Source organism: Acidobacteriota bacterium (assembly GCA_016195325.1).
Lineage (GTDB): Bacteria > Acidobacteriota > Polarisedimenticolia > JACPZX01 > JACPZX01 > JACPZX01.
The window spans coordinates 1-57,671 of sequence record JACPZX010000023.1; the positions used below are offsets into that span (position 1 = coordinate 1).

Below are 57,671 nucleotides of genomic sequence, written 5' to 3' on the forward strand. Positions count from 1 at the left end.
CGTCAGGCGGCTGCGCTGCCTCACGAAGCGGATCACCTCTCGCCAGGCGAGGGTGCAGACGGGGAGCACGAGGCCGCTCATGAATCCTCCGAGAGGAGATGCCCGGTCAGGTGCACGAAGACGTCCTCGAGCGTCGGGCGCCCGAAGGCCGCCGACCGGATCTCGGAAGGGAAGGCGTTCACCGCGGCGGCGACCATCTCGTGGCCGCGCGGAGCCTCGAACCTCACCTCTCCGTGAACGATTTCCGCGTCGACCTTGAACCTCTCGCGCATGAGGGCGCGGAGCTTATCGGCGGCGTCGGTCGCGAGCGTCACGACGTCGCCGCCGATCTTCGAACGGAGGTCCCGCGGCGCCCCCATCGCGACGAGGCGCCCCCGGTCGAGGATCGCCACGCGCTCGGCCCGATCCGCCTCCTCGAGGAAGTGCGTCGTGAGGAGCGTCGTCACGCCGTCGCGCTTCCTGAGATCGTCGAGAAGGTCGAGGAACTCGCGGCGCGCCGAGGGGTCGAGGCCGGTGTTCGGCTCGTCCAGGATGACGATCTCGGGACGGTGCAGCAGCCCCTTCGCCAGCTCGACCCGCCGCGCGAGGCCGCCCGAGAGGGTCTCGACGCGATCGCGCGCGCGATCGGCGAGGCCGAAGCGCGCCAGCATCTCCGCCGCGCGGGTGCGCAGCGGGGCCCCCGAGAGGCCGTGGAGGTGGCCGTGGTGGATGAGGTTCTCCATCACGGTGAGCTTCACGTCGAGGCTGGCCTTCTGGAAGACGACGCCGAGGCGACGCCTCACGCCGTGCGGATCCCCCGTGACGGAGTGCCCGAAGACGAGGGCGTCCCCGCTCGAGGGAGGAAGGAGCGTCGTGAGGATCCGGAAGAGGGTGGTCTTCCCGCCGCCGTTCGGGCCGAGGAGGGCGACGCTCTCACCCTTCGCGACCGTGAAGGAAACGTCCGTCAGCGCCGCCCGGTCGCCGAAACGGCGTGAGAGAGCGCGGACCTCGACGGCGGCTGCGGTTTCAGTTGCCATGTGGGGGATGAATGGGGTTGGGGCGGAGCGCCGACTCTTCTCCGCCCCGAGGACGTTGGACGGGTGTCGGTCGGGACTAGTGGTCCATCCCGGCTTTATCCATGTTCTCCTTGCCGACGAACACCTGCATGGCCATCATCGTGTTCTCGTGCATCCTGTACGCGACCTTGGCCATCTCTCCGACTTTCGCGGTTCCGTGCACCTGCGTCTTGTCGCTCATGTTCATCGTCATTTCCTTGCCGGACTCGTCCTTCATCTTCATGGATTTCGTGGCGGCGTCCCACGCGGTGATCGTCCCGGTCGCCCACATCGGGTTGGCGTGATCGGCCTTCTTGGCCTCGGCGGCCAGGAGCGGCAGGGAGAGAACGCAAACCGCGACGACTGCCAGTGCTAGAAACTTCTTCATCAATGAACCTCCTGAGGAGTTGTGTCGCCGTGTCGGCCGCGGCGGTTACGTGGCGGGGGCGATCCTAACACAATGCCCGATGCCCCATCCCGCGTCTCACCCGCTAGAATGGCCGGATGATCGTCAAGACCGACATCGACGCCATCCGCCCGTGGCTCGAGGACGCGTCGGGGATGAGGGGGGGGAGCGCCGACCGCGTCTACCTCCCGTCGTCCGAGGCCGAGGCGGCCGAGCTCCTCGCGGAGTGCTCCGCTCGCAGCGAGAAGCTGACCGTCGCCGGCGCGGGGACCGGCCTCACCGGCGCGCGGATTCCGATGGGGGGCTCGGTCCTCGCGACCGACGCGCTATCGGGAATTCGCGATCTGAGGCGCGCCGAAGGGGGTGGCGTGGTGGTCGGCGGCCCCGCCGTCAGCCTCGCGGATCTCGAGGCCGCGGCGTCGGCTCTCAAGCTCTTCTACGGCCCCGACCCGACCGAGCGCTCGGCCTGGATCGGCGGCACCGTCGCGACGAACGCCTCAGGGAGCAGGAGTTTCCGCTACGGTCCGACGCGCCGCCACGTGCGCCGCCTGCGCGTCGCCCTCGCGACGGGGGAGATCCTCGATCTCCCGCGCGGCCGGCATCACGCGGCGCCGGACAGGAGCTTCTCGCTTCCGCTTCCCTCGGGCCGCGCGATCACGGGTCGCCTCCCGTCGTACCGGATGCCCGACGTGAAGAACGCCTCCGGCATCCACGCAGAGCCGGGGATGGATCTCATCGACCTCTTCATCGGCTCGGAGGGGACGCTCGGGCTCATCACGGAGATCGAGCTCGCCCTCCTGCCGGCACCGGAGGGGGTGCTCGCGGGGATCGTCTTCTTCAAGTCGGAGGAGGCGTCGTGGGCCTTCCTCCGGGAGGCACGGAAGATCTCGTACGCGGCGCGCGGCTTCGCGGGGCCGGCGCACGGTGACCCGCAGCGCCCCGGAGCGACGGGGCCCGCGGGGCGGACCGGCGGCCTCGACGCCCGCGCCCTCGAGTACTTCGACGGCGCCTCGCTCGAGTTCATGCGGCCGCATCACGGGGCGATACCGAAGGGGGCCGGCGCCGCGATCTACTTCGAGCAGGAGACGAAAGCGGAGACCGGGGACGCTCTCGTCGAGGCGTGGCTCGCCCTCTCGGAATCCCACGGCGCCCTCATCGACGACTCGTGGTTCTCCGAAGGGGTGAGCGACCGCCGATCGTTCCGCGAGTTCCGGCACGCGCTTCCGTCGGGGATCAACGAGTGGCTGTCGCGCCACGGCCAGCGGAAAATCGGCGCCGACATGGCGGTGGGGGACGACGCCTTCGACGCGATGTTCCGGACGTACCGCGACACGCTGAACCCCACCGGCCTCCAGTGGCTCGCCTTCGGGCACCTTGGCGACAACCACCTGCACGTGAACATCCTGCCGAAGGACGACGGCGAGGCGGCGCGCGGCCGCGAGATCTACCGCACGGTCGTGGAGCGTGTCGTGGGGCTCGGCGGCACCGTCTCGGCCGAGCACGGCCTCGGGAAGATCAAGGCGTCGTACCTTGCGGTGATGTACGGCGAGGGGGTCTTCGACGAGCTGATCGCCCTCAAGCGGTCCTTCGATCCGAAGATGATCCTCGGGATCGGCAACATGATCCCGGTCGACAGGCTGCGCTGATCACACCACGGGAGGGGTTCGGACTCTCCGAACCAGCCACCACCCCTCGCCGATGGCTGTGGCCGCCAGCAGCCCCCAGCGGATCGCCCCCGCGCCCGCCGCCGCGGGCGCACCGTAGGCTGCGCCGACCTCACCGCGCAGCAAGGCCATGACGCCGACCGTGGTGGCGAGCAGAATCGCGCCGAACACGAGACCCCGCCGTGGATCGTCGGAGTTCCCCGCCTGCGTCATCACGATGAGCGCCGCGATCGCCAGAATGATCCCCGCGACCAGCTCGGTGGTCGCGATCCGCGAGCCCCCGAGGAGCGCGTGCCGCACGGGCGAGGGCACCGCGAGGAGGACGTAGAACCCCACGACCATCTGGAGCGCCGTCGGGACGACGAACCAGCGGATGCCCGTGCTCATGGTCGAGCCGCCGTACGCCGGGTCGCGGGGCCTCACGATCAGGCCGTGGATCGCGACGATCGCACCCGCGACGGCGACGGCGGCGAGCGCGACGTGAAGTGTCCGCGGGAGGAAGCTCGGCCCCATCCCGGCGCCGGGCGCCATGCCGAGGAACCGCCGCTCATCTTCGTTGGCGGCGCCGCCGCAGACGAGCGCGGTCGAAGCGAGGAGAATCGCCACGGCGGACCCGCAGGCGATGCGCGCCGGGGTCGATGAGACGCGCGCGAGGGCGAGGGAGGCGACCAGCGCCGCGCCGGTGAGCGCGAGAATCGGGAGAATCGGCCAATCGGCCGGGTCCGCGAGGGCCTGAGCCCCGGCCAGAATGGACCACAGGATCGCCCCGGGGATCGTCCCGGCCAGCCATCGGGCGGCCCTTTCGGTCCCGGGAGTCGGCGCGATCGACGCCGCGAGCTTGACGATCGCGCCCCCGAGCGCGAGGTTCATCGGTACGATGAGCACGAGGAAGCCAAGAACCCGGAGCATCCGCTCACCGTACAGGGGGGCGCGATCGACCGTCAAGCGTGACGCACTCCGGTCGTTATGCTACCGTGAGGTGCCCCTATTGCGGAGCCGGGGGCGCACGAAAGCTCGACCCCCCGACTTCCGACGCCTCCCGCGGGCCGCTGGATCGGGGAGGAACATCGTCCACCGGACTTGAGGGGCCCCATCCATTGAAACGATCTCCCGTCACTGAGCAGTTTCTCGCGTCACGTCCGTGGGCTCGGAGCGCCTGGCGCGCTGCGCCGGGCGACGGCCCGACCTTCTTCTGGCTCATCCTCATCCACGTCACCGCAGCCATCGGGCTGATCCTCACGCCCCTTCCCGGCTGGCCGATCTTCGCCGGCGCGGTGGTGCTCACGTGGCTCGGCGGCATGGGCACGACCGTCTGCTACCACCGGGCGCTCGCCCACAAGTCGCTCAAGCTCCACCCGATCGTGCGCAACCTCCTCACCTTCTTCGCGCTGACCAACGGCTCCGGCGCGCCGGTCTTCTGGACCGCGAACCACCGGCTGCACCACGCCAAGGCGGAGACGATCGAGGACGTCTCGAGCCCCCGCATCGCGGGATTCTGGTGGGCGCATCTGCGCTGGCTCTACCAGGCCGGCCAGGTGAGCGTCGACAGGTACTGCCCCGATCTCAACAGGCGCGAGTACACGATCTGGTCGCGGCTGCAGATCCCGCTGGTCGCGCTCTCGTTCGTCGGCGGCGCGGCCTTCGGCCTCGCGGGGTTCTTCTGGCTCGGCGCGATCCGGCTCGTCTTCTCCCTGCACGCTCAATGCTTCGTGAACAGCATCTGCCACATGCGCCCCGGCGTCGCCGAAGGGGAGGACTCGAGCCGCAACGTGGCGTGGCTCTCCTTCTGGCACCTCTTCCAGGGTGAGAACTGGCACCGAAACCATCACGCGATGCCCTGGTCGGCCCGCCTCGGGTGGACCGTCGCGCAGATCGACACGGGCTGGTGGGTCATCCGCGCGCTCGAGTCGGTGGGCCTCGCCACGGACGTGCGGCGCCCCGACCTCACGCACGAGGCGGCGGTCGCGATTCTGCAAGCGGGGCGGAAGGCCTCCTGATCGGGGGGGCCTGCGGGCGGATTCCCCCGGGGGCAGGAATTCTTGCCGTATCGACGCTATCCTAGACGCCGACTCCGGGGTGAACGAGGCAGGGGAGGACGGCGTCCGTCTCCTCGCACGTTCCGGGCGGGCGACTGACAAGGACGCGACGGCGCGCCGCGGCGCGGCATGGAGGATCCCATTTCGAAGAAGGTGTTCGTCGGCAATCTTTCGTTCGAGGTCACCGATGTCGATCTGAAGCAGGCTTTCGCTGCGGTCGGCACGGTCGTCAGCGCCCGCGTCATCACCGATCGCACCACCGGGAAGTCCCGCGGCTTCGGCATCGTCGAGTTCACCGACGAACAGCACGCGGCGGACGCGATTCGCAAGTGCCACGATCAGCCGCTCAAGGGCCGGAACATGCGCGTGAACGATGCCGACGATCGTCCACCCAAGCGCCCGGCGCCCGGAGTTCCTCCGACCTTCTCGTTCTCCGGCTTCGAGTCGACCAGCGGCTTCGACAGCGGGGACGGACCGCCGCGCTTCAAGTCGAAGGGGAGCCGGCGCGGTCTCCGGAAGCGAAAGCGCTCCCTCTGATCCGCTCGTAAACCGCCTCGCGCCCTCGCGAGTCAAAGGCGTCGAAAGGGCCAGCATCCGGTGCCCCGGGCCCGTGCCCCGAGCGCGGGCAAAGGGCGGACCAGCAGTACCGGAGGCTTCCCCCCTCCCCCAGCCTCCCGCCAGAACCCCCAGGAACGGCGGGAGGCTTCTTCTTTTCTACGGAGCGAGCCCGCGAAGATCGTCCGGGACGGACGCCCCGGCGGCGCGGGCCTCCTTCAGGGCCCGGCGCGCGACGTCCGTCTGCCCGTCGGCGGCGGCGGATCGGGCGAGCGCCATGAGCAGGTCGGCCGTCCCCGGGCTGATCCGAAGCGCCTCCGTGAAGGCCGCCACCGCCTCGTGGTGCCGCCCCGCGCCCGCGAAGGCCAGCCCGAGCTGAGCGCGCGCGTCGGCGTCCTCGCCATTCAGCCCGACGCACCGCGCGAGCGACTCGATCGCCTCGCCGGTCCGTCCCTGCTCGAGGAAGAGCGACCCCAGGTTGTAGTGCGCCCGCCACGCCTCGGGGCGGCGGCGGATCTCCTCGCGGAACGCCGCCTCGGCCTCGGCCGTCCGTCCCACGCGGTGCCTCGCGATGCCGAGATCGCCGAAGACGTCGGCTATCCCGGGGTCGAGCTCAGCGGCCTTCGCGAGAGCCCCCTCGGCGTCGGCCGGCCGGTTCACCTGGAGGAGGTCCAGGCCGTAGTTCCGGAACGACTCCGCCTGATCCGGCTTGATCTCGATCGCGCGCCGGTACTCGGCCATCGCCGCGACGAGATCCCCCCGATCGTCCTCCGCGACGCCGAGGTTGTAGTGGGCCTTCGCGCTGTCGGGAGAGGTCCGCACGGTCGAGAGAAAGAGCGTCCGCTGATCGCGCCAGTCGTCGTTCCGCGTGACGACGCGCCACGCCGACAGCGCGAGCGCGGGGACGAGGAGGGCCGCCGCGAGGAGCGCGCGCCCCCGCCCAGGGCGGGGGAATGTCTCCGAGAAGATGGCGGGGACGAGGAGACAGAAACCCACGGACGGCAGGTAGAGGAGCCTCTCGCCCATGACGGTGCCGATCGAGAAGGCGAGGTTCGAGACGGGGAAGAGCGTTCCGAGGTAGCAGAGGACGGCGACCCCCGAGCGGCGCGCGCGGGAGGCGAGCGCGAACCCGGAGATCGCGAGGGCGACGTGGGCCACCGTCGAGACGAGAAAGAGAGGGTCGGCCATCGACTCGATGAGGGGGATCTGCCGGTACGAGTAGTCGGCGGAGAGGCGATTCGGGAAGACGAGGAGCCCCAGGTACCGGCCCATCACCCCCACCGCCGTGCGGACGCGCGTCATCGCGTCGACGCCGCCGAAGACACGGCCGAGCGGGTCGCCGGCCGGCACGCCGGGGACGACGGCCGATCGCGCCGCCAGGAAGAGGGCCACGACCCCCAGCATCGCCGCGGCGGAGCGGAGCGATCGACGCCTCGAGTCGGCCGAGCGATCGAGCGCGAGGTCGGCGGCGACGACGAGCGCGGGGAGCACGGCGGCGTTCTCCTTCGAGAGGAGCGCGAGCGCGAAGAGGGCCGAGGCGGCGGCCCCCGAACCGAGCCGCGCGCGGGAGGTGGGACTGCGCACCGCCCCGCGGTGGCAGAGCCAGGCGGCGAGGGCGAAGAGGGCGGCGAGGAGCTCCGAGCGCCCGACGACCGGCGCCACGGCCTCGACGTGCACGGCGTGGGCGGCGAAGAGGAGTCCGGCCGCGATCGCTCCGGCGGGGCTCCAGCCGAGCGCGGCGCCGACGAGGACCACGAGAGCGGCGACGGCGCCGTGGAGGATCGCGTTCACGGCGTGGTACCCGGCGGCCGACCGGCCGGTCGCGGCGTCGTTCAGGGCGAACGAGAGGATCGTCAGGGGGCGGTAGAGGTTTCCCGTCGCCTGGACGTTGGCCCAGTAGTGCGACGTGAGGATCGCCCCGAGCCGGGGCGGGGCGTGCGCGAGGGGGTTCTTCTGCACGACGTCGATGTCGTCGAAGACGAAGCCGTTCCGGATCGTCCCCGCGTAGAGAGTGGCGCCGAGGAGAAAGGCCGCCGCGGCCCCCCGTCGCGTCATCGAGGGGGGCGCGCTCCGCCGAGATCGGCGCCCGACGCGAGCTCGCGCGGCGCCTCTCCCTTCACGAAGAGGCGCGCGCCCGTCGTGCCGCAGAGCGTCGCGCATTCGCCGACGACGCGGAGCCACGCCCCCTCCCGCAGCCCGACGACCGGCGTGTCGTTCTCCTCGTGGAACTCCCGGAGCCGCGTCTCGCGCGTCTCGCCCATGTGCGTCGAGCGCGGGTCGGCGTCGAGGTAGTGGCAGTTGATCTGGAACGGGACGAGGGCGAGGGCGTCGAGGGTGGGGGGGTGCACGATCGGCATGTCGTTCGTCGTCCGGATGGTCGGCCCGCTGACGACCGTCCCCGCGCTCGCGCCGACGTACGGCTTCCCCGCGAGAGCCTCGCGGCGGATCGGCGCGAGGAGGCCCGTCGCGATGAGGCGGTCGAGGAGCCGGAAGGTGTTGCCCCCGCCGATGAAGATGGCGTCCGCCTCCTCGACGGTGCGCGCGTCGCGGAGGCCCGCGAGGAGCGTCGTCACGTCGATCCCGAGCGGGGCGAGACGATCCCGCACCTTCGCGCCGTACGCGGCGTGATCTCGGAGCGCGAAGGGGACGAAGGCGAGCCGCTTCACCCCCGCGAGGTGGTCGCGAAGCCCCTCGATCGCGTGATCGAGATAACCCCTGCCGGCTTCGGTCGAGTTCGAGAGAAGCATCGCTCTGAGGCTCATCGCGCTCCGCCTTGTCTTCGCCCCCGGGCTTCAACATACTGTCGCGCCCGGCGTCCCATCGCTTCCGCCAGCCTATCGCAGGCCTCATGAAGGAGCGAACCCTCGTGCGAAGGAAACCCAGGAGCCCAGCCCCCCCGGAGCCTCAGAGGCCGCTCTTCGTCCATGTCGCCTCGACGGGGCGCCGCTCGCGCTCGGCCCGACGCCCCCCTTCGGCGCCGTGGGCTTCGCCGTCCCGCCCGGCGACCACGCGGTGGAGCTGACCTTCGAGGCGACACCGCTCAGGAAGGGGGCCGCGTGGGGCGGGGCCCTCGGCGTCGTCCTCACGGGGTTTCTCGCGTGGGCGCACGCGCGCCCCGCGGCCGTCAGAAGCCCCGAAGCCGCCTGAGGTTCTCGCGGGCGAGGGTGAAGTCGGGGGCGACCCGCAGCGCCGCCTCGTACATCTCGATCGCCTTGTCCGTCCGCCCCGTGGCCGCGTACGTCATCGCCATGTCCGCGTAGGCGAGGACGTTGTCGGGATCGCGCTTCAGGACTTCGCCGCTCGCCGCGAGGGCGTCGTCCACCCTTCCGAGGAAGAGGAGCGCCTTCGACTTGAAGAAGTACGGCATCAGCGCCTTCGGGCAGCTCGCGATGCAGCGGTCGGCCTCGTCGAGCACCAGGGCGGCGTTCGCCGCGCTGATCTCGGGCGCTCCCATCACCGAGGGGCGCAGGACCCGGAGCTCGAGCTCGCGGATCAGCGCCTCGTTCGCGGGCGACCGCTTGAGGAGGATGAAGCCGCGGTCGTCGTAGTAGACGGGGGCCCACGCGTGCGTCGACTCGAGGTAGTCGAAGGTGGCCGGGAGGCGGTCGCCGTACCCCATGATGAAGAAATCGATCGGGTGACGCTCGAGGTACGTCTTCATTCCCTCCGGCGACCTCAGGGCCGAGAGGAACTCCCGGTACAGATCCTCGCCGTAGACGTCGTTCCGCGAATCCATGTTGACCTTCACCGCCGGGTGCATGCGGTGGATGAGCATCGCCGCGTAGGCGTACGAGACGAAGGCGTTCCCGGTGATGTGATGCTTCTCGACGAAGTCGACCGCGCACGTCGGCATGTTGTCGGCGATCGCGAACCCTTTCTCGCGGCCGGCCCCCTTGAAGTCGAAATAGTAGGTGAAGATCGCCGCGTGGGCCGAGACGCCGAGCATGAGGATCGATCCGGCCCAGACGGCGGCGGGCGCGGAGCGATCGACGAAAGAGAGGGCGGCGGGGGCGGCGGCCATCTCGTCGCTCGGTCGGGCGCTCCCGCGCTTCGGCCCCGTCCGGGCGGCTGCGGCGCCGCGCTCGGCGGCGCGGCGATCGAGGAAGCCGGACGCCGCGGCCACGAGGATGGGGAACGTGGCCATCGCCGAGTCGGTGACGGCGCGGTTGTGCTGGAGGCTCAGGTAGTAGAAGAGGGCGAAGAGCCCCGCCTGCGTGAAGTCGACGGAGCGAAGGTTGGCGACGGTGAAGGCGCAGAAGATCCCGAGCACCAGGTAGAGGACGTTGTGGAGCCTCAGCTCCCGGGCGTTCTCGAGATCGCCGCTCGACGGCGGGGTCGTCGTCCACGAGGCGGCGAGGACGACGAGCGCAACGGCCAGGAGCAGGAGAAGCCCCGCATTGACGGGGCCGAGCGCCTCCGAGCCTCCCTTCGCGCGCGTGCGATCGCGCTGGCTCAGGAAGAAGAAGAGACACAGGGCCGCGACGTGGATGAGGTAGAAGAAGAACATCGTCGAGGAGTTGTACGAGACGCTGTAGGGTGGCTGCCACTCGTAGATCTGCTGCATGAAGAGCTTCAGCCGCGTCAGCTCGAAGGGAAAGGTCATGATGCGCCAGCCGTAGGGGTTCACGAGCGTCGCGGCCAGGCAGGCGGGGACGAGCGCGGCGAGGAGCCCCACGTCGCGCGGGGCGAGCGCGCGGTCCGCGCCGAGCCCGAGGCGGCGGGCGCGGAGGAAGATGAGGAACTCGCCGAAGGCGAAGACGGCGATCATCGCCATCCCCTGCACCCAGCCGCCGTGCAGGTTGGCCCAGACGATCTGCGCCGGGATCAGCAGGTACAGCCACATCCGCCGGCGCCCCCCCTCCCGGAAGCGGAAGAACAGGAAGAGGTCGAGCGCGGCCATCAGGTACGAGAAGATGTGCGGCCGCTCGAGATAGCGGGCCGACGCGACGTAGAGGAGGCAGGTGAAGGCCGGGAGGATCACCGACATCCGGCCGCGGAGGCTCCGCGCGGCGCCGTAGAGGAGCGCGTTCGACGCCGCGAGCACCGCCGACTTGAACCAGATGAGCCCGGTGACGCCGGCCGCGCCGTAGACGAGGTAGAAGAGGACTCCCGCAAGCCACTCGTGCGCGACGTAGTCGTGGTCGGCGGCGATGAACGAGTAGGGGTCCTTGATCGGCACCCACCCGTTCTTCAGGACGTACTCGCCCGTCTTCAGGTGGATCCAGATGTCGTTGTTCGACATCTTGAAGAGGGTCATCACCGCCACGTAGACGAGCAGGCTGAGAATCGCGACGGCGTAGATCGACCGCGGAAGGCCCGCAGGGGCCGCGGAGGGCTCCGGCTCTCTCTCCTTCGGCGCCATCAGGTCAGGCGCGCGGCGGCGATCTGGTTGGCGAGGCGGCCGTCGACCCGCCCCGGGTGGCGGGACATCAGCTCCTTCATCACCCGCCCCATCTCCTTCTTGCTCGTGACGCCGGTCTCGCGGATGATGTCGTCGATGGCGCGGGCCATCTCCGCCTCGGAGAGCGGCTCGGGGAGGAATTTCCGCACGATGTCGATCTCGCGGCGCTCCTTCTCGGCGAGCTCGGGGCGTCCCCCCTTGTCGTACAGGGCGACGGAATCCTGGCGCGTCTTCACGGCGCGGGTGAGGATGGCGATCGACTCGTCCTCGCCGAGCGGCCGCCTCTTCGCGATCTCCTCGTTCTTGATCGCCGCGAGCAGCATGCGGCACGTCTCCACGGTCAGCCGCTCACCCGCCTTGAGCGCCGTCCTGATCTCCGCCTCGATCCGCTCGCGCACGTCGAACCTCCGTCGGGACCTGGGCGCGGCCTCCACGGTCCGAGGCCGCGCCCAGCTTCCTTTCCGTTCCGATTCCGGGCGCGCTAGCGCGTCGCGAGCTTCTGAGCCTCGGCGATCGCCGCCCGGATGCCCCTGGTCTTGCGAACCGACTTGACGCGCGCCTGGTAGGCGGCCTTCAGCCCTCGCATCGTCCCCATGTACTTGCCCTGGAGCTTCAGGGCCTTCCTCTGCTCCGCCGAGAGGCGCGGCTTGCGCCGGCCCGAGCGCGTCTCCCCACCGACGGGCGTGGCCACGGCCCTGTTGACCGAGACCGTGAGCGCCGGTCCGAGCCGATCGAACGCCTTCGCGAGCGCCAGGAACGATCTCCGGATTCGATAGAGCTCGCTCTTCACAAAATTCTGTCTCGCTGCTCTCAAAACATTCCTCCAAATGAGAATTGCAATGAATGGACCCCCTGGGACGGGCCATCTTAGCACCTCACCGGTCCGGGGTGACGAAATGTCCCGGAATATCCCCCCGCACCCCGTGGGGCGCCGGGGATGATTCGCAGGGGCCGGCATTGAGCACGATTGGCGGGGGGGAGCTCGCGTCTGGTAATCTGGGCCGCTCGAGGGGACGATGCACAATGATTGAAGACGGGGAATCCGGAGGGGAGCCCGCCGGCGGCGGCACGGCGGTTCCGCGGAGCCGCCGCGGCCTCGGCCTGGGGGTGATGGTGGCGATCGCCGTCGCCGTCGGCGTGGCGACGATGCGCCCGCGAGCGCCGCAGGCGCCGTCCGGCGCAAAGGCGGCTCCGGCCGCCGCGTCGGACGCGAACAGCGTGGCGCCGAAGGCTGGGCCGGCGCCGCCGGGCGGCTGGGGAGTCGTCTCGCGCACCATGACCGTCGTCGAGCTGACGCCGCCGGCGCAGATGCAGGCCGAGAAATTCCGCTGCGTCTGCGGGTGCAGGATGAGCCTCGGCGAGTGTTATTGCGCGAAGACCCCGGGAAGCGTCGAGATGAAGCGCCACCTGCAGGCGCTCGTCGACGCCGGAGAGTCCCCCGCCGGCATCGAGAAGGGGATGGTGGAGAAGTACGGCCCGGCCGTCAAGCCGTGAGGCTTCAGCGCACGACGCGGCCGCGCCACTTCAGCCGCCGCCTCAGCACCTTGAAGTAATCCTTCTCCGCCGGCTGGATCAGCGTGACCGGATGCGGCGCCCGGCGCGCCCTCACGAGGTCGTCCCCGACGAGCGGGAACCCCACCTGTCCGTCGATCGTGACGTAGACGTCCTCGTGGCTGTTCCGCAGGCTCATCTCCACGGTCACCGAGTCGGGGAGGACGAGGGGCCGGTTGCTCAGCGTGTGCGGGCAGATGGGGGTGAGGACGAAGGCCCCGACGGTGGGATCGACGATCGGGCCTCCCGCCGAGAGCGAGTAGGCCGTGGAGCCCGTCGGCGTGGAGAGGATGAGGCCGTCGGCCCGGTACGTCGTGACGTAGCGGCCGTCGACGCTCACGTCGATGTTCAGGATGCGCGCGAGCGCGCTCTTGTTGATCACGATGTCGTTGAGCAGATCGTGCCCCGCGGTCTCCCGCGAGCCGCGCACGACCGCCGCGCGGATCCGGATGCGATCCTCGGTGGCGTAGCGCCCCGCGAGGACGGCGGCGAGGCTCTCGGTCATCCGCTCGAGCGGCACCTCGGTGAGGAACCCGAGGCTCCCGAGGTTGATGCCGAGGATGGGCGTCCGCGCGTTCGCCGCGGATCGCGCCACGGAGAGCAGCGTCCCGTCGCCGCCGACGACGACGAGGAGATCGGTCGTCGCCGCCAGGACGTCCCTCTCGACGCCGTCGGCGCGTCCGAGGATCGCGGCCGTCTGGCGATCGAGAATCGGCTCCACGCCGCGCTTGATCAGATAGCGGACGACCGACTCCGCCACCGCCCGCGAGCGGCGGTGCCGCGGCTTCACGACGACGCCGGCCCGCCGGATCTTGAGCCGCTGCGCCGTGGACGGCCGGATCCCCTTCGCGGGGGCGCGGGCGACGCGGCTCATGACGCCTCTCCGTCGCCCGGAAGGATTGCCGCCGCGAGGGCCTCGCCGATCGATCGCTCGATACCCCCGGCGGAGGGGATCGCCTCCCGGCGCGCGACGGTGAGGTGCAGCAGGAACTCGCGGTTTCCCTCCGCCCCCGTGATGGGGGAGACGATGACGTGCCGGGCGCTGAAGCCGGCGGCGCGCGCCCCCTCCGCGACGCCGAGAATCGCGGCGCGCCAGTGCTCCGGAGACTTCACGATCCCTCCCTTTCCCACTCCCGCGCGCCCCACCTCGAACTGCGGCTTGACCAGCACGACGGCGTCGTCCCCCCGCATCAGCGGAGGGAGGGCCGGGAGGATCATCGTCGCCGAGATGAACGACACGTCCATCACGACCAGGTCGACGGCCCCCGGGAGGTGAGCCGCCTCGAGAAACCTCGCGTTGACCTTCTCGACGACCGTGACCCTGGGGTCGGTGCGCAGAGCGTGATCGAGCTGCCCGTGCCCGACGTCCACGGCGTAGACGCGCGCGGCGCCCCTCTGGAGAAGGCAGTCCGTGAACCCTCCGGTGCTGGCTCCGACGTCGAGCGCGACGAGCCCGGTCACGTCGAGGGCGAAGGCGTCGAGCGCCGCCTCGAGCTTCAGCCCGCCGCGGCTCGCGAAGCGGCGGGGATCGCCGGCAACGGCGACGTCACTGTCGACGTCGACCCGGGTGCCGGGCTTGTCGACGCGGCGGCCGGCCGCGCGGACCCTCCCCTCCATCACGAGTGCCTGCGCGAGCGTCCGGCTCGGCGCAAGCCCTCTCTCCACGAGCAGCATGTCGATTCTCTCCCGTCTCACGCCCATGCATGATGCCCGACGGCTCAGCTCCGCCGCGACGCGATCGATCGCGCGATGCCCGAGAGGGTGGCCGCGCGCTCCCCGAACAGCGAGACGGCGGCGACGGCGGCCTCGACCTGCTCCGCCGCCATCCTCCGCGACGCCTCGAGGCCGAAGAGCGAGGGGAACGTCGTCTTGGCCGCCGCGGCGTCCTTGCCGGGGGACTTGCCGATCTCCTCGGCCGATCCGGTGACGTCGAGGATGTCGTCGGTGATCTGGAAGGCCAGCCCGAGCGCCCGTCCGTACCGGTCGAGGGCGCCGATCGCGCCTTCGTCCGCTCCGGAGAGGATGCCGCCGGCCACGCACGAGGCGGTGATGAGGCATCCCGTCTTGAGCCGGTGAATGCGCTCGAGCTCCTCCCGCGTCGCCGACTTCCCCTCGAACTCGAGATCGAGCACCTGCCCGCCGATCATCCCCCGGAGGCCCACGGCGCGCGCCACGGCGGCGAGGGCGCGGAGTCTCCGGGCCTCGCCCCCCGAGGCGGCGGGCGCCGTCGCGAGGACCTCGAACGCGAGGTTCAAGAGCGCGTCGCCGGCGAGGATCGCCGTCGCCTCGTCGAACCTCACGTGCACGGTGGGTCTCCCGCGCCGCAGCGAGTCGTCGTCGAGGGCGGGGAGGTCGTCGTGCACGAGGGAGAAGGCGTGGATCATCTCGACCGCGCACGCCGCGGGCATCAGCTCCTCCGGGCGCCCCGCGGTCGCCTCCCCCGACGCGAGGACGAGGATCGGGCGCAGTCTCTTGCCCGGGCCGAGCACGGCGTAGCGGGCCGCCTCGAGAATGAGGGGGGGGATCTCGCGATCGGCCGCGAGGAACCGATCGAGCGCGGCGTCGACCGCGGCGCGGAGCGGGGCCAGCCGATCGGCCACGGCGGCTATTCCTCTCCGGAGGCGCCGTCCTTCGGCTCGAAGGGAAGGGCGGCGAGGTGCCCCTCCTCGTCCTTGAGGAGGATCTCGATCCGGCGCTCCGCGGCCTGCAGCTTCTGATCGCAGGCCCGCGAGAGCTTGACCCCTTCCTCGAAGAGCTTGAGCGAGTCCTCGAGGGCCAGATCGCCGTCCTCGAGCTTCGTCACGATCTCCTCGAGGCGGGTCAGGGCCGTCTCGAACTTGATCTCCTTGGACGCCACGTCAACCTCCCGCCGTCTCGGCCTTCTTCACGTCGCAGAGAAGGCTTCCCTTGTGGAGTCTCACGCGAACGGGGCGGCCGATCTGCGCGGGGTGCGCTTCGGTGATCACGTCGCCGCTCGCCGCATCATGACAGATGGCATATCCCCGTTCCAGCACGCCGAGCGGCGACAGGGTCTGGAGCATCGACGCGGCGCGCCCGAGTTTCGCCCGGGCCCCCTCGACGCGCCCGCGCACGGCCCGCTCGGCGAGGCCCGACGTGGATCGCAGCTGCTCCCGGCGCGCGGAGACCGAGGCCATCAGCCCGCGCGGGGAGAGTCGCTGGGATTTCAGATCGACCGCGGCGCGCAGCGCCACCAGGCGGGTCGTGATCGCCCGGTGGAGGCGCAGGCTCAGATCGTCCGCGCGCTGGAGCGCCCCCCTCAGGTTCGACTCGACGGAGGCGAGCGCCCGATCCGCCCCGAGACGGGCGACCCTCCCCCGCGCCTGCGACAGGATGAGCCGAGCGGATCGCCCGAGGGCTCCCCGCGCGGCGCCCACGCGGGCGGTGAGCTCGTCGCGGGACCTCAGGACCATCTCGGCCGCCGCCGACGGGGTCGGCGCCCTCAGGTCCGCGACGAAGTCGGCGATCGTGAAGTCGATCTCGTGCCCCACGGCGGAGACGACGGGGATGCGCGACGCGGCGATGGCGCGGGCGACGGCCTCCTCGTTGAAGGGCCACAGGTCCTCGAGGCTCCCCCCGCCGCGGGCCAGGATCACGACCTCGGTGTCGGCGCGCTCGTTCAGGATCCCGATCGCCCGGACGATCTCGCCGGCCGCGGCGCTCCCCTGCACCCGGCACGGGGCGATGAGCACCTTGAGATCCGCGCCGCGCCGCTCGAAAACCCTCAGGATGTCCCGCACCGCCGCGCCGGTGGGGGAGGTGACGATGCCGACGCTCCTCGGAAGGGGCGGGAGCGGGCGCTTGCGCCCCTCGTCGAAGAGCCCCTCCGCGCGGAGCTTCGTCTTGAGCTGCTCGAAGGCGGCCTGGAGCTCGCCGAGCCCTTTCGGCTCCATCGTCTCGACGACGATCTGGTACGAGCCCCTCGGCTCGTACAGCGTGACCGTCCCGCGGACGAGGACCTTCATCCCGTCGGCGGGGCGGAAGCGCACGAGGCCGTTCGCGTAGCGGAACATCGCCGCGCCGATCTGCGCGCGCTCGTCCTTCAGCGAGAAGTACCAGTGGCCCGAGGTGTGCGGCTTGAAGTTCGAGATCTCGCCGACGAGCCAGATGGACGAGAGATCGGCCTCGAGGATCTCGCGGCCGGCCTTGTTGACCTCGGAGACGCCGAACGGCCGCCCGCGCGTTCCGGGGCGCGCCGCTCCGTCCCCCGCGGCCCCCGCGCTCTCACCGCCGCGCGTCACGGGTCGTCCTCGCCCATCGCCAGCCGGCGGATGGCCGTCGCGCGCCCGCTCGCCGCGTCGACGGTGACGACGACGCCGTGGAGCCTCGCCGCGCCGGTCGCCGCGGGGATCCGCCCGGGCATCTGCGTGACAAAGCGGCGCAGGGCCGCCTCGCGATCCCCTCCGATGACTCCCGAGGCGGGGCCGGTCATCCCGGCGTCCGTGATGAAGGCGGTCCCCTTCGGGAGGATCGACTCGTCCGCGGTCTGAACGTGCGTGTGCGTCCCGACGACCGCCGACGCGCGGCCGTCGAGGTGGGCGCCCATCGCCGCCTTCTCCGACGTCGCCTCTCCGTGCATGTCGACGAGAAGGATCTTCGCGCCGCCGAATCCGGCGGCGATCGCCGCGTCGGCCGCGCGGAAGGGGCAGTCCGCGGCCCCCGGCATGTGCACGCGCCCGATGAGGTTCATCACGGCGACCTTCGTCCCTCCCGCCGTCTCCCCGACGTAGACGCCGCGTCCCGGGGTCCCCGGCGCGCAGTTCAGGGGCCGCAGCAGCCTCGGCTGCTCGGCGAAGTAGTCGAGGATCTCGCGCCGGTCGAAGGCGTGGTTCCCCGTCGTGAGGCAGTCGGCCCCGAGCGCCAGGATCGACTCGGCGATCTCGGGGGTGACCCCCGATCCGTCGGCGGCGTTCTCGACGTTGACGACGGTGAAGTCGGCGCGGTTCCTGTCGACGAGGGAGTGGAGGCGGTCCTTCAGGATCCTGAGCCCTGGCTTGCCGAAGAGATCGCCGAGAAAGAGAATCGTCAACGGGGACGCCCCCTACATCGCGAAGTCCACCGAGCGCGTCTCGCGGATCACGCTGACCTTGAGCTGGCCGGGATGGGGGACCTCCTTCTCGATGCGGCGCGCGATGTCGCGGGAGAGCCACACGACTTCCTTGTCGGCGACGCGATCCGGCTCGACGAAGACGCGGACCTCCTTGCCCGCCCTCACCGCGTAGACCTCCTTCACCCCCTTGTAGGACCGCGCGATGTCCTCGAGTCCGCCCATCCGCTCGAGGTACGTCTGGAGCATCTCCTTGCGCGCGCCGGGTCGCGCGATGGAGACCGCCTCGGCGACCTGGAGGAGCGCCGACTCCATCGAGCGGGGGGCGACGATGCCGTAGAGGGCCTGGATGCAGTGCACGACCGGCTCCGGCTCGCCGAGCCGCTGCGCGATCTCGGCCGAGATGAGGAGAGGGGAGCGATCCAGGTTCGTCTCGTCCGCGAAGCCGATCTTGTGGAGGAAGCCGGCGCGCTTCGTCACGTCGGTCTTCACCCCCAGCAGCGCGCCGATCTGGGTCGCCAGGATCGCGACCTCGGTGCTGTGCTGCAGGAGGTTCTGCCCGTGGAAGGTGAGGAAGTTCAACCGCCCCGCCATCTTGAAGAGCTTCGGGTTCAGATCGTGGAGGCCCAGCTCGAACCCCGCCGCCTCTCCCGTCTCGGTCAGCAGCTTGTCGAACTCGTCCTTGATCTTGGCGACGACCTCCTCGATCCGGGCCGGATGGATGCGCCCGTCCTCGACGAGCCGCTCGAGCGCGATCTTCGCGATCTGCCGCCGGATGGGATTGAAGGACGAGACGAGGATCGCTCCCGGCGTGTCGTCGATGAGGAGATCGATGCCGGTCGCCATCTCGATGGATCGGATGTTGCGCCCCTCGCGGCCGATGATGCGCCCCTTCATCTCGTCGCTGGGGAGGTCGACCACCGTCACCGTCGACTCGCCGGTCTGCCCCGGGGCGTAGCGCTGGATCGCCTGGACGACGGCCCAGCGGGCGAGGTCGGCGGCGCGCTCGCGCGTCTCCTCCTCGATGCGCTGGAGGCGCGAGGCCGCCTCCATCCTCGCCTCGGTCTCCATCTCGCGCATCAGCTCCTTCTTGGCGAGCGCGGAGGTGTAGCCGGAGATCTGCTCGAGCCGCGCGCGCTGGTCGGCGAGCGCCTTCGCGGCGGCCGCCTTCGTGTCGACGGCCTCCTTCTCGGCCTTCTCGACGTTCTTCTCGCGCGTCTCGACCTGCTTGAGCTTCTCGTCGACGAACTGGTTCCGCTTCTGGAGGTTTCTCTCGCGGGTCTCCACGTCGCGGGCCTGCGCGTCGAGCGCCGCGACGCGGGCGGCCGCCTCCTCCTCGGCCTTCGCGAGCGCGGCCTCCGTCTGGACGCGACCCTCGAGGGCCGCCGTCTCACGAACGGACGCCGCGTCGGCGTTCGCCTTGTCGATGATGGAGGAAGCGCGATCGCGCGCCTCGGCGATTTTCTTCTTCCGGATCGAAGCGCGCACGAGGTGATCGACGAGGAGCGCGGCCCCGGCGGTGACGAGGGCGATGAGCACCGCAACAGGCCACGACATCGGCATTCCCGCTCCTCTTGCCGCGACGGGGAGGGCTCGCCGGGCGATCGATCGCGGCGCCAGGGGCGGCGCCGGCATTCAACGACTGTCGAGACGGTTGAAGGGAGGCGAGGTCGTCCCCCGCCCGGCCGTGTGGGAGGGTTCCTTGAACCTGGTTGACCAGGTGGGAGCCCTGCGACCCGATTCGCTTTGCCCGGCGCTGCCGGGCGTCCGCTCGTGCGGGCGACCCGAGCCCCCAAGGTTTGAATGTTGGCTCAAGAGGCCCCTGCCCATCACGCACCGCGCAGGGGTACGGACCTGCCCGCGGAGTTTGGACCACGGAGGGGGAGGGAGTCAAGGAATGCATGAATGGCGCGACGCATCCACATGATGCGCCGCGCCTGGAGTGGGGCGGCCCGGCCTCCGGGGCCTACCGGGGAGTGTTCTGGATCGTCAGCGCGATCGCCGCGGGCTCGAACGCCGTCTTGTCGAACGCGATGGAGACGCCGCCGAACTGGGGGTCGATCGGCTGGTCGGGGATGATCATCGCCTCGTCGTCTCGGATGATCGCGCGCCCGATCGGAAGGCCGTTCTGGACGAGCGTCGCGATCCCGTCGTTCGCGTCGGATCCGGGAAGCTGGACCAGGACCGCCCCCGACGCGAGAAGCAGCGCCTTGGCGTTCGCCACGACGAAGTGGAACGGGTTCGACGTGTAGATCTGCATCGTCGGGTCGCCGAACCAGTGGTAGAGGTAGTGCTCGGCGGTGGTCTCGGTGGCCGACTGGAAATCGAGGCCGTTCTGGCTGTCCATGTAGAGCTTGCCGATGTTGAGGACGTCGCCCATGCGGCGGATCGCCGTCCCCTTCCCGTACGACGGGAGCACGTTCGGGAAGATGGCGTCGAACATGCCGAGGACGATGTGGTTGTTGGTGAAGCTCGGCGAGTTCCGCGAGTCGCCGATCACGCCGACGGCCCCCCCTCCGGCCTTCTGGACGAGCTGCTCGGAGAAGTTGGCGGTGGGATCGTCGAACTTCCCGCTCGCGCAATTGATGCTGAAGACGACCGGGAGGAAGCTCCCGTTCGTCAGGCTCGGGATGTCCGACGTCGTGAAGTCGGGGTTCGCCCACCCGCCCGGGAAGCCGTGGTCGCGGTGGAAAACAATGAAACGGCCGTCGTTCCAATGCGAGACGACCTGGCCCCCGGTGCCGTTCCAGGCGAAGCCGGGCTTCCGGAGCGCCGACGGGATCGACGTGCCGTCGTAGTAGAACTTCGGATCGACGCTCGGGCCGTCGTCGGTGTAGACGCGATCGACGGAGTAGCCGCGCGCCACGAGGGCGTCGCGGATCGTCTCGCTCGTCTTCGTGAAGCCGCGATCGTCGGTGGAGTCCGATCCCTGGAAGTACGACGTGAACGTCGCGTGCCCGTAGAAACTGAAGCTGAACGGGGGGTGATCCTCGTAGCCGACGATCTTGTCGACGGCCGTCTGCGCCGTGGCGAGATCCGGGGCGGGGATGCGCCCCACGGCGATGTCGGCGAAGAGGTCGCTCGAGTCGGCGAGGCCGTACTCGAGGTCCGAGGCGATCTTCCCGTCGAAGCCGACGCCGTAGCTCGTCGCCTCGAGGAAGGTCGGGACGTGCGCGGTGTCGCCGACGAGGGCGACGTACGAGGGCCGGATGAGGCAACCGCTGCGCAGCTCGCCGCGGATGAAGTCGCGGATCTCCGTGTTCGTCGTGCCGATCTGCCCCTCGCCGCTTCCCACGTCGAAGACGCGCGTTGAAAACCCGTCCGCGATCCGCGCGTCGGCGAAGGAGACCGCCGCCGCGTGGAGGTCGGGGTGGGTGATGACGAGCAGCTCCTCGCCGCAGAAGAAGCTGCCGATGGCGCCGAGATTGAGCTTCGCGACGTCATAGTTCACGAGGGAGTTCGCGTAGACCGACTGGAAGGGGAGGTTCCAGACGCTCGTGAGGGAGTCGTCGCCGAACAGCCCGGTGCTCCTCCCGACGAACGACACCTTCACGTCCATCGCCGTGTAGACGCGCAGCATCCGCGCCGCGGGGTTGTACTGCGCCGCGTCGGTCTCGACGCCGCCGACCTCGAGGTCGCGCATCGCGCCGAGCCGGGAGGCGTCCACCGGTGCCTGCGGATACGGGACGTTGGCGCGGTAGATCGCGGGATCGATCGCGAAGGGCTTGTCGCCGAAGGGACTGCTCTGGTCGGCCGGCTGCTCCTGGCGGGGCCAGAGGTTGATCCCGCTCAGGAGATAGCTCGACGAGCCGAGCATCTGCACCGACACGTCCGCGCCGATCGGCACCGCGAAGTGGTGGCTGACGACCGGGACGTCGGGGGCGCCGACGCGGCTGCCGAAGCCGACGCCGTCCATCGCGATGTCGACGAACGGGCGCCCGTCCCCCAGGCGCGGGACGAAGTGAGCCCTCGGGAAGACGACGTGCGCCGTGAAGCCGTTCACGTCGCTCGAGAGGATCGTCACCTCGGGGCCGAAGCCCCCGGCCGGCGGAGTCGCGCCGCCGCCGCAGCCGGCGGTGTCGGGGCCGCCGAGAAGGGTCGCGACCACCACGACCACGTCCGTGTCGAGCCGGGCCGCGATCGAGGGGTCGACACCCTGCTTGCCGGCCTTCGCGCGGAGCTGATGGCGAAAGGCGTCGAGGATGTTGAGCGCCGTGCAGCCGTCGTGGCGATCGGCGGCCGACTGCGCCGCGCGGGCCTTCGCGACGAAGGGCTGCGGGTTTTGCGACGCGGGGAGGAGCGCGCCGATGTCGTCGAAGAGGCGCTGGAATTCGGCGGTGGTTCCGGGGGGAGGGGGAGGCGGTCCGTGGTGGCCGCCATTCCCGTTTCCGCCGCCGTTGCCATGACCGACCCCGTTCCCCGGGCCGTTTCCTTTTCCGTTGGCGGGGGCGCCAGCGAGGGCGAGCGGGCTGGCGAGGATCAGGAGCAGGAGGATCACGAGCGCGCGTGAGTTCTTCGCCGTCATGGAGATGGATCTCCTTCTATGTGGGCGGGGCGTTCGGGCAGAGGCCGGGCGGGAAGTCCCGGATATCATGGATCGGCCGAAAGCCGCCGTCAATCAAGGAGAACGGGACGGGTCGGGCCGTCCGGCCGCGTCAGCGGGCGATCGCGTCGTCGAGGATCTTCGTCCACTCCGCGGCGCGGCGATCGATCTCGCGATCGTTTCCGGTCACGACGTCCGCCGGCCGGGGGGCGTTGCGCCTCGCCTCGTCGGCGATGTTCAGCGCGGCGAGGATGGCGACGCGAAGGGTGTCGACGGCCTTCGTCTCCTTCGCCACCTCGCGCATCTTCGCGTCGACGTGCGCGGCGAGATCGACGACGTACGCCGGATCGCCGTCGGCGCGCAGGTTGTAGATCTGCCCGAAGATCTCGACCGGAACGATCTTCACGTCTCGCGACATGTCGCCTCCAGAAAGAACCGCGCGTCAGTCGGCGTCGTCGATCGCGGCGAGGAGATCTTCCGCCCCCGCGAGCGCCGACGCGTCGTCCAGCATCCGGAGCATCTTCTCGACGCGGGCGAGGATCTCGCCTCGCTCCGCCCGCAGCTCCGCCAGTTCCTTGATCCCGGCCGCGTCCGTCCCCGACTCCTCGGCGGATTCGAGGCGCGCCCGGAGATCCTCGATCTCTCCCTCGCGCTCGGCGAGCCGCTTGTCGAGCGCGCCGCGCTCCTCCTTGAGCGAGCGGATCAGCCCCGCGGCCTTGCGAATTCTCTCCTCCAGCGCCTCGAGCCTCTTCATGTCCACGGGTTCGCTCCTCCGGCCGTTCAGGTTTCCGCCTGCTGTCTCAAGGATATCCCGAATTGCCGCGCAAGGGCGGCCAGGACGTTCGATTCGGCGGACTGGACCTCGTCGGCCGCGAGCGTCCGGTCCGCGTGCTGGTAGAGCACGTTCACGGCGAGCGACACGTGCCCGGCGGGGATCGACTTCCCCTCGTAGCGATCGAAGACGGTGACGCGCGTCACGAGATCCCCGCCGGCCGCGGTGATGGCGCGCCTCACGTCGCGCCAGAGGACGTCGCGCCTCACGACCAGCGCGAGATCGCGCGAGACCGCGGGGAACCGGGGGAGGGGGTGGACGCCGAGGGGCGTCCCCGGGGCGGCGAGAAGGGTCGAGAGATCGATTTCGGCGAGGGTGACGGGGACCTTCAACCCCAGCCGCGCTGCCGTCTCGGCCGAAAGGACCCCCACGCGCCCTGCCACCACGCCGCGCGACGTCACGGAGGCGCAGGCCCCTGGCCGGAACGGCCCGGGGTTGGCCGGAGGCTCGAACTCCACGTCGAGGCCGAGACGCGCGAAGGCCTCCTCGAGCGCCCCCTTCACGTCGTGGAAGCCGGACTCCCTGGCGGGCTCGCCCCAGTGCCGCGCGCGCGCGAGCCCCGTGGCCGCGAGCGCGGCGGCGAGAGGCTCGTCGACTCCCGCGGGGGGGCCGTGCTTCCGGTCCTCGTGGCTGGTCGGAAGGTCGATGCGGCGGAAGACTCTTCCGATCTCGAAGAGCCTCACGTCTTTCACCCCACGGTTCACGTTGTGGCGCAGGGCGGCGGCGAGCCCCGGGAGGAGCGTCGAGCGGAGCGTCTCCTGCCCCTCGGACATGGGGTTCGTCACCGCCACCGGCACGACTCCCTCCTCGCGGTAGGGCCAGTCCATCTCGCTCGACGTGAACGAGTACGTGATCGCCTCGGAGTAACCCGACGCGAGGAGCGACGACCTGAGAGTTTCCTCGCGACGGTGGGCGAAGCGGTGGACCGCCCCGGTGCCGGGGAGGTGCGGGATCCGATCGGGAATGGCGTCGTAGCCGACGGACCGGCCGATCTCTTCGACGAGATCCGCCTCCCCCTCGATGTCGAGGCGGTGACGGGGGACCACCACCTCGAAGCCGTCCCCCGCCGGCCTCACCTCGAAGCCGAGGCGGGAGAGGGCGGCCGCGGCGGGGTCGGCGTCCACGCGCATGCCGAGGAGGGTCGCCACGCGCGCGAGGCGGAGGTGCACCGTGCGGAGCGGGATCGTCCCGCCGGGGCGGACGTCGATGACGCCGGGGGCGACCTCTCCCCCCGCGATCTCCGCCAGGAGCGAGGCGGCGCGATCGATCGCGACGTGCGCCGCCTCGATGTCGGCGCCGCGCTCGAAGCGATACGAGGCGTCGGTGGCGAGGCCCAGCCTCTTCGCCGTCCGCCTCACGCTCGACGGATCGAACCACGCCGCCTCTAGGAGGACGTCGCGGGTCGACGCGGAGATCATCGTGCCGGCGCCGCCCATCACGCCGGCGAGCGCGACGGGCGCCCTGGCGTCGGCGATGACGAGCATCTCGGGGTCGAGGTGACGCGCGACGCCGTCCAGCGTCTGGATCGCCTCGCCCTTGCGCGCGCGCCTGACCACGAGGCGTTTCCCCGCGAGGAGCGCGAGATCGAAGGCGTGGAGCGGGTGCCCGAGCTCCCAGAGAACGTAGTTGGTGATGTCGACGATGCTGTTCACGCCGGTCAGCCCCACCGAGCGAAGGCGCCGCGCCATCCATTCGGGGGAGGGGACCGGTTTCACGTTGCGGACGACGCGGGCGCAGTAACGCCTGCAGAGGTCGCCGGCCTCGACCTCGACGGACGCGCTCGAGGCCGAAGGCTGGGCCTCCGCCGCCTCGCGCACTCCCGCCGGGTACGCGTACAGCCCCCTTCCGGAGAAGGCGGCGATCTCGCGGGCGAGGCCGTACATGTTCATCGCGTCGGGGCGGTTGGGGGCGACATCGACGTCGAGGATCGCGGAGTCCCCCTCCCCCTCGAACGCGTCCACCACGAACCCGACGGAGGTGAGCTTCGAGGCGAGGGCGGGGGCCGGGAGATCGATCCCGACGAACTCCCGAACCCACTCGACCGGGAACTTCACGACTCGCTCCGGAACTGATCGAGGAACCGGAGGTCGTTCTCGAAGAAGAGCCGGATGTCGTCGATGGCGTAACGGAGCATCGCGATGCGATCGACCCCGAGGCCGAACGCGAACCCGGTGACCTTCTCCGGGTCGTACCCGACGTTCTCGAAGACCGCGGGGTGGACCATGCCGGCGCCCCCCATCTCGATCCATCCCGAGCGCTTGCACGTGCGGCACCCGTCGCCCCCGCAGATCATGCACGAGACGTCGAACTCGGCCCCCGGCTCGACGAAGGGGAAGTACCCCGGCCGGAGGCGCACCTGGAGCTCGCGGAGGAAGAGGCGGCTGGCGAAGAGGCGGATGGTCCCCTTCAGGTCGGCCATCCCCACCCCTTCGCCGACGACGAGCCCCTCGACCTGGTGGAACATCGGCGAGTGCGAGATGTCGTCGTCGCGGCGGAAAGCCTTCCCGAGCGCCACCATCTTCAGCGGCGGCCGGACCTTCTGCATCGTGCGGATCTGGATGGGGGAGGTGTGCGTCCGGAGGAGGCCCCCCCCGTCGACGTAGAAGGTGTCCTGCATGTCGCGCGCGGGATGGTCCTTCGGGATGTTGAGCGCCTCGAAGTTGTGCCAGTCGTCCTCGACCTCGGGCCCCTCCTCGATCGTGAACCCCATCTCGAGGAAGACCGTCTCGATCTCGCGGCGGACGAGCGTGATGGGGTGCGGCGTCCCCGCGCGCGGCGCGGCGCCGGGGAGGGTGACGTCGATCGCGCCGGCGGCAACGGCGCCAGGGGTCGCGGCCCTGCCGGCGGCGCTCTCGAGGGCCGCTTCGATCGCGGCCCTCAGGTGGTTGGCCCTTTCGCCGGCAGCGGGGCGATCCCCCGCCGGGAGATCCTTCAGCCCCTTGAGCGCCAGCGTCAGGAGGCCGGATTTCCTTCCGAGGATCCGGTTGCGCAACCCCTCGATCGACGCGGCATCGCCGCACGAGGGGACCGCGCTCTCGAACTCCGCGCGGATCGCCTCGAGGGCCCTGTCGAGGCTTTCGAGAGGCGACACGTCGCGGCCTCCTGCCGCGCCCGGCTTCAGGAAGCGCGGGCGGAGAGTGCGGTCTGGGCCTTGTGGGCCAGCTCGGTGAACGCCGCCGGATCGGCCACCGCGATGTCGGCGAGGCTCTTCCGGTCGAGGCCGATCCCCGCCCCCTTCAGGCCGGAGATGAGGGCGCTGTACGACAGCCCGTTCAGACGGGCCGCCGCGTTGATGCGCACGATCCACAGGCGGCGGAAGTCCCTCTTGCGGGCCCTGCGATCGCGGTACGCGTACCCCAGCGCCTTGTCGACGGCCTGCATCGCGAAGCGGTGGAGCTTGGATTTGCCCTGGTAATAGCCTTTCGCGCGCGCCAGCGTTTTCTGGCGTCCGGCGCGCCTCTTGGTACCTCGTTTGACTCTGGGCACTGTCGTCTCTCCTTACGCGTACGGCAGCATGCGGTGGACCTTCTTGCTGTCCGCCTTGCTGACGAGTGTCGCCGTGGCGAGGTGTCGCTTCCGCCCCGACGCCTTCTTGGTGAGGATGTGGGCCTTCATGGCCTTGCTGCGCTTGATCTTGCCTGTCCCGGTGACGCGGAACCGCTTGGCGGCGCCCCGGTGGGTCTTCATCTTAGGCATCTTCGCTTCCTTTCTCGATGGCTGCGCCGGTCTCGATGGCTTCGCCCGTCTCGATGGCTGCGCCCGTCCCGGTCGCCTTGGCCGCCGCGGGCGATTTCGCCGCCGGCGCGCGCCTGGTGGCCCTGGGCTTGGCCGCCTCCGCCTTCACGGGCGGGGCGGGCTTCTCCGGCACCAGCCCCTTCTTCGGCGCGAGGAACATCGACATGAAATGCCCCTCGACCCTGGGGTGCGCCTCGATGATCGCGATCCCCTCGAGCTCGACGATGACGCGGTCGAGGATCCTTTTCCCGTAGTCGAGGTGCTGCATCTCGCGGCCGCGGAACATGATCGAGACCTTGACCTTGTCCCCCTGTTTCAGGAACCGCGCGATGTGGTTCCGCTTGAACTCGTAGTCGTGCTCCTCCGTCTTGGGGCGGAACTTCACCTCCTTGACGTGGACGTGCTTCTGCTTCTTCTTCGCGTCGTGCTGTTTCTTGTTCTGCTCGTAGATGTACTTTCCGTAGTCGAGGATCCGGCAGACGGGGGGCACCGACGTGGGCGCGACCTCCACCAGGTCGAGCCCCTTGGACTGCGCCAGGGACAGCGCGTCGGCCGGCGTCATGATGCCGAGCTGGCCCCCCTCCTCGTCGATGACCCTCAGCTCTTTCGCCCGGATCTTCTCGTTGATCCTCACCTTGATGTCTATGCGCTTTTCCTCCAGCCTTCGGGAACGGTCAGGGTTTCAGGGCCTTCGTGCGAACCGCTTCTGAAAGGAGCGCGACGAAGTCGTCGAGCGGAGCGGCTCCGCGATCTCCCTCGCTGCGGCTCCTGACGGAGACGGTCGCACCGGCCGCCTCCCGGTCGCCAAGGATGAGCATGAACGGGACCTTGTTCAACTGGGCCGTGCGGATCTTCGCGCCGATCTTCTCGTTCGTCCCGTCGATCTCGGCGCGAAACCCCTTCCCGCGGATCTTCGCGGCGATCTCGGCCGCGTACGCGTTGGCGCGCTCGGTCACGGGGAGGAGCGCCACCTGGACGGGGGCGAGCCACACCGGGAAGGCGCCGCCGAAGTGCTCGACGATGACGCCGATGAAGCGCTCGAGAGATCCGAAGACCGCCCGGTGGATCATCACCGGCCGCGCCTCGCTCCCGTCGGCCGCCGCGTACTTGAGATCGAACTTCTCGGGGAGCGTGAAGTCGAGCTGGATCGTGCCGAGCTGCCACCCTCGCCCGAGGGCGTCGGTGACCGAGAAGTCGATCTTCGGGCCGTAGAAGCTCCCGCCCCCCTCGTCGACCGTGTAGTCGAGCTTCTGATCGGCGAGGGCCTTCCGCAGCATCGCCTCGGCCCTCTCCCACACGTCCTCGGCCCCCTGGGCCTTCGCGGGCTTCGTCGAGAGGAAGATCCCCACCTTCTCGAAGCCGAAGGTGCGGTAGAGATCGAGGATCATCTTCGTGACGGAGAAGACCTCCTGGTAGATCTGCTCCGGCGTGCAGAAGACGTGCGCGTCGTCCTGCGAGAAGGAGCGGACGCGGAAGAGCCCCGCCGTGACCCCCGACAGCTCGAAGCGGTGGAGGCGGCCGAAGTCGGCGAGGCGCAGGGGGAGATCCCGGTACGATCGTCTCTCGGTCCGGTACATCACCGTGTGGCCGGGGCAGTTCATCGGCTTGATGGCGTACTGGTGCTCTCCCGCCTGGACCATGAACATGTTCTCGCGGTAGTTCGCGAGATGCCCCGAGCGCTCGAAGAGCGACAGCTCGAAGACCTGCGGGGTGATGACCTCCTGGTAGCCGTACTCCGCGTAAAGGCCGCGCACGTGATCGACGAGCGCGTTGTAGACCATCGCCCCCTTCGGGTGGAAGAAGGGGCTCGCCGGCGCCTCGGGATGGAACGAGAACAGATCGAGCGAGCGGCCGAGCTTGCGGTGATCGCGCTTGTCGGCCTCCTCGCGCGTCTTCAGGTACGCGTCGAGGTCCTCCTGCTTGAAGAAGGAGATGCCGTAGATCCGCTGGAGCTGCGCGTTGCGCTGGTCCCCCTTCCAGTAGGCCCCCGCGACGGAGAGGAGCTTGAAGGCCTTGATCTTCCCCGTGCTCGGCACGTGCGGCCCGAGGCAGAAGTCGACGAACTCACCCTGGCGGTAGCACGAGACGACGTCGCCGCCCTTCTCCGTGACCAGCTCGACCTTGAGCGCGTCGTGCTGCCCCTCGAAGATCTTCAGCGCCTCGGACTTCGGCCCCTCGATGCGCTCGATCGGAAGATCGGAGTCCACGATCTGGCGCATCCGGCTCTCGATCCTCTCGAGGTCCTCGGGGGTGAAGGGCTCGGGGCGGAGGAAGTCGTAGTAGTAGCCCCCCTCCGTGACGGGGCCGATGCCGATCTGCACCTCGGGGAAGAGGTCCTTGACGGCGTGCGCCGTCAGGTGGGCCGTCGAGTGCCTGAGCACGTCAAGCGCCTCGGGGTCCTTCGCGGTCAGCACCCGGAGCTTCGCGTCGTGATCGAGCTTGCGGCCGAGGTCGAGGATCTCGTCGTCGACGACGGCGGCGACGGCGTCGCGCGCCAGTCCGGGTCCGATCGATCGGACGACGTCGGTGAGGGGGACGCCGCGCGGATAGCTCCGCGCCTTCCCGTCAGGGAGCGTGACCTGCACCTGTTCTCCGGCCATGACCGCCATGTCCCGCCGCCCGGCCCCGAGGGCCGGTCCGATTCACTCTACGACTGCCGGAACGCACGGACGCGGAGGCGCCGACACGACTCCCTCCCCCGCTGACTTCCCCCTTGCCGGCAACTCGACTCGCGGCCGATTCGGTTGGAAGTGGTAGGCGCGAGCGGATTTGAACCGCTGGCCTCTTCCGTGTCAGGGAAGCGCTCTCCCCCTGAGCTACGCGCCTGTAACGGGCTTCGGATCGTGGGCGAGCCCCGCTCGACGTTCCAGAAAGGGGGCAAGCCTAGCAGAGGGGGTGGGGGGAGTCAACGAGAGGAGAACGGGGGATCGACCCCGGCCGCCGGCGCCATCGGGGCCTCCGGAACCTGAACTCGAACTCCTCGAAGCCGCCGACGAGGAAGCACCAGCCGCGCGAGCAGACGTAGGGGGCCGCGTTGGCCGCCGCGTCGAACACGAAGCCGGCTGCGCGGCCCAGCGCATAGGACGGCGCCCCCAGCACCTGGCGCTTGAGCTCCGGCTGCGCGAACCAGCGAAAGCGCATGCGCTCCAGCTCGAACGCAGTCCCCGTGAAGAAGGGCCGGTGGCGGGGATCGAAGTAGAGCGGGAAGCTGACGTCGAAGCCGCGCTTGTGATCCGGGTGCGTGATGCCGCGGCTGAAATGCGGGACATGGACGCGGAGCGCCCCCCCGGCCGCAGAACGCGGTTGAGCTCGGCCATCGTCGCGAACGGATCGCGGAGGTGTTCGAGGACGTGGCTCATCTCGATTTCGCTGAATCGCCCGTCCTCCCACGGCCACGGTCGGGCGTCCAGATCGACGACAAGATCGGGCAGGACGAGGGCGCCGGCGTCGACGTTGAGCCAGCCGTCGCGCTTGAAGGTGCCGCACCCCAGGTTGAGCTTCTCGGGTTCCACTCGAGTCATCCGTCAGGCCTCGCGGGAGAGAAAGAGCGCGCATTATAGGACGGCCGCGGCCGGGCTCACTCCGCGTACCGGAGATACGGGAACTCGAACTCGAAGGCGAGGTCGAGCCCCCGCGCGTACCTCAGGATCGGCTGATCGAGGATCAGCGTGTCGGGGCTGGCGCGATTCGGGACCAGCGTGACCTGACACGACGTCGCCGCCGGAGGGATGGGCGCCTTGAAGGCGATGTAGACCCACCGATCGGCGGGAAGGGCCTCGAGGTAGTACTTCGGGTTGTCGAGCCACCCGAGGGCGTTCCCGTCCGCGTCATAGAACGTGATCTTCACGAAGCCGTTGTCGGGGACGTCGCGCGGCGGCCCCTGCCGGTAGGCGGTGAACCCCATCCGCACGTAGCGCCCGCGCGATCGATCGACCGGAAGGCGCGCCGCGAAGATCGGGACGGGCGGTCCCTTCGCCACGACCGCCATCTGGTCTCCCGCCGCGAGCCGCGACGCGGGAGCCAGGAGGAACGCGCGCGCGGATGCGGCGTGCACGGCGCTCGAGCCGAGGGCGACGACCAGGCCGAGGGATATCGCGAGGGCGAACTGCGGGGCCGTGGCGCGGCGCAGGCGCGGCACCGTCGCGACGAGCGCCGCGGCGCCGCATCCCGCCCAGGCGAGGAAGAGGGTCTCGGCGGGAAGGCGGAACCTCGATCCTCCGAAGAAGAGCATGTAGAAGGCCGTGTAGGCCGCCAACGCGAGAGGCGTCAGCCACCAGTCGGCGCGCCGTCGAAGGGCGAGGGCTCCGACTCCCACGAGCCCGAGCGCGAAGGCGAGCTGCCACGTCGCGAACGGAAAGAAGTTCTCTCCGGCGAAGAGCTGCGGATCGCTCGAGTAGAGGGGCCACGGCGGAATCGCCTCCCAGAAGGCCTCCCACTTCAGCTTCATCGCGACGTAGAGCGCTCCCCACGGATCGTTCGTCACGAACGCCGTCGCCGACTGCCGGAAGTAGTCCATCCGGCTCCAGATGTCGCCTGCGATCGACGGCGGGTCCATGGAGTGTCCCGTGGCGTCCGCCTGGTTCCCGATCGCGAGGTTGAAGGCCCCGTTCGGCGCGATGGCGACGAAGTGCCCGTAGGCGATCCGGTTCCGGAGCGCGAGCGGCCCGACGATCGTGAGCCCCCCGAGGAGGAAAGGGAGCAGGGCCCGGAGAGATCTTCCGCGCCGCCGGGCGACGACGATCGCCAGCAGTCCGACGGAGGCCGCCACGGGGCGGACGATGGCGGCGGCGCCGGTCACGAGCCCCGCGCGGTACAGCCCGCCCCCGGCGTCACGCCGCGCGGCGCGGAAGACGAGCAGGATCGAGACGAGGTAGAGCGGCGTGAAGAGGTTCTCGCTCATCCACGCGCTGGAGTAGAAGAGGAGATGAGGGTAGAAGCAGGTGAGGAGCGCGGCGACGAGCCCCGCGCGCCGCGAGTGGAGGCGCGTCGCGAGGCGCCCGACGAGAAGGCAGGTCCACGCCCCGAGGGCGCACTGCGCGATCTGGATCGCGCGCAGCGCCGCGTCGCGCTCGAAGAGGAGGAAGAAGGGCTTCATGAAGAGGGAGTACCCCGGAGGGAACCAGCAGATCCCTTCCGGGGAGAAGAGGTTGGCGAGGGCGAGCCGCCTCACCGCCATGTCCACGTACACGGCCATGTCGTTCGTCGGCGCGGGGTCGTACGAGAGGACGTGCAGCACCCGGACGGTGAACGCGACGAGGCCGATGAGCGCGCACGTGATCTTCGGCCGGACTCCCGTCACGGCGCGGCGGTCACCCAGATCGGGGACGAGATCGCGATGCGGCGGTTCGTCTGGCTCGCGACCGCCACGTAGTAGACCCCCGCGGTGTCCGACGGGAGAAAGGTCGACAGGGCGCAGTGAGCGTACGCCTCGTCCTGGCAGTCGGCCCGGGCGGCGACCTTTCCGTCGTGGATCAGCTCCATGTGATCGAAATCGGTGTCCCACTCGGTTTCGGCGGTGGCCCGGACCGCGATCCCGGATCCGTCGTCCCGGATCTCCGCTCCCATCGGCGCGCCGTTGATGCTGAACTTCAGCGTGACCGGAAAGCGATCGGTGAAGTAACAGAGGTTGGCCTTCATCGCGCCGAGGATCGCGCCCTTCGTCAGCTCGCGGGCAAAGCACATCGTCCTGTCGTTTCCGCCGACCTCGAAGTGGTGCGAGTCGCTGCTCCCGCGCGCCCCGATCTTCAGCTTCCTCATGGTGAGGACGTCGTTGTAGCCGTTCTCGCCGAACTCGCACTTCCCCGACATCATCTCCATCGCGTTCATCACAGGATCGAGCTCGGACCAGTCGCTCGGCCCCCACGTCACGAGGGAGCACGGGTGCGCGGCGACGGCCGTGCCGCCGTTCTCCTTCACGAACCTGAAGAAGTCGGCGCCGGTGAGGCAGTCCCCCGCGTTGTGGGGGAAGTTCGAGCAGTATCCCGGGAGATGGTCCCCCGGGAAGATCCCGAGCTTGTGGCCGGGGGTCCCCGTCTCGGTGGTCCCGCGCGTGTACTCGAGCCCGAGGAAGGCGAGGAATCGCCCGGGCCGGTTGTGGCGCGCAATCGCCGACTGGAGGTAGATCCACTCGCTCGGCGTTCGCGTGCCGTCGGGAAGGGTGAAGACCTCGCCGGTCTTCTCCCGCCAGGCGATGCCGCGGGGGTCGTTCACGTTGTTGCTGTGCTCGGTGATGACGACGAAGTCGAGGCCGCGGCTCTCGGCGGCGTCGAGGATTTCGTCGGGGGTTCCAATCGAATGCGGGTTGTTCGGATCGAGGACGCGGTAGAGGGCGAGCCCCGAGTGGACGTGGATGTCCCCGGAGAACGCCTTGAGCCCCGCGTAGGGATCGCCCTTCCCGGCCGCGGCCGAACACAGCCCCGACGTCGCCGAAAGGAACGCTGCCGCGAGGGCCGCCGCGCCGAGCCGGCGCACCCTCTCTGGCCAACGTTCGCTGAGGCTCATAGACTGGCGCGTCGCGCTCCGGCTCCTCATTCCGTGGCGGAGCGTAAGGGCGGGGCGCGACAGGGTCAAGTGAGGGGGATCGCCGATGCGAGCGCGAAGTTGGATCCCGATCGCCTTCGCCGCCCTCTCGCTCGGCGCGGCCCCCGCGCGCGTCGCGATCGATTTCGACGCGGCGCGCGAGGTCACCCTGGAGACCGGGTGCGCGGGCGGCCCGACGGACTGGGAGATCGTGCGTTCGATGGCCGATCCCCGCGACGGGCAACTCCGATCGCTCGACGCGACGGCCGATCGCTGCCTCCTCGCCCCCGGGGCCCCTTTCGCCGACGGCGCGATCTCCGCGCGAATCGCGCCGCACGTCGGCCTCGCCGGGTTCGCGCTCCGCTACAGGGATCCCGCGCACTACATCGATGTCTCGGTTCACCTTCTCCACGGCGGCGCGCTCGTCCGCGAGCACCGGGGGGCCGAGCTGGTCACCCTCGGGGCGTCGATCTTCAAGCCGCAGGCCGCGGGGTGGCACGAGGTGGCCGCCGCCGCCGTGGGAAAGCACCTGAGCGTCTTCGTCGACGGTGAGCGCGTCCTCGATCTCGCGAAGGCGACGCCGGGTGAGGGGCGCGCCGGCCCCCTGACGGGATCGGGCGCCCGCGCCGATTTCGACGACGTCGTCGTGGACCCCTGGCCGGCGGGCGACGACTCCCTGGTCGTCAGCCCGGCGGTGCTTCCGGCAGCCGCCGTCGGCGTCCGCTACGAGTCCAGGCTCTCGTGTCGCCGCGTGGCCCCCGACGACCCCAACGATCCCCGCGAGAGGGAGTGCGAGTGCTCGATCGCCTCGGGATCTCTCCCCCCCGGGCTCACTGTCGGCCCGGGGTGCCGTCTCTCGGGCGTCCCGCGACGGTCGGGGACGTCGGGGTTCGAGCTGCTCGCGCGCCTCGGCGGCTCGACCTCCGTCATCGTCCCCGAGCGCGTGATCGTCTCGGGGACCGAGTGGCCGAGGTTCCCGCGCGCCGGGCCGGGGGCGACGCCCGCGGATCTCGCGATCGTCTACCTGACCGACGACATCGGGCCCGACCTCACCTCCCTCGACCGGCTGGGATACCCGGATCGCAGCCTCTTCCGCCTGCACCGCGATCACCCTTCCCTCCGCGCCGCGCTGATGTCGTGCCCGGATCATCGACGCAAGGAAGGCGGACCCGGCCTCGCCGGCTCGCCCGAGGCCGCGGCGATCTGGCGGCGGCTCGCCACAGCTCCCGAGTTCGCCTGGCTCGAGCTCGGCGGCCACGGCGACACGCACGCGCCCGACGGCGACGAGAATTTCGACCACCACGAGTTCTCGACGACCGAGACCGGGTGCAACATCGATCACGCGCTGACCGGGCGCCGGGACTACGCGGAGCGCCACCTGCGCGCCGCGCGCGAGGCGTACAGAGGCCTTGGGCTCCAGGACGATCTCGTGACGGTGATGCGCTTCCCCGGCGTCGCCGACAACCCGGAGGCTCTCCGCGCGGCGGCGAGGGCGGGCTTCTCGATGATCGTCGGCTCGCGCCATCTCGACGAGCCCGGCCGCGAGTGGTGGGTCGCGTACCCCGGGGGAGGGGAGATCCTCGAGATCGAGGGGGCGAGCCTCCAGCGCAGGTTCTACCCGCCGGCCGATCTCGAGCGCCGGGTCGCCGCGGGTGGAATGGATGCGGGCGCGATCCGCACCGACCCGTCGTTCCAGGCCTCGGTCGCCGGGGCGCTCGCCTTCGTGGACGGCGTCCGCGAGGGAGGCGGGATCCTCGGCCTCTCGGATCACTTCTGGGAGACCTTTCAGGAGTCGGGCGGAGTGCCGGTTCGCTATCTCGTCGTGGACGAGGCGCTGCGGCGGCTCGAGACGGAGCGGGCCGGCGCGATCTGGTACCCGTCCGCGCACGACCTCGCGCTGTGGCTCGACGCGCGCCGCAACGCAGGGCTGACGTGGCGGCAGGAGAGCGACGGCGTGCACGTGGCGATCACCGCGCCGCCGTCGTGGAAGGAGCGGGGGTCTCGCGGGATCGCCGCCGCGTCGCTTCTCGTCCGCCTGCCTCCGGGTTACGAGCGCCTCGCCGGCGTGACGCTTCGCGAGGAGGGGGCGCCGGCTCGCGCGCTCGCCGCGACGTCGTACGCCCGCGAGGCCGGCGGCGTCGTGGTCACCTTTCCACTCGCCTCGAGCGTCGAGCTTGTCATCCGTCCGGCGAGGCCGTAACGTGCGCGGCATGTCGATCCCCGCGGCGCGCGCCCTGCTCATCGCCGCCGCGATTCTCGGAGCCGCTTCCCCGATCCGAGCGGAAGATCGTCCTGCGGCGCCGCTTCTCGTTCCCGATCGCGTCAAGTCCGACACCGTCGTCGTCCTCGCGCACCCGGACGACGAAGGAGTCGTCGCCCCGCTCCTCGCGCGCGAGGCGCTGGCCGGGAAGCGGCGCGTCGTCGCCATCTATCTCACGGCCGGGGAGGCGGGGGTCGACCGCGTCTCGGCGATTCGCGGCCCGGCCTTCGGCACGATGCGCCTCACCGAGCTGCACTGGACGCTCGATCGGCTCGGGGTCGCGATGTTCCACGTTCTTTTTCGCGCCGACCTCCCTCCCGCGGCGGATCCGGCCGCGGTCGTGACGGCGTGGGATAGGGATCGAACCGTTCGCGAGCTGACGCGCCATCTGAGGCTTCTCCGCCCCGATCGCCTCCTGACGTGGCTGCCGGGGCCGGCGTCGGCGCACGGGGCCCACATCGCCACGGGCGCGCTCGCGCTCCTCGCGGTGCGGGCGGCGGCCTCCTCCGTGGAGTACCCGGAGCAGCTCGCGAACGAAGGGCTTCGCGTGTGGCGCGTCCCGGAGACGGCGGTCTTCTTCCAGGCCGACAAGGTCTCGTACCCGGCGTATCCGATCGACGACGGGGGGCTCGAGGCCTCCGGCGTGCGCGTCGAGATCGAGCGCGTCGATGCGTACGATGCCGGGCTCGGCCGCCGCTACGCCGACGTCGCGCGTGAGGCGATGAGAGAGCAGCGGTCGGTCGCCGCGGCGGCCGGGCTCGACAGGGGAGGGAGCTTCGATGCGCCGCTGAAGCTCGTCCATCTGTTCGAGGAGAGGCCGGCACCCGGCACGGAGCCTTTGGCCGCCATCGGGATCTCGTTTGCGGTCTCGACCGGCCAGCGGTTCTTCGAGGCGACGACGAGTGAGATTGGCGCGCCGGGCCTCCTCCGCGCCTTCGATCCCGAAGTCGCCATCGATGCGGCCGGCGGGACGATGACCGTCACCTGCGCCGCCGCCGACGCGTTGCGAGTGGATGGAACCGTCTCGCTCTCCGTCCCCGAAGGGTGGAGCGCGGCCCCGGCGTCCCGACTGCTCGCTCTCGACCCCCACGCATCAACGGAGCTCTTGTTTGAAGTGAAGCCCTCCCCCTCGGGGACCTACGGGCGGGTGGAGATCCGCGTGATGAGCCGGGGGCGGGCCTCGAAGCTCCTGGCGAGCGCGGCGGCGGTCCTCAAGGTGACCGGGCCTTCACGATGACGCGAACCCGTCCATCGAGGAGCGGGCCAGGTCGCCTTCCACCGCCCGCCGAGGAGTCCTTCGGATCGACCTGGCTCGCCGCCTCGATTCTCGCAGGAGCCGTGCTGGCTTTCTGCGCCCCTCTCCTCCTGAACGCGGCGCTTCCCCTCGGGAGCGATTCCTACGGCACGATGCATTACCTGCAGGGGTTCATGAAGGCCCTCTCCGAGGGGGACCTTTACCCGCGATGGACGGACGCGACGAACCGGGGGCTGGGGAGCCCGACGTTCATCTTCTTCCCGCCGCTGCCCTGGTATGGCGCCGCGGCCGCATCGTGGGCCGCCGGATCAGTCCTGGGCGGCATGAGGCTGTACATCGTGATTGTGGCGGCGCTCAGCGTCATCACCTTTCACCGCCTCGCGCGCGAATGGGTCGGCCCCGGGGTGCCGGCCGCCGCCGCGGCGGCGCTGTACCTCCTGCTCCCGTACCATCTCCTCGACTTCTATCAACGGTTCGCGATCTCGGAGACGACGGCCTTCATCTTCTTCCCGCTCATCCTCATGAACGTGCGGCGCACGCTCGACGCGCCGGGTCGCGGCCACTTCCTCGCGCTCGCGCTCTCCTATGCGGGGCTGATCTTCACGCACGTCATCAGCACCCTGATCTTTTCTCTTTTCGTGGGGCTCTGGCTGGCGTGGGAAGCGCGCGGGCGCTGGGGCGCTCTCGCCCGGCCTGTGCTTGCGCTGGCGTGCGGCGCGGCCCTTTCGGCGCCCGTCCTCCTTCCGGCCCTGCTCGAGAAGGGACAGGCCAACATCTCGTGGGTCCGGGAGATGCCGAACGGGGACTTCCGCATCAACTTCATCTTCAAGGACGAAATCCTGCCGGGCCTGGGGTTCAAGGACCCCATCAAGCCTCCCATCCTGAAGTCGGCGCACTCGCAGCTGTTCCTCGGAGCCGCCGCCGCGGCGCTGGCCCTGGCGCTTCTTCCGGGGGATCGCTCCCGGCGACGGCGCGACGTCCTCGCCATGGCCGGCTGCTGCGGCGCGGCGTACCTGATGCAACTGGAGATCTCCACGCCCGTCTGGCGCCTGGTGCCCGAGCTTCCGACGATTCAGTTCCCGTGGCGCTTCCAGATGCTGATGGTGTTCGCATCCCCCTTGCTGGTCGGTCTGGCGATGAGGTCCGCGTGGCCGCAGCCGGGCGGCCCGCGCCCACGGGGTCCCGGGGGCGTGGCCGCCGGCGTGGCGATCCTGGCTCTGGCGATCACGGTGAATCTCGTTCTCGCCTGGCAGGTCGCGCATCTGAAACCGTTCACGTTCGACGAGAATGTCCTCCAGAGCGACGTGGTCACGTCCTGGGCGGAGCCGGCGTTCACGCCCGTGCAGTTCGGCATGTACAGGACTTTCAGGCAGACGGGCGTCGATCTTCCGCCCTATGCGTTTACGGAAGGGACGGGAGAGATTGCCGTGGAGACCTGGGCGAGCAGTCACCGCGTGCTGAAGATCGACAGCGCCGCGGGGGGCAGCGTGCGGCTGCGATCCTTCTGGTTTCCGGGATGGGCAGGCTCTCTCGACCGCGAGCCCCTGGAGCTGCGTCCCGATCCGCGCTACGGGGCCGTGACCTTCAGCGTGCCGGCGGGGAGCCACACGGTGGAGCTGAGGTTCGAGGCGACCGCCGTGCGGCGAGTCGCCGCGTGGGTGGCGCTCGGATCGATTCTCGCCACGGCGGCGCTCGCATTTTGGTCGCCGCTGCTTCTCGCGGAGCCCGGCACGGCTCGAAACGCGGGCGTCGCCTGAGACGGATCCGCGGGGAACGCTCGGGCTACCGGGTGACCATGACCGCGATGTTCCAGCAGTAGCGCCCCAGGAAGGGGGCGATCATCATCGCGCGCTCGTCCCAGCGGGCGAGCCTGAGGAAGCTCGGTGCAAGGCGCGCGTGGTCCGTCAGGATTTTCTTCCAGTACCGCTCCCGCGCCGGGTGGACCCTCTCGATCAGATAGAACCTCACGAAGATCCACAGGGAGAAGAGCCAGAACTCGGCGTGCTCGACCTGCCGAAAGCGCTCGCGGAAGATTTCCAGATCCGCCATCCTCAGCGGCGTCTCGTCCTCGCTGCGAACAGCGCTGGCCATCCAGCGGTAGAGGTTGATGACGGGATTGTGGGCCAGAGGATCCACGAACGCCCCGCGCCCACCAGGCTTGAGCACGCGCGCGACGTGATCGAGGCATCTCACCTTGTCCACGTGGTGGAGGACATTGGCGCCGTACACGACGTCGAACGTCGCGTCGGGGAAGGTCATGTCGTCCGCTGGCATGACCATGAGGTTGGGTGCCACGCCGTGGAGGCTGGCCGTGCGCCCCGCCAGGGCGATCATCCCGGGCGAGATGTCGATCGCCGTCACGTCCGCGCCCATGAGTGAGAAGTAGACCGCCGATTCTCCGGCTCCGCATCCGATGTCCAGCAGCTTCAGCCCCTGCAGCGGGCCCAGCCAGCGGAGGATGCGCCGGTTCTCGGGCGACGTGGCCGCCTCGAACGATTCCCGCACGGGGACATCCTCGGGCTTGAGGTCGCTCGCCCACGCGTCGTGGAACTCGGCTTCGTCTTTGTGGGCGCTCGGCTTCACGGTCGTGGCGGCCCCGCGATGTTGCACGTGGCGGAGACGATGTAGCGAGGTCGACCCTTCGCCTCGTCGAAGATCCGACCCACGTACTCTCCCATCACCCCGGCCATCACGAGGTTGAGCCCGCCCATCAGCACGATGAGCGATGCCAGGCTGAGCCAGCCCTTCACCGGCAGGTCGGTGAAGATCCACAGGATGAGGTTCACGAAGAGAAAGGCGCCGCTGAGGGCCATGCAGACGAGACCGAGCAGAAAAGCCGCCCTCAGGGGCAGCCACGAGAAGGAGAGGATCGCGTCGAGAGCGAGCGCGACCATCCGGGAGTTGCTGTAGTGGGTCTCGCCCGCCGTCCGGACCGGCCGCTCGTAGGGGATGGATGTCTGCCTGAACCCCGCCCAGGCGACCAGCCCGCGAATGTAACGGTGACGCTCCGGGAGTCGCTTGAGGACCCCGACGACACGCCGGCTCATGAGGCGGAAGTCGCCCTGCAGGACGGGCAGGTGCGAAGACGTCAGGCGTCCCATGAGCCAGTAGAACAGCGCCGCCGTCCTGCGCTTGTAGAACGACTCTCCCTGACGCCGTGTGCGGACGCTGTTGACGACGTCGTACCCTTCGGCGAACTTCCGCATCATTTCGGGGACGAGCGTGAGCGGATCCTGAAGATCGGCGTCGGCGATGACCAGCGCGTCGCCGTCCGCGTGATCGATCCCGGCGCTGATGGCCGCCTGCTGCCCGAAATTGCGGGACAGATGGATGATTTTGAAGTCGGGATCCGCGGCGGCCGCATCGAGCGCGTCCGCCGTGCGGTCCCAGCTCCCGTCGTCGACGAGGATGAACTCGCATGAGAAGTCGCCCTGGCTGTCGCGGACGTGGCGGAGGGCGGCGAAGAGAGCCGGCAGCGCGGCCTCTTCGTTCAGCATCGGGATGACGATGGACAGACGGTGCCGCCTGGAAAGCGGCTCGACCGTCATCATGCAGCCCCCGGTGTCAGGAGGCTCCGCCCGGCGAGATGGATTCGCGGATCGAGGTCGAGCGTCTTCTCGTGCATGTCGATCACCATTCTGCGCCGGCGGACGGCAGCCCCTGCCACGACCTGAACGAACGATGGGAAATTCTATCACGCTGCCGGCGCCCGGCGTGAAAGCCACGACCATGCACGGCGACCCCGGCGCTCATCGGGAAGCCTCCCCGCCGCCCACGCGGACGGGGCTGGAGATGGCGAGGCGCGCGCCGTCGGCGCCGTCCACCGCGGCGTACCAGAGGCCGGGCCACGCGGCGCCCAACCCCCCCTCGAGATCGCAGCGCGTCGCCGACTCGCAGGGAGCCGAGGCGACGACGGCGCCGTCCCTCAGGATCTCAATCCTCGAGAAGGCGGGGGCGCTGACGCTCCGCGCCGTGACCGACCACGCGGTCGGCGAGGCCGCCTCGATCTCCGCCCCCATCGGGGCGCCGTCGATCGAAAAGGCCAGTTCCATGTGGCCGGCGGCGCTGAAGTAACAGCGGCGCGCGCGCATCGCGTCGATCAGCGACTCGCGCGTGACGTCCTTCGCCCAGCAGATGGTCCGGTCGGTCTCACCGGCGGTCGCTTTCCGGCTGTTCCCGCCCCCCGCGGCGCCCACGGGAAGGGCGCGGCGCGAGGCGACGTCGAGGAGGCCGCCGGGCCCCGTCTCGCAGGCCCCTCCGACCATCTCCATGAGCGACAGGATCGGATCGAAGCGCGACCAGTCGGTGTCCTCGCCGGCCGCGGCGCACGGCGTCGCGGCGATCACGGCGCCTCCGTGCGCGCGCGCGTAGCGGTAAGCGTCCTCGACGACGGGGCAGTCGCCCACGTTCTGGGTCATCGGAGAGCAGTACGTGTCGGCCGACGCGTCGGGGAGGAGGATCAGCTTGCGCCCCGTGCCTCCTTTCGTCGTGAATCCCCCGCCGTCGAACTCGACGCCGAGAAATGCCGCGAAGCGTCCCGGCTCGTTCGCCCTCGTGACGGCGTCGCGAAGATGGTCCCACTCCGACGTCGTCCCCTTGCGGGCGCGAGGGTCGTCGATGTTCGCTGAGTAATCGGTCACCGCCGCCCAGTCGAGGCCGTTCTTCCGCGCCGAGTCGAAGGCGGCTTCGGGTGTGCCGGTCGCGAGCGGCTCCTTCGGATTCAGCATGGGGTAGAGCGCGAGGCCCGTGTGGACGTGCGGATCGCCGGAGAGAGCGCGCAACCCGGCGTACGGGGCGGCGCGCTCGGCGGGGGGCGGCTCGACGCGCGCGCGGTACGCCGCGACGGGGCCGAGCTTCCCGGCGTGGTTCCGCGCGGCGATCTCGACGGAGTTGTCGCCGGGGGCGAGGCGCCAGACGAGATCTCCTTCGACGGGGGTCCACGGGGCCGCTGGGGTGAACCGGTGCATGTACCTGTCGAAGTCGGGCATCGTCTGATAGAGGTTGACCTTCAGCGCGCGCGGGCCCGCCGCCGCGAAGTCGGCGTGGACGAGGCTGATGGCGGGGCGAGAGGATTCGCCCAGGACAACGGCGTTCGGGTCGAGCGCGAGCGCGATCCAGCGCCGCTCGTCGTCGAGCCAGACATCGAACGTCCCGGCCTCCGGCTCACCGGTGCAGATCATTCCGAGACACCTGCAGGCGCCGGTGACGATCTCGCGCGCGCGGCCTCGGCAGTGAAGCGGCGTCGCGGATGCGCAGTCCGCCAGCAGGTGCCCCGGATCCGGCATGCCGCTCCCTTCCGGCGGATCGCCTCCGGCGGTGAAAGTGAGCCACGATGCGGCGGCGTCGCGGATCGCGATCGCCCGGGCGCGATCCGAGGTCGCGAAGCGCGTCGAGGCCAGCGCGCGAGATCGCAGCGGAGCGAGCGCTCCGCTCACGCACTCGTTCCATGCCGGCGGCCGCAGCGCGGCGACGAAGTCGATTGCAATTCCAGAAACTTCGACCGGCGGCGGTTGCTCCGGATCGTCGATTTCTTCGATGAGCACACCGCGCGAGGGCGCGGAGGCGGGGCGTGTGCGGACAGAGAGGCCGGTGACGCCGAATCCACGGAATCGGACCTGTGCGAATAGATCGATCCCCGTGGCGAGGATGTGAAACCCTCCCGTTGCCGATGACTTGATCGAGTCGTCTATCCACGCCCTCCGCCACGATTCCCAAGCCGCGTCCGGCGTCGGGGTTGTCCCGGTGCGCGCCTCGACCCAGATCTCTTGGGGAAACGATCCCTCCAGGCTGAGATCAACCCCTTCGATTGCCCCCAGGAACAGGACGGGCGATTCCCACGGCGGGTTCTGCGGGTCGAGACTGAACCTTGTCTCTTGCGGCGCTGCCTCAATCCGCCGGAACGAGACGTCGTCCACGAGGAAGTCCGCCCGGTCGTCGTCCTTCACGAGGTGGATCTCCGCGCGAGTCGCTTCGCCGCCGATCGCGACGAGCGCGGTGTGAGCCGCCCACTTCCGCTCGGGAGGGCCGGCGGCGACCCGCGTCTCGAAGGGAAGGGGAGGCGCAGCGGAGGCGTCGCTCTCCGGACCCAGGAGCCTCACGACGACGCGGAGCGCGTGATCGGTCGGGCCCACGACGCTCCGGGTCCTCATCGAGAGGAGGTACGTGCCGGCCCCGTCGAGCGGGAAGATCGGCGAATGGAGATCCACGCGCCCTGCTCCGTACAGGAAGTCCATGCACCGCCCGCCGGTGTCGGGGTCCTTCCCCGCGAGGGGCATCGTCCGCTGCCCCCCCTGATAGCCGACGAACCAACCTTCGGGGATGATCGCGAGCTTCTCCCCCTCGTCGGGGCGGAGCTGCTGCCACTTCGGCCCCACGTGATCGAACGAGCCGTTCGGCACCGTCTCGCGGCCGAGGCGGTACGGGACCTCCGCGGCGGCGGCGGCGCCGAGCGCGAGGAGGACACCCGACGCGAGCAGGGATCTCTTCAAGGCGAGGTTTCACCCAGGATCCAGCGTGAGAACCACGCGAGGTTTCGGGACATCGCGTCCCGGATGAGCTTCGGCTCGGTGAAGCCGTGCCCCTGCCGCGGGTAGGTGACGAACTCGACCGGCACCTTCTGCTCGCGGAGCGCCAAGTACAGCTCCCATCCCTGCGAGACGGGGACGCGCGCGTCGGCCTCTCCGTGCTGGATGAGCGTGGGGGTCGAGATCCCCTTCGCATTGAAGACCGCGGTGTGCCCCGTGTAGACGGCCGGGTCCTCCCACGGCCACGCGCCGAAGTAGGAGCGCATGAAGTGCGGGATGTCGGTGGTCGCGGTGAACGAGACGGTGTCGGTGACGGCGGCCCCGACGCTCGCGGCGGCGAACTGCTTCGTCTTCGTGAGGACGCGCGACGTCATGAAGCCGCCGTACGACCACCCCATGATGCCGAGCCGCGCGCCGTCGGCGATGCCCTTCGCCACGAGCTCGTCGATCCCGCTCATGATGTCGACGTAGTCCTTCTCCCCCCAGTCGCGCACGTTCGCCGCACGGAACTCCTCGCCGTACGCGCCGCTCCCCCTCGGGTTCGGCATGAAGACGGCGAACCCCTTCTGGGCGAAGAGCTGGATCGGGTAGGCGCCGCGGCGCGCCGAGAAGTTGTTCGCGAACGATCCCGCGGGGCCGCCATGGACGATCGTGAGAAGAGGGGCCTTCGCCCCCGCGGGGAGGCCGGCGGGGCGGACCAGCACCCCCTCCATGTCGAGGCCGTCGGCTCCTTTCCAGTGGAAGGGCTCCTTCGGGAGCGTCGCCATCTCCCGCGCCCAGCCGTTCAAGGCCGTGACGGGGCGCGCCGATCCCGGGAAACCCTCCGGGGTGATGTCGAGCGCGTGGACCTCCATCGGCTCGAGCGGCGACTCGTGGATGAAGACCAGCGCCCGGCCGTTCCGGCTCACGGAGGCGGTGCGGTACACGTCGTCCCCCTTCGTCAGCGGCTCCATCCTTCCGCCGGCCGCGGGGACGCGGTAGATGTGGTTGACGAGGCGCGTGTTCGCCTGGAACAGGATGAACCGGCCGTCCGGAGTGAACGAGATGTCGGAGGCGATCTCGTCGAACGATCTCGTGAGCAGCTTCAACCCGGCCCCCGTCGGGCGCACCGTCGCGACGTAGTTGTTCATGTACCACTCGCGGCTCGCGTCCGTCGTCACGAAGGCAATCGTCGCGCCGTCGGGGGCGACGCGCGGCGAGGTGCACGAGCAGGGGGCCGGGAGGATCGGCGACGGCTCGACGCCGACGGCGTCCTTCGACCGGGCGGCGAGCGCGGCGAGGGGCTTCGTCAGGTCGAGCGTGTAGATGTTGGCGTTGAACTCGTCGAAGGCGCGCGGGGTCGGCTGTCCGGCGAGGGCGAGCCGCGCGCCGTCGGGGAACCAGTCGATCTCGGTGACGTGGACTCCGCCCGAGGAAGCCTGCACCGCCGCCCCGCTGAGGACGTCGACGAGCCAGACGCGGCCGCGCGAGAACTCGGAGTCGACGACCGTCCAGTCATTCTTGTCCTTGTCGCGCTTCTTCCGATCGGCCGTCGGCGGCTCGGCGACGATCAGCGCGAGCTTCGTGCCGTCGGGGGACCAGGCGAGATCGTCCACGCTTCCGGGGATCGACGCGGCCTGCCACGGCTCGCCGCCGTCGGGCCTCATGAGCCAGGTCTGGGCGCCGGCGTCCTCCGACTTGATCGCCGGATCGCGCTTCGAGATGAAGGCGATCCGATCGCCTTGAGGGCTCCACCGGGGGTTGGCGTCGCTCTTCGGCGAGCGCGTGAGCTGAATCGCCTCCGCGAGCGGGGCGCCCGGCGCCGGGATCGCGGCGAGGTAGATGTCGGTGTTGAAGGAGTCGGTCTCGTCGCTCGCCTCGGAGACGACGAACGCCACGCGCTTCCCGTCGGGGGAGGCCTGCGGATCGGTCACGTCCCGGACCCTCAGAATCTCGTCGATCGTCCACGGTTTCTTCGCGGCGTCGGCGGCGTCGGCAGCGGGGGAAGCTGCCGCGACGAGAAGTGCCGCGCCGAACGCCACACCGCGGAGTCCGAATCGAACAGGTCCCGACCTGACGTGCTCGCGCTCCATCCCAGTCCCCCTTCCCCGTGACCCCGGGGCACCCTCCCGGGCGCCCGACGCAAGATCCGTGAAGCTAGCACGGCGGGCAACCGGCGTTTCGCCGGGGTTTCGTGCCCACCCCGTCCGCCCCCCGGCCCGTGGCCCCTACATATTAATAGGGGGGGCGCCGGGGGGGTGACCCGGCGGGCGCAGAAGAGGGGTCTCGCGCTCCGGTGTGGGTGGTAGGCCGCCGTTCCCCGCGCCGGCGTCGCCATCCCCGCCGCGTGGGAGGCGGGCACGTCGCTTGCTCGAATGGATGAGACCGTGGCGAGATGAGGCGCGTCAGCGTATCGTGTCGCCGGGATCCCCCGAGACGAGGGACCGCGAGGAGACGCCGCCATGAGATCCGATCTGGAGATCGCCCAGTCCGCCACGCTGAAAAACATCCGCGAGATCGCCGAGAGCGCCGGCATCGCGGAGAGCGAGCTCGAGCTGTACGGCCGGCACAAGGCCAAGATCGATCTCTCGATCATGAAGCGCCTCACCGGGCGCCCCGACGGGAAGTACATCGTCGTGACGGCGATCACGCCCACCCCCCTGGGGGAAGGAAAGACCGTCACCAACATCTCGCTCGCGCTCGGCCTCGCGCGGATCGGCAAGAAGGTGATCAACACGCTGAGGCAGCCCTCGATGGGGCCCGTCTTCGGCGTGAAGGGAGGGGCGACCGGCGGCGGCATGGCTCAGGTCGTGCCGATGGAGGACATCAACCTCCACTTCACCGGCGACATCCACGCGGTCGCGGCGGCGCACAACCTTCTCGCCTCACTTCTCGACAACCACCTCCACCACGACAACGTCCTGAACTTCGACCCCAAGGAAATCTACTGGAACCGCACTCTCGACATGAACGACCGGACCCTGAGGCAGATCGTCGTGGGCCTGGGCGGCACCCCCAACGGCATCACGCGCGAGTCGGGGTTTGACATCACGGCCGCCTCCGAGGTGATGGCGATCCTCGCCCTCGCCGAGAGCTACCCCGATCTGAAGAAGCGCCTCGGCAACATCCTCGTCGGCCGCTCCCGGACCGGCCAGCCGATCTGGGCGCGCGACGTGAAGGCGGAGGGCGCGATGACGGCGCTCCTCAGGGACGCCCTCAAGCCGAACCTGATCCAGACGCTCGAGGGAACGCCGTGCATCATGCACGCGGGCCCCTTCGCCAACGTCGCGCACGGGAACAACTCGATCATCGCCGACCGGATCGCCCTCAAGCTCGCCGACTACGTCGTCACCGAGAGCGGCTTCGGCTCGGACACCGGCGCCGAGAAGTTCGTGGACATCAAGTGCCGCCTCTCGGGGCTCAAGCCGAGCGCCGCGGTCATCGTCGCGACGGTGCGCGCGCTGAAGCTCCACGGCGGCGCCTTCAAGAACCTCAAGGACAGGGCGAAGGTCGAAAAAGAGGACGTGGATGCCGTGCTCCGCGGCTGCGCGAACATGGAGAAGCACATCGAGAACGTGCGGACCTTCGGCCTTCCGGCCGTCGTGGCGATCAACCGCTTCCCCTCGGACACCGATCGCGAGATCGAGGCCGTGAGGAAGCGCGCGATGGAGGCGGGGGCCGACGCCGCCGTGCCGCACGAGGGGGTCGTCCGCGGCGGCGACGGGGCGACCGATCTCGCGAGGGCGGTCCTTGCCGCGTGCGAGAAGCCGTCCACCCTGCGCTTCCTCTACGACCTCGAGCTTCCGATCGAGGAGAAGATCCGCATCATCGCGCAGACCGTCTACGGCGCGGGGGAGATCGACCTGTCGCCGAAGGTCCAGAAGCGGATCGCCTTCTTCAACCAGTGCGGCCTCGGAAACCTTCCGATCTGCATGGCGAAGACGCCGGCGTCGTTGTCGCACGACCCGTCGCTCCGGGGGAGGCCGCGCGGCTTCAAGTTTCCCGTCACCGACATCCGCGCCGCCGCCGGGGCCGGCTTCATCTACCCGCTGGCTGGCGACATCATGACCATGCCGGGGCTGCCGGAAGCGCCCGCGGCGACGCGCGTGGACGTGGACGATTCGGGGAAGATCAGCGGGCTCTTCTAGGCGGAGGCGCCCCGCCCGTCCGCGAGGTGCTTCGCGAGAAGCTCCGGGCCGATGTTGCCGCCGCTCACGACGCTGACCACCTGCGATCCCGCCGGGGCCTTGATCTTCCCCGCGAGGATCGCGGCGGTCGCGGCCGCGCCCGCCGGCTCCGCGAGCGTCTTGCACCGCTCGAGAAGAAACCTCATCGCCGTGCGAATCTCGTCGTCCGTGACCAGGACGACCTCGGCACCGGTCGCCTTCAGGATCTCGTAGTTCAGAGTCCCCGCGAACGGGGCGGCAAGGCCGTCGGCGATGGTGTCGGTCCGGTCGAGGCGGACCGCCTTCCCCTCGTCGAAGCTCCGGCGCATCGACGCGGCCCCGACGGGCTCGACGCCGACGAGCCGGGTCTTCGGGCGCATCTCGTGGAGCGCCACGGCGAGGCCGCTCGAGAGCCCGCCGCCGCCAATCCCGGCGACGACGACGTCGGTGTCGGGGACGTCCTCCAGGATCTCGACCCCGCACGTCGCCTGGCCGGCGATCGTCCCCGGCGCGTCGAAGGGGTGGATGAAGACGAGATTCCTCTCGTCGCGGAGCTGGTTCATCCTCGCGAAGGTCTCGGCGATGTCGCCGTGGAGGATGACCTCGGCGCCGTAGCCGCGCGCCGCCTCCGCCTTCGCGGGGGAGGCGCTGGCCGGCATCACGACCGTGGCTCGACACCCCAGGACCGAGGCGGCGTAGGCGACCCCCTGCGCGTGGTTCCCGGCCGAGATCGTGATGACCCCCCGCGAGCGCTCCTGGTCGGTGAGCCCCTTCATCGTGGTGATGGCGCCGCGCGGCTTGAAGGAGCCCGTCTTCTGGAGGTTTTCGAGCTTGAGGTGGACCTGGAACCCCGACAGCGCGGAGAGGGTGCGGCTCGTGACGACGGGGGTGCGGTGCAGCAGGCCGGCGATCGCCTCGCGGGCGGCGCGGACCTCTCGAAGGGTGACGGGGAGCGAGGGCATCGGCGTCGGGCTCCTGGAATCCCGCCAACCGTAGCACAGCATTCGTGATCTATAATCCGCGGCCCGCTGACGAAGCGGCTCCCCTCTGATCCCGCAACCAAAGGAGACGGTGGATGTTCAAGTCCGCGCGTGACCGCGCAACCCTCGTGACACTCTTCTCGACGTTGGCTCTAAGCGCGGCGCCCCTTCTCGCGCAGACGCCGCCCAAGCCCCCGGCTCCGCCGGCGACCCCCGCGAAGCCCGCGGCCGCCGGCGCCGAGGCCCCCTCCACCGATCCTGCGAAGAACAAGGATTTCAAGTCGGCGCTCGACTCGATCAAGGAGTTCCGGCTGAAGGCGCACACCAGGTTTCTCTCGAGCGACCTCCTCGAGGGGCGCGGCACGGGGGCGAGGGGAGGCGACATCGCCGCCGACTACATCGCGACCGAGTTCGCGCTGATGGGCCTCGGGCAGCCGGTCCCCATCGATCCGAACACCAACGAGGTCTCGTACTTCCAGCAGGTGCCGCTCGTCGGCACCGAGACCGATCCGAACGCCAGCTCACTGACCTTCACGAAAGCCGAGCAGACGGTGACCCCCGCGTACCCCGACCAGGCGGTCTTCTGGACCGAGACGCAGCAGCCCGCCGCCGAAGCGTCGGCCGAGCTGGTCTTCGCCGGCTACGGCGCCCTCGCCGCCGAGTACAAGTGGGACGACTTCAAGAACGTCGATCTCACGGGCAAGATCCTCCTCATGCTCGTGAACGATCCGCCGTCCGAGGACCCGAACCTCTTCGGCGGCAAGGCCCTCACGTACTACGGCCGGTGGACGTACAAGTACTGGATCGCCGCCGCCAAGGGGGCCGCCGGATGCATCCTCATCCACAACACCGACATGGCCGGCTACGCGTGGGACGTCGTACGGAGCTCCTGGGGTCGCGAGCGCGCGGCGATGCGCCTCGACCCGAACGCCGACACGCCGCCGCTGCGGGTCGCGGGCTGGGTCACCGAGGAGATCGCGAAGCAGGTTGTCGCCATGGGCGGGCAGGATCTCCAGAAGCTGATCGCCTCGGCCGGCACGCGCGAGTTCAAGCCGGTTCCGCTCGGCGTCACGGCGTCGGGGAAGCTCACCAGCAAGATCCGGAACTTCAACTCGCGGAACGTCGTCGCCTACTGGCCGGGGAGCGACCCGGCACGCAACAAGGAGTTCGTCATCGTCACCGCGCACTACGATCACCTCGGCATCGGCCAGGCCGTGGACGGAGACGCCATCTACAACGGCGCGCAGGACAACGCGACCGGCGTCGCCGCGATGATCGAGGTGGCCCGCGCCGTCACCACGATGAAGACGCGCCCGCGCCGCACGACCCTCTTCATCGCGACCACGGCCGAGGAGCAGGGGCTCAAGGGCTCCGAGCACTTCACCGACCGCCGAAACCTCTTCATCTACCCCGGGCGCATGGCCGCCGACATCAACATCGACGGCCTCACCGCCATCGGCGAGACTCACGACTACATCTTCCTCGGCGGCGACCGATCGCCGCAGCTCGCGAGGTACATCCAGGACGGGGCGGCGGCCCTCGACTACGCCCCCAAGCCCGATCAGCACCCCGAGAAGGGGCACTACTACCGCTCCGATCACTTCAACTTCGCGCGCGTGGGCGTCCCTTCGATCTCGATGGAGAACGGCGTCGACTACGTGGGCAAGCCCGCCGGCTGGGGTGAGGCGCAGTACCAGGACTACCTCGACAAGCGCTACCACCAGCCCAAGGACGAGTTCGACCCGACCTGGGACTTCAAGGGTGTCGCCAAGTCGGCGAGGATCGCCCTCTACCTCGCGTACTCCGCGGCGATGGACGACGCGATGCCGCAGTGGAACCCCGGGGACGAGTTCTTCAAGACGCGGAAGGAAGCCATCGAGGAGCTGCCGCAGTAGGGCGGGGCCGCGCGCGTGGATCTCGACGCCCCGCTCCGATTCGTCAAAGGGGTAGGGCCCGCGCGGGCCGAAGCTCTCGTTGCGGAGGGGTACGAGACCGCCTTCGATCTCCTCCTCCACTTCCCCTTCCGCTACGACGACCGGAGCCGCTTCGCGACGATCTCCGGATTGACGGCCGCATCCGGCCGCGTCACGCTGCAGGCCCGCGTCCTCTCCTCGAGCCTCTTCACGACCCGCCGCCGCGGCATGCGCATCGTCAAGGCGGTCGTGGACGACGGCACCGGCTCTCTCGAGTGCCTCTGGTTCAACCAGCCCTTCATCAAGAAGCACCTCGTGGCCGGCGCCGAGATCATCCTCCACGGCGCCGTGACGCAGGCCGCCGATCGCAAGGGGGCGCTCCAGATGCCCGGCCCCGAGTGGGAGCTGGTGACCCACGGCGCCGGGGACGAGATCCACACCGGCCGCATCGTTCCGGTGCACCGGCGCCTCCCCGATCTCTCGCCGAAGACGCTCAGGCGCCTCATCCACACTCTCCTCGCGTCGCTCCCTGCGGACCTCGTCGACCCGCTCCCCGCGACGCTCCGCGAGAGGCTCGACCTCGCCCCGCGCGCGCAGGCCATCCGGGAGATCCACTTCCCGCCCGCAGGAGCGGATCTCGCAGACCTCGCGGCGCGCCGCGCCCCGGCGCACCGGCGGATGATCTTCGAGGAGTTCTTCGTCCTCCAGCTCGCCCTCGCGCTGCGCCGCCTGAAAGTGCGCCGCGGGACGCGGTCGGGCTCCTACGAGATGACCCCCGAGATCCGATCGCGACTCGCCTCGGTCCTCCCGTTCCATCTGACCGTCGCCCAGCGCCGCGTCCTCCAGGAGATCGTCGCGGACCTCCGCACGCCGCACCCGATGAGCCGGCTGCTCCAGGGAGACGTCGGCTCGGGGAAGACGATCGTCGCGCTCCTCTCGATGCTCTTCGCCGTCGAGAACGGCCTCCAGGCGGCGCTGATGGCCCCCACCGAGATCCTCGCCGAGCAGCATCATCGGGTCATCGAGCGGCTGCTTCACGGCAAGGGCTACCGGAGCATCCTTCTGACCGGTGCCACGCGCCGCACCGCCGGGAAGCCGATCCTCGCGGGGATCTCGGGGGGGTTCTGGCAGATCGTCGTCGGCACGCACGCGATCATCCAGGAGGGGGTGAACTTCCAGCGCCTCGGCCTCGTCGTCGTGGACGAGCAGCACCGCTTCGGCGTGCTGCAGCGCGCGGCTTTGCGTGAAAAAGGCTCGAGCCCCGACGTGCTGATCATGACGGCGACGCCGATCCCGCGGTCGCTGTGCCTGACCGTCTACGGCGATCTCGATCTCTCCGTGATCGACGAGCTTCCTCCGGGGCGGCGGCCGGTGAAGACCTTGCGGCGGAAGGAAGACGCGCGCGAGAAGATCTACGAGTTCGTTCGGAAGGAGATCCGGCAGGGTCGTCAGGCCTACGTCGTGCTGCCTCTCGTGGACGAGTCGGAGACGATTGCCGGCGTGAAGGCGGCGGTGAAGATGGCGGCGGATCTTTCCAAGTCTCTTTCAGACACATCGGTCGGGCTCGTGCACGGGCAGCTCAAGTCCGACGAGCGCGACTCGGTGATGAAGCGGTTCGCGGCGGGGGAGATCGAGCTGCTGGTGGCGACGACGGTCATCGAGGTCGGGATCGACGTCCCGAACGCGACGGTGATGGTCGTCGAGAACGCGGAGCGGTTCGGGCTGTCGCAGCTTCACCAGCTCCGCGGGCGCGTGGGGCGGGGGGCGCACGCGTCGTACTGCATCCTTCTTGAGTCCGACGAGCTGACGCCGGAGGCTTCGCTGCGTCTCGACACCATCGCGGCGACGGAGGACGGGTTCGCGATCGCGGAGAGGGATCTCGAGATCCGGGGGCCGGGGGAGATGACGGGGACGCGGCAGACGGGGATTCCGGAGCTGCGGATCGCGAGCTTGCTGCGCGATCGGGAGATCCTGGAGCTGGCGCGGCTGGAGGCGGCTCGCCTCGTGGAGGGGATGGAGGCGCGGGAGCTCGATGGCCGCGCGGGAGAGAACGCACCGCTCATACGGCACGCGATGCGGCAGTGGGGGACTCGTTTGGGGATCGCGGGGACGGGGTAGGGGGGGAGCCAGGTGAACCCGAAGGCGAGCCACCCCACTCGTGGTCACTTGCTGTGGTCGACAACACAATCTCGCTCCGGGTCTACGAGCTACTCGTGCATGAATCCAACTGGCCGCGGCACGGATGCACGAGCCAAGCGCGTTTGGCATCGACGCGCTTCATCGCCATAGCCTCCCTCAGTAGAGCTCGAAGGCGATCCCATGAACGAGAAAGTCTCAGGATGCCTGGATCAGAACCAGGGGGCGGGTCACTCCCAAAGCTCGTTGATCAGAGCAGTCTGGACGGGGCCATTCCGGTTGACGAAAGTGCTGGGGTGTTCTCGGCAGACATCGCCGACTCGATCGCTATCGAGGTCTCGCGTAATGCAGCAACTCCACCGTCGCGTGTCTACTCGGAGAATTCGCCTGCCTTTTCCTGAACTTCGCCAGAGATGCCGACGAGAAGGTCAAACACGTCGGCGCAGAACTGGATCACGGGCTTCCCGCCGTCTTTGAAGATGTAGTCCGAGGCGGAACTGACACTCTCTGGTTTGATCCAAAGCGGCCCATAATGCGCGGTCTCCTTCCGATGTCGACTCAACTCCTTGAGCAGCGGATGAATGGGTCGGGCGAACACACTTCCGTTCGGCCTACGGTCTGTCGAGAAGTACTTGGAGAGAACCCTCGTCGCTGCTTGGACATACTCTTCGTCCAAGCAGTCGTTTCCTTCTTGGTCCCAGTAGGTGATGTGGTGCAGTTCGTAGGCCATCCAGTCGATTGCCGCGCGGGCCGCCCCAAGGCACGCACTAGTTAGCCATCGGAACTGATCTCTGTCCGTCGTTCTCTGCATGAGATCGAGTAGGAACCGACCTTCTCCAAGCTTGTCATCGGCCATCAGAGGGAACCGGCCAGCGACCACCAGACCCTCGAGATCCCAATCCAGAGCATCATCGTCCATGTACGTCACTCTCCTCCGGGTCCACCCGCGCGTCTGTAATACTGAGCATCGGATGATCTACTCTTCGTCGATGACCTCGAGTTCCAGCACCCAGACGCCCGATCGCTCCCTCTCTGTCTTCTTTACGATCTCCGCCTGCTCCTGGATGCCTCACTGGGCGTGCCACTTCTTCCGCCTGGGAACGGGAAGCACGTTCGCCGTCGGCTCTTGGTCCTTCTCGGCGTTGGACAGCGCGGTCTCTCTCGGAGTCTACGGGATCATCGTGCTCATCAACATCCTCGCCACGACGCACACAGGATTCCGCCCGGCCGCCGCCTTCACCAGCGGGCTGGGACACCTCGGCATCGGCGCGGTTCACGTTTGGCGCCTGATCAGCCCGTTCCGGTTCGAGATCCTCGGGCAGTCGTGGCCGCTCAGCGCATCGGCGGTCCAAGCTACAATCCTCCTGCCGTTCTCACTTCTCTGCTTTCTTGTCTTCGTCAAGGTCATGAGACGATGAGCTCCGGACGATCCCTCCGGACCGCCGCGCTACTCGCGGCCATCGGCCTGTCCTCTCCCGCCTTCGCCACCGAGCCCCACCGCATCAAGGCCGAGCCCAGCCGCGTGGAGGTGACTCTCGTCCTCCTCGATGTGATCGTCACCGACAAGAAAGGCGTCCCGGTGACGGATCTAGGACCGACCGATTTCCAGCTTCTCGTCGACAACACCCTCTCGCCGATCGAAGCCGTCGAGTCGCATTGCTCGGCGCCGGGCGAATCCACCGCCGCCCTTGACGCGCCCCCTCGCTACCTCGTCCTCTTCTTCGACATGTCACACCTCCTCGCCCCTGCCCGCCTTCGCTCCATCAAGGCCGGCATCCAGTTCATCGACGAGATGATGAGCGCGCGGGACCAGGTGATGGTCGTCGCCTTCGCGAAGGGGCTTCACATCGTGAGCCGCTTTACGGGAGAAAGAGCAATCTTGAAGTCCCGGATGGAGGCGATGATCGACGATCACGACCTCATCGACTCGGCCCCGTTCGAAGAGGAGAACACCCTCGCGCGGTTCGACCGCGGCACCGGCGGCGCCCGGCGCCGCGCCTCACCGATGACGATCGGCGGCCCGAGCCCCAGCCTCAACGAGTTCGCGGGGGAGTGCCAGGCCGAGGCGCGGCAGGCCGAGATCGACGCCACGCGGACGGTGCGCGCTATGGCGAACACGATGGAAGCCTTCGAGGGGATCCCCGGGCGCAAGGCGATGGTTCTCATGTCGGAGACGCTCCGGTCGAACCCCGGAGGAACGTTCTACACTGCTTGCGGCCAGTCGTCGCTCCTCGACAACTCGTCGCTGCACCTCACGGTGCTTCCGGAGATCGACGATCTCGTCAGGCGCGCGAACCTCGCGGGGATCTCGTTCTACCCCGTCCATCCCGGCGGGATCTCGGCCGGGGCCACCTCGCTCGCGATGGAAGGGGCCCTCGACTTCCAGCACAGCATCGCGCTCAGCACCGGCGGGCAGGCGTTCATTCTGATGAACAAGCCGCTTCTGCCCTTCGCGCAGGCCGAAGCCGACCTCTCGTGCAACTACGTTCTCGCGTACCGGCCCCCCGAGGGGTTTCGGGAAGGACGCCATCCCGTGACCGTGCACGTCGCGCGGAAGGGCGTGAAGGTCCGTCACCGAGATTCATTCGTCATCTCGAAGCCGGGGGAGGCCTCCGACCGGCAGATGATGGCGGTCCTCTCGAGCCCAGGCCTCTATCGGGATCTCAAGGTCGAATCGCACGCCTACAGCCTCCTCACGCCTCAGCCGGGAAAGCGCCGGATCCTGATCCAGGCGTCGGTGCCCCTCTCGGAGCTGACGCTGCTTCCGACATCCGATGCTGTCTCGAGGGGAAGCCTTCTCCTGCGCGGCGGGATCATCTCGCCGCACGGAAGGCTCCTTTGCGACTTCAAGGAGGCGATTGCGTTTGAGGCGGGGCCGCGGACTGTCGCCGAAACGAGCCGCGCGGGGATTCAGGCGGCCTGCGACGTCGAGGAAGGGGAGAACGAGATCGTCGTCGCGGCCCGCGACGAGACCGGGGGCTCTCTCGGCGCCTTCTGGGGGACCTTCGCCTTCCGGCCCGGAGACGAGGGGCACACTCCGCGAATGCTCCTGTGGGGGCCGTCAAGGGGTGACGTCTGGGTTCGACACGACGAAAAAGCCTGGCTCCCGTCGCTCGCAGGAAATGACGGGCCGGAGTCCGAAACGCCGCTCCTTCTCCGTCCCGTCCCGACCCTCGCGGCCGACGAGCCGGCGGCGCTCACGTGTCTCGTCTGCGGCGATGAGGGGGTCGGCGAAAAGGACTGGCGTGCCCTTCCCGCGTCGGCGTCGATCGCCCTTTCGGGCCCGCTGTCGTTCTCTCTTCCGGCGCGGGTCATCCCCGGCGGAGCGCGCTGCGGCTGGCTCCAGGCCGAGTTGAGTGCGGGCTCTCTGACGCCGGGAGCGTACGTCGTGCGCCCGGAGCCGCCGGCTCCCTTTCGCGGCGGGGCGACCTCGCGCCTCGTCGTTTCAGACGCGGGCGGCGCCGAGCCCTGATCTCGCGCCCCCTTACTTCCCCACGCGCTCCAGCATCTGCAGATCGACGAGGTCCTTCGGGCGGCCGGTCGCTTTCTTGTTGCGGATCAGATCCTCACGGCTCAGGAACGGCAAATCCCGAACGCCGACCCGGTGAGTGACCCGGTTCCTCCACGCGGACTCGAAGTCGATGCCCGTGACGTCCGTCATCAGATCGATGCGCCGCGGGGGAAGCCCGATCTGCGGGACCACCCCGCGCGACTCCAGGTCAGTTCGGGCGATGCCGAGCGATGCGGTGGGAACGCGGTCAGTCAATCTTGCGGCGATACCACCTGACCGGTGTCTCGGCGCGCGTGTAGGTCGGAATCGGGATGCCCGCCCACGAGTAGGCCTCGAGCGCGAGAGGCCACATCATCTCGAGTCGCTCCTCCGCCGTCGTGGAGTTGCTCAGATCGTCGGAAGGCTCCTCACCAAGGCGGAACTTCCGGACGGGCCACGAGCTCCGTCGCGCGCGCCGCGCCTCAGCGTCTTCATCCGGAATCATGACGCCATCATGGCCTCTTGTCGTCAGAGCGGCGAGCTACACCAGCCCCGGCAACAGCCGATCCGCGGTGAGACATCGCGCGCCGGACTGCACGAAGTCGCGCCCGCCTTCGAGCGAGACCTGGTAGCGCCACGGAATCGCCAGGCGCTCCCCGAAGAACCGCAGCGACTCGTCGGGTGCGCGCTGATCGAGCTTCGCCTCGACGGCGAACCAGGGCTTCGCGTCGAGCGTCACGAGAAAATCGACCTCATGGCCGGCGCGATCACGAAGATACGTGAGCTCGCAGCGCAGGCCCTCGGCGTCCTCCAGAAGGTGGCAGAACTTCAGGAGGTGCGAGGCGATCATGTTCTCGAATCGCGCGGGCGGTGAATCCACCAGCGTCCAGTCCCAGAGGTAGATCTTCGGCATTTTCTTAAGCCCGCGCAGGCGCCGGTGGGTGTAGGGCCGCACGACGAAGAGATGGTAGAGGCGCTCGAGCACGTCGAGCCAGTGCGCCACGCCACGATGGCTCGCGTCGAGATCCTCGCGGAGCGAGTTGATCGAGAGCGGGGAGCCGACGCGCATGGGAATCATCTCGGCAAGGTGCTGGATCGGCGAGATCTCCCGGATCATCTCGAGGTCCCGCACGTCCTCCCGGAGGAAGCGATCGAGCCGCTCCTTCCGCCACCGGCGGGCGGTGCGCGCGGATTGCGCGAGGAAGGGCTCGGGGAATCCTCCGAATTCCATCAACGCGCGCACCGCGTCGGCCCCTCGTGGACCGGCGATTGGCAACTCGCCCCCCGGAGGGGGAAGGCGGAGGCGCGCGCCGAGCGCTTCGCCGCAGGAGAAGGGGTGGAGCCGGTAGTGGTGGTAGCGCCCCTGGAGCGAGTCGCCTCCACGACGGTAGACATCGAGCCGGGCGCTTCCCGTGACCAGAAACTCAAGCTTGCCCCGGTGCTTGTCGAACTCGCCCTTGAGCCACCGTTTCCAGCCGCGCCACTTGTGGATCTCGTCGAGGACGACGAGCGATCGGCCGCCCGGCCATCGCGCGGCCCGGATCTCCCGGCGATCGTCCTGCTGGTCCCAGTTGAGGTAGGTTCCCATGGTTCGCGTGGCGAGGACGTGCCTCGCCAGCGTCGTCTT

At 69.6% G+C, this 57,671-nt stretch carries 47 protein-coding genes, 1 tRNA gene, 1 other RNA gene and 1 pseudogene (1 of these 50 running past the window's edge); 13 read left to right on the forward strand and 37 right to left on the reverse strand.

The window, feature by feature from the left end; genetic code table 11:
- Nucleotides 1-77: 77 nt before the first annotated feature.
- Nucleotides 78-1,016: an ABC transporter ATP-binding protein gene (locus tag HY049_05125; GenBank protein ID MBI3448284.1), complete on the reverse strand. Its 939-nt coding sequence runs from the start codon at nucleotides 1,014-1,016 to the stop codon at nucleotides 78-80.
- A gap of 76 nt (nucleotides 1,017-1,092) precedes the next feature.
- Nucleotides 1,093-1,422 (reverse strand): hypothetical protein, encoded by a 330-nt coding sequence (locus HY049_05130; protein ID MBI3448285.1) that lies wholly within the window; start codon nucleotides 1,420-1,422, stop codon nucleotides 1,093-1,095.
- A gap of 116 nt (nucleotides 1,423-1,538) precedes the next feature.
- On the opposite strand from HY049_05130, the gene HY049_05135 reads away from it, so the two are divergent.
- Complete coding sequence (locus HY049_05135) at nucleotides 1,539-3,086, forward strand: FAD-binding oxidoreductase (GenBank protein MBI3448286.1); 1,548 nt, start codon at nucleotides 1,539-1,541, stop codon at nucleotides 3,084-3,086.
- Here the strand turns inward: HY049_05135 and HY049_05140 are convergent, their stop codons facing one another.
- On the reverse strand, nucleotides 3,087-4,049 hold the full coding sequence (locus HY049_05140; protein ID MBI3448287.1) for a hypothetical protein: 963 nt from the start codon (nucleotides 4,047-4,049) through the stop codon (nucleotides 3,087-3,089). It abuts the gene before it with no gap.
- Nucleotides 4,050-4,201: 152 nt separating this feature from the next.
- Between HY049_05140 and HY049_05145 the strand changes: the two genes are divergently transcribed.
- Together HY049_05145 and HY049_05150 are read left to right on the forward strand one after the other, a co-directional pair.
- The gene (locus HY049_05145; GenBank protein MBI3448288.1) at nucleotides 4,202-5,101 is read left to right on the forward strand and encodes a fatty acid desaturase; all 900 of its coding nucleotides are present in this window, start codon (nucleotides 4,202-4,204) and stop codon (nucleotides 5,099-5,101) included.
- Nucleotides 5,102-5,269: 168 nt separating this feature from the next.
- The gene (locus HY049_05150; protein MBI3448289.1) at nucleotides 5,270-5,677 is read left to right on the forward strand and encodes an RNA-binding protein; all 408 of its coding nucleotides are present in this window, start codon (nucleotides 5,270-5,272) and stop codon (nucleotides 5,675-5,677) included.
- Between the two features lie 177 nt (nucleotides 5,678-5,854).
- Here the strand turns inward: HY049_05150 and HY049_05155 are convergent, their stop codons facing one another.
- Together HY049_05155 and pepE are read right to left on the reverse strand one after the other, a co-directional pair.
- Nucleotides 5,855-7,750 (reverse strand): tetratricopeptide repeat protein, encoded by a 1,896-nt coding sequence (locus HY049_05155; GenBank protein MBI3448290.1) that lies wholly within the window; start codon nucleotides 7,748-7,750, stop codon nucleotides 5,855-5,857.
- Entirely contained in the window at nucleotides 7,747-8,457 is a 711-nt protein-coding gene (gene pepE / locus HY049_05160) for a dipeptidase PepE (GenBank protein MBI3448291.1), read from the reverse strand. The genes HY049_05155 and pepE overlap by 4 nt, the downstream gene beginning before the upstream one ends.
- 217 nt (nucleotides 8,458-8,674) lie before the next feature.
- Here pepE and HY049_05165 point away from each other — a divergent pair, with 217 nt between their 5' ends.
- A complete protein-coding gene (locus HY049_05165) occupies nucleotides 8,675-8,842 on the forward strand; it encodes a hypothetical protein (protein ID MBI3448292.1) in 168 nt (55 codons plus the stop codon).
- Here the strand turns inward: HY049_05165 and HY049_05170 are convergent.
- Both HY049_05170 and HY049_05175 read right to left on the reverse strand, forming a co-directional pair.
- Entirely contained in the window at nucleotides 8,820-11,057 is a 2,238-nt protein-coding gene (locus tag HY049_05170; GenBank protein MBI3448293.1) for a tetratricopeptide repeat protein, read from the reverse strand. The genes HY049_05165 and HY049_05170 overlap by 23 nt on opposite strands.
- Complete coding sequence (locus HY049_05175) at nucleotides 11,057-11,962, reverse strand: GatB/YqeY domain-containing protein (protein ID MBI3448294.1); 906 nt, start codon at nucleotides 11,960-11,962, stop codon at nucleotides 11,057-11,059. Before HY049_05175 ends, HY049_05170 begins: the two co-directional genes overlap by 1 nt.
- A gap of 157 nt (nucleotides 11,963-12,119) precedes the next feature.
- On the opposite strand from HY049_05175, the gene HY049_05180 reads away from it, so the two are divergent.
- Entirely contained in the window at nucleotides 12,120-12,590 is a 471-nt protein-coding gene (locus HY049_05180) for a hypothetical protein (GenBank protein MBI3448295.1), read from the forward strand.
- Nucleotides 12,591-12,594: 4 nt separating this feature from the next.
- On the opposite strand, the gene HY049_05185 is transcribed toward HY049_05180, so the two are convergent.
- From HY049_05185 to HY049_05285, 21 genes and pseudogenes are all read right to left on the reverse strand, one after another.
- Entirely contained in the window at nucleotides 12,595-13,458 is an 864-nt protein-coding gene (locus tag HY049_05185; GenBank protein MBI3448296.1) for an NAD(+)/NADH kinase, read from the reverse strand.
- 59 nt (nucleotides 13,459-13,517) lie between these two features.
- On the reverse strand, nucleotides 13,518-14,348 hold the full coding sequence (locus tag HY049_05190) for a TlyA family RNA methyltransferase (protein ID MBI3448297.1): 831 nt from the start codon (nucleotides 14,346-14,348) through the stop codon (nucleotides 13,518-13,520).
- 17 nt (nucleotides 14,349-14,365) lie between these two features.
- Nucleotides 14,366-15,247 (reverse strand): polyprenyl synthetase family protein, encoded by an 882-nt coding sequence (locus HY049_05195; GenBank protein ID MBI3448298.1) that lies wholly within the window; start codon nucleotides 15,245-15,247, stop codon nucleotides 14,366-14,368.
- Nucleotides 15,248-15,252: 5 nt separating this feature from the next.
- Nucleotides 15,253-15,504 carry an exodeoxyribonuclease VII small subunit gene (locus HY049_05200; protein MBI3448299.1) on the reverse strand — a complete coding sequence of 84 codons (252 nt, stop codon included), beginning with the start codon at nucleotides 15,502-15,504 and terminating at the stop codon, nucleotides 15,253-15,255.
- A 1-nt stretch (nucleotide 15,505) separates the two neighbouring features.
- Entirely contained in the window at nucleotides 15,506-16,906 is a 1,401-nt protein-coding gene (locus HY049_05205) for an exodeoxyribonuclease VII large subunit (GenBank protein ID MBI3448300.1), read from the reverse strand.
- Nucleotides 16,903-17,694, reverse strand: a complete 792-nt coding sequence (locus HY049_05210; GenBank protein MBI3448301.1) for a TIGR00282 family metallophosphoesterase — start codon at nucleotides 17,692-17,694, stop codon at nucleotides 16,903-16,905. The genes HY049_05205 and HY049_05210 overlap by 4 nt, the downstream gene beginning before the upstream one ends.
- Nucleotides 17,695-17,706: 12 nt before the next feature.
- Nucleotides 17,707-19,269 (reverse strand): ribonuclease Y, encoded by a 1,563-nt coding sequence (rny, locus tag HY049_05215; GenBank protein MBI3448302.1) that lies wholly within the window; start codon nucleotides 19,267-19,269, stop codon nucleotides 17,707-17,709.
- Between the two features lie 113 nt (nucleotides 19,270-19,382).
- Nucleotides 19,383-19,562, reverse strand: a non-coding RNA gene (ssrS, locus tag HY049_05220) — 6S RNA.
- Between the two features lie 116 nt (nucleotides 19,563-19,678).
- Nucleotides 19,679-22,237, reverse strand: coding sequence for a hypothetical protein (locus tag HY049_05225; GenBank protein MBI3448303.1), 2,559 nt, complete (start codon nucleotides 22,235-22,237; stop codon nucleotides 19,679-19,681).
- 130 nt (nucleotides 22,238-22,367) lie between these two features.
- Nucleotides 22,368-22,673, reverse strand: coding sequence for a cell division protein ZapA (locus HY049_05230; GenBank protein ID MBI3448304.1), 306 nt, complete (start codon nucleotides 22,671-22,673; stop codon nucleotides 22,368-22,370).
- 24 nt (nucleotides 22,674-22,697) lie between these two features.
- Complete coding sequence (locus HY049_05235) at nucleotides 22,698-23,015, reverse strand: hypothetical protein (GenBank protein MBI3448305.1); 318 nt, start codon at nucleotides 23,013-23,015, stop codon at nucleotides 22,698-22,700.
- A gap of 20 nt (nucleotides 23,016-23,035) precedes the next feature.
- A complete protein-coding gene (locus HY049_05240) occupies nucleotides 23,036-25,141 on the reverse strand; it encodes a phenylalanine--tRNA ligase subunit beta (GenBank protein ID MBI3448306.1) in 2,106 nt (701 codons plus the stop codon).
- On the reverse strand, nucleotides 25,138-26,178 hold the full coding sequence (pheS, locus tag HY049_05245; GenBank protein ID MBI3448307.1) for a phenylalanine--tRNA ligase subunit alpha: 1,041 nt from the start codon (nucleotides 26,176-26,178) through the stop codon (nucleotides 25,138-25,140). The genes HY049_05240 and pheS overlap by 4 nt, the downstream gene beginning before the upstream one ends.
- Nucleotides 26,179-26,204: 26 nt before the next feature.
- Nucleotides 26,205-26,573 carry a 50S ribosomal protein L20 gene (rplT, locus tag HY049_05250; GenBank protein ID MBI3448308.1) on the reverse strand — a complete coding sequence of 123 codons (369 nt, stop codon included), beginning with the start codon at nucleotides 26,571-26,573 and terminating at the stop codon, nucleotides 26,205-26,207.
- A gap of 12 nt (nucleotides 26,574-26,585) precedes the next feature.
- Nucleotides 26,586-26,783 carry a 50S ribosomal protein L35 gene (rpmI, locus tag HY049_05255; protein ID MBI3448309.1) on the reverse strand — a complete coding sequence of 66 codons (198 nt, stop codon included), beginning with the start codon at nucleotides 26,781-26,783 and terminating at the stop codon, nucleotides 26,586-26,588.
- The gene (locus tag HY049_05260; protein ID MBI3448310.1) at nucleotides 26,776-27,450 is read right to left on the reverse strand and encodes a translation initiation factor IF-3; all 675 of its coding nucleotides are present in this window, start codon (nucleotides 27,448-27,450) and stop codon (nucleotides 26,776-26,778) included. Before HY049_05260 ends, rpmI begins: the two co-directional genes overlap by 8 nt.
- A gap of 46 nt (nucleotides 27,451-27,496) precedes the next feature.
- Entirely contained in the window at nucleotides 27,497-29,422 is a 1,926-nt protein-coding gene (thrS, locus tag HY049_05265; GenBank protein ID MBI3448311.1) for a threonine--tRNA ligase, read from the reverse strand.
- A 151-nt stretch (nucleotides 29,423-29,573) separates the two neighbouring features.
- Nucleotides 29,574-29,648: transfer RNA gene (locus HY049_05270), tRNA-Val, on the reverse strand.
- 57 nt (nucleotides 29,649-29,705) lie between these two features.
- Nucleotides 29,706-30,343 (reverse strand): annotated as a pseudogene (locus HY049_05275) (methyltransferase domain-containing protein).
- A gap of 56 nt (nucleotides 30,344-30,399) precedes the next feature.
- A complete protein-coding gene (locus HY049_05280; protein ID MBI3448312.1) occupies nucleotides 30,400-32,121 on the reverse strand; it encodes a glycosyltransferase family 39 protein in 1,722 nt (573 codons plus the stop codon).
- A complete protein-coding gene (locus HY049_05285) occupies nucleotides 32,118-33,293 on the reverse strand; it encodes a PHP domain-containing protein (protein ID MBI3448313.1) in 1,176 nt (391 codons plus the stop codon). Before HY049_05285 ends, HY049_05280 begins: the two co-directional genes overlap by 4 nt.
- A 115-nt stretch (nucleotides 33,294-33,408) precedes the next feature.
- On the opposite strand from HY049_05285, the gene HY049_05290 reads away from it, so the two are divergent.
- Genes HY049_05290 through HY049_05300 form a run of 3 tightly spaced genes read left to right on the forward strand, consistent with a single transcriptional unit; the run spans nucleotide 33,409 to nucleotide 38,613 of the window.
- Nucleotides 33,409-35,541: a hypothetical protein gene (locus HY049_05290; GenBank protein ID MBI3448314.1), complete on the forward strand. Its 2,133-nt coding sequence runs from the start codon at nucleotides 33,409-33,411 to the stop codon at nucleotides 35,539-35,541.
- Nucleotide 35,542: 1 nt separating this feature from the next.
- Nucleotides 35,543-36,838, forward strand: coding sequence for a PIG-L family deacetylase (locus tag HY049_05295; protein MBI3448315.1), 1,296 nt, complete (start codon nucleotides 35,543-35,545; stop codon nucleotides 36,836-36,838).
- Complete coding sequence (locus HY049_05300; protein ID MBI3448316.1) at nucleotides 36,835-38,613, forward strand: hypothetical protein; 1,779 nt, start codon at nucleotides 36,835-36,837, stop codon at nucleotides 38,611-38,613. Before HY049_05295 ends, HY049_05300 begins: the two co-directional genes overlap by 4 nt.
- Nucleotides 38,614-38,638: 25 nt before the next feature.
- Here HY049_05300 and HY049_05305 read toward each other — a convergent pair whose 3' ends face one another.
- The 4 genes from HY049_05305 to HY049_05320 form a co-directional block, all read right to left on the reverse strand.
- Nucleotides 38,639-39,439, reverse strand: coding sequence for a class I SAM-dependent methyltransferase (locus HY049_05305; protein MBI3448317.1), 801 nt, complete (start codon nucleotides 39,437-39,439; stop codon nucleotides 38,639-38,641).
- Nucleotides 39,436-40,404, reverse strand: coding sequence for a glycosyltransferase family 2 protein (locus tag HY049_05310; protein MBI3448318.1), 969 nt, complete (start codon nucleotides 40,402-40,404; stop codon nucleotides 39,436-39,438). The genes HY049_05305 and HY049_05310 overlap by 4 nt, the downstream gene beginning before the upstream one ends.
- A 201-nt stretch (nucleotides 40,405-40,605) precedes the next feature.
- Complete coding sequence (locus HY049_05315) at nucleotides 40,606-43,344, reverse strand: hypothetical protein (protein ID MBI3448319.1); 2,739 nt, start codon at nucleotides 43,342-43,344, stop codon at nucleotides 40,606-40,608.
- Complete coding sequence (locus HY049_05320; GenBank protein ID MBI3448320.1) at nucleotides 43,341-45,452, reverse strand: S9 family peptidase; 2,112 nt, start codon at nucleotides 45,450-45,452, stop codon at nucleotides 43,341-43,343. The genes HY049_05315 and HY049_05320 overlap by 4 nt, the downstream gene beginning before the upstream one ends.
- A 369-nt stretch (nucleotides 45,453-45,821) precedes the next feature.
- Between HY049_05320 and HY049_05325 the strand changes: the two genes are divergently transcribed.
- A complete protein-coding gene (locus HY049_05325) occupies nucleotides 45,822-47,507 on the forward strand; it encodes a formate--tetrahydrofolate ligase (protein ID MBI3448321.1) in 1,686 nt (561 codons plus the stop codon).
- On the opposite strand, the gene HY049_05330 is transcribed toward HY049_05325, so the two are convergent.
- Nucleotides 47,504-48,487 carry a pyridoxal-phosphate dependent enzyme gene (locus HY049_05330; protein MBI3448322.1) on the reverse strand — a complete coding sequence of 328 codons (984 nt, stop codon included), beginning with the start codon at nucleotides 48,485-48,487 and terminating at the stop codon, nucleotides 47,504-47,506. The two genes, HY049_05325 and HY049_05330, sit on opposite strands and share 4 nt — an antisense overlap.
- A gap of 113 nt (nucleotides 48,488-48,600) precedes the next feature.
- On the opposite strand from HY049_05330, the gene HY049_05335 reads away from it, so the two are divergent.
- Nucleotides 48,601-50,400 carry a M20/M25/M40 family metallo-hydrolase gene (locus HY049_05335; protein MBI3448323.1) on the forward strand — a complete coding sequence of 600 codons (1,800 nt, stop codon included), beginning with the start codon at nucleotides 48,601-48,603 and terminating at the stop codon, nucleotides 50,398-50,400.
- 15 nt (nucleotides 50,401-50,415) lie between these two features.
- Complete coding sequence (gene recG, locus HY049_05340) at nucleotides 50,416-52,536, forward strand: ATP-dependent DNA helicase RecG (GenBank protein ID MBI3448324.1); 2,121 nt, start codon at nucleotides 50,416-50,418, stop codon at nucleotides 52,534-52,536.
- A 388-nt stretch (nucleotides 52,537-52,924) separates the two neighbouring features.
- Here recG and HY049_05345 read toward each other — a convergent pair whose 3' ends face one another.
- Nucleotides 52,925-53,482 (reverse strand): hypothetical protein, encoded by a 558-nt coding sequence (locus HY049_05345; GenBank protein MBI3448325.1) that lies wholly within the window; start codon nucleotides 53,480-53,482, stop codon nucleotides 52,925-52,927.
- 61 nt (nucleotides 53,483-53,543) lie between these two features.
- On the opposite strand from HY049_05345, the gene HY049_05350 reads away from it, so the two are divergent.
- The gene (locus tag HY049_05350) at nucleotides 53,544-53,972 is read left to right on the forward strand and encodes a hypothetical protein (protein ID MBI3448326.1); all 429 of its coding nucleotides are present in this window, start codon (nucleotides 53,544-53,546) and stop codon (nucleotides 53,970-53,972) included.
- Nucleotides 53,969-56,026 (forward strand): VWA domain-containing protein, encoded by a 2,058-nt coding sequence (locus HY049_05355; protein ID MBI3448327.1) that lies wholly within the window; start codon nucleotides 53,969-53,971, stop codon nucleotides 56,024-56,026. The genes HY049_05350 and HY049_05355 overlap by 4 nt, the downstream gene beginning before the upstream one ends.
- Before the next feature lie 12 nt (nucleotides 56,027-56,038).
- Here the strand turns inward: HY049_05355 and HY049_05360 are convergent, their stop codons facing one another.
- The 3 genes in view from HY049_05360 to HY049_05370 are tightly spaced (at most 55 nt apart) and all read right to left on the reverse strand, a layout consistent with a single transcriptional unit that may run on beyond the window.
- A complete protein-coding gene (locus HY049_05360; protein ID MBI3448328.1) occupies nucleotides 56,039-56,257 on the reverse strand; it encodes a hypothetical protein in 219 nt (72 codons plus the stop codon).
- Nucleotides 56,258-56,312: 55 nt separating this feature from the next.
- A complete protein-coding gene (locus HY049_05365; GenBank protein MBI3448329.1) occupies nucleotides 56,313-56,549 on the reverse strand; it encodes a hypothetical protein in 237 nt (78 codons plus the stop codon).
- Nucleotides 56,550-56,585: 36 nt separating this feature from the next.
- Nucleotides 56,586-57,671: the 3' portion of an ATP-binding protein gene (locus tag HY049_05370; GenBank protein MBI3448330.1), read on the reverse strand. 87 nt of this gene lie beyond the right edge of the window; only the last 1,086 of its 1,173 coding nucleotides appear in the window; its start codon lies off the right edge, out of view; it ends in the stop codon at nucleotides 56,586-56,588.

Coding starts and splice junctions, on each gene's coding strand:
- HY049_05125 (MBI3448284.1), bottom strand. CDS start 1,016: ATGGCAACTGAAACCGCAGCCGCCGTCGAGGTCCGCGCTCTCTCACGC.
- HY049_05130 (MBI3448285.1), bottom strand. CDS start 1,422: ATGAAGAAGTTTCTAGCACTGGCAGTCGTCGCGGTTTGCGTTCTCTCC.
- HY049_05135 (MBI3448286.1), top strand. CDS start 1,539: ATGATCGTCAAGACCGACATCGACGCCATCCGCCCGTGGCTCGAGGAC.
- HY049_05150 (MBI3448289.1), top strand. CDS start 5,270: ATGGAGGATCCCATTTCGAAGAAGGTGTTCGTCGGCAATCTTTCGTTC.
- HY049_05155 (MBI3448290.1), bottom strand. CDS start 7,750: ATGACGCGACGGGGGGCCGCGGCGGCCTTTCTCCTCGGCGCCACTCTC.
- pepE (MBI3448291.1), bottom strand. CDS start 8,457: ATGAGCCTCAGAGCGATGCTTCTCTCGAACTCGACCGAAGCCGGCAGG.
- HY049_05170 (MBI3448293.1), bottom strand. CDS start 11,057: ATGGCGCCGAAGGAGAGAGAGCCGGAGCCCTCCGCGGCCCCTGCGGGC.
- HY049_05175 (MBI3448294.1), bottom strand. CDS start 11,962: ATGGCCCGTCCCAGGGGGTCCATTCATTGCAATTCTCATTTGGAGGAA.
- HY049_05180 (MBI3448295.1), top strand. CDS start 12,120: ATGATTGAAGACGGGGAATCCGGAGGGGAGCCCGCCGGCGGCGGCACG.
- HY049_05190 (MBI3448297.1), bottom strand. CDS start 14,348: ATGGGCGTGAGACGGGAGAGAATCGACATGCTGCTCGTGGAGAGAGGG.
- rny (MBI3448302.1), bottom strand. CDS start 19,269: ATGTCGTGGCCTGTTGCGGTGCTCATCGCCCTCGTCACCGCCGGGGCC.
- HY049_05225 (MBI3448303.1), bottom strand. CDS start 22,237: ATGACGGCGAAGAACTCACGCGCGCTCGTGATCCTCCTGCTCCTGATC.
- HY049_05230 (MBI3448304.1), bottom strand. CDS start 22,673: ATGTCGCGAGACGTGAAGATCGTTCCGGTCGAGATCTTCGGGCAGATC.
- rpmI (MBI3448309.1), bottom strand. CDS start 26,783: ATGCCTAAGATGAAGACCCACCGGGGCGCCGCCAAGCGGTTCCGCGTC.
- thrS (MBI3448311.1), bottom strand. CDS start 29,422: ATGGCCGGAGAACAGGTGCAGGTCACGCTCCCTGACGGGAAGGCGCGG.
- HY049_05290 (MBI3448314.1), top strand. CDS start 33,409: ATGCGAGCGCGAAGTTGGATCCCGATCGCCTTCGCCGCCCTCTCGCTC.
- HY049_05300 (MBI3448316.1), top strand. CDS start 36,835: ATGACGCGAACCCGTCCATCGAGGAGCGGGCCAGGTCGCCTTCCACCG.
- HY049_05310 (MBI3448318.1), bottom strand. CDS start 40,404: ATGACGGTCGAGCCGCTTTCCAGGCGGCACCGTCTGTCCATCGTCATC.
- HY049_05320 (MBI3448320.1), bottom strand. CDS start 45,452: ATGGAGCGCGAGCACGTCAGGTCGGGACCTGTTCGATTCGGACTCCGC.
- HY049_05325 (MBI3448321.1), top strand. CDS start 45,822: ATGAGATCCGATCTGGAGATCGCCCAGTCCGCCACGCTGAAAAACATC.
- HY049_05330 (MBI3448322.1), bottom strand. CDS start 48,487: ATGCCCTCGCTCCCCGTCACCCTTCGAGAGGTCCGCGCCGCCCGCGAG.
- HY049_05335 (MBI3448323.1), top strand. CDS start 48,601: ATGTTCAAGTCCGCGCGTGACCGCGCAACCCTCGTGACACTCTTCTCG.
- HY049_05350 (MBI3448326.1), top strand. CDS start 53,544: ATGACCTCGAGTTCCAGCACCCAGACGCCCGATCGCTCCCTCTCTGTC.
- HY049_05355 (MBI3448327.1), top strand. CDS start 53,969: ATGAGCTCCGGACGATCCCTCCGGACCGCCGCGCTACTCGCGGCCATC.
- HY049_05365 (MBI3448329.1), bottom strand. CDS start 56,549: ATGATTCCGGATGAAGACGCTGAGGCGCGGCGCGCGCGACGGAGCTCG.